Raw genomic sequence first — 57,671 nt, forward strand, 5'->3', positions numbered from 1 at the left:
CCCTCCCCTTCACTCTCCCCCATCCCGCCGCGCAAACGAAGGGCAAGGCCCAACCCCCCCCCCCCCCCCCCCCCCCCCCCCCCCCCCCCCCCGGCCCAGTGGCGGTTGGCGCGCCTCAGGGGCGCTCGCCGCGCTCGTACATGCCGACCACCTGGTCGGTCGGGCCGTCCATGATGAGCTTGCCCGTCTCGATCCAGATGGTGCGCTCGCAGGTGTCCCGGATCGCGTTGTTGTTGTGGCTCACCAGGAAGACCGTACCGGCGTTCTTGCGCAGCTCGCGGATGCGAGCCTCGCTGCGGCGCTGGAAGGCCTGGTCACCGGTGGACAGCGCCTCGTCGATCAGCAGCACGTCGTGGGTCTTGGCCGCCGCGATGGAGAACCGCAGACGGGCCGCCATACCCGACGAGTAGGTGCGCATCGGCAGGTTGATGAACTCGCCCTTCTCGTTGATGCCCGAGAAGTCGACGATGTCCTGGTAGCGCTCCTTGACCTGGGCCGGGGTCATGCCCATCGCCAGGGTGCCGAGCACCACGTTGCGCTCGCCGGTCAGGTCATCCAGCAGCGCCGCGTTCACGCCGAGCAGCGACGGCTGCCCGTCGGTGTAGATGCCGCCCTTGGCGGTCGGCAGCAGACCGGCGATCGCGGAGAGCAGCGTCGACTTGCCCGAGCCGTTGGAGCCGATCAGGCCGATCGCCTCACCCTTGTAGGCGGTGAAGCTGACGCCCTTGACGGCGTGTACCTCGGTGATGGCGGGCGAGCGCTTGCGGGAGATCAGCCGGCTGAGCGCGGAGGTCGCGCTGCCCTTTCCGGCCGAGGCACCGTGCACCTTGTAGACGATGTGCACGTCGTCGACGACCACGGTGGGCGTGCGGGACTCCTTGGCCGCGGCGATGGCCTTCGTGTCGCGTTCGGTCCGGTCGTTGGTGATGGTCTCAGCCACGGCCGTACTCCTCCTCAGCCTTCCAGAAGTAGACGTAGCCGAACACCATCAGCAGCACGCACCAACCGGTCGCGTAGATCCACAGGTGGTGCGGCATCGTCTGGTAGTTCTTCGTGTGGTGGCTGTAGATCACCGGCGCGAGCGAGTGCCGGACCAGCTCCATGAAGACCGAGGCCGGGTTGATCGTCATGATGATCCGGGCGTACTCGGGCCACTTGTTGATGTTGCCCTGGATGCTGTACATCACGCCGGACAGGTACATCCAGGTGCGCAGCACGAACGGCATCAGCTGCGACACGTCGGTGGTCTTGGCACCGATCCTGGCCATGATGAACGCCAGGCCGGTGTTGAAGCCCATCTGCAGAATCAGCGCGGGGATCACCAACAGCCAGGAGACACCCACCTGGATCCCGGAGGCCAGCACGATGATGACCAGCACGACCATCGAGATCAGCAGCTGCTGGAGCTGGATCACGGTGAAGGCGATCGGCATGCAGGCGCGGGGGAAGTGCAGCGCCCGGATCAGCCACAGGTTGTCGGAGATCGCCCGGGTACCGGCCTGCACCGCGCTCTGGGTGAACTGGAAGATGAAGACACCGGTGCAGAGCCAGGCGATGTAGTGCGGAATGTCCCGGTTGCGCAGGATCACACCGAAGACCAGGTAGAACACCGCGCAGTTGAGCAGCGGAGTGACAACCTGCCACACCTGGCCGAGCTTCGCCGTGGTGTACTGCGCCACCAACCGAGCGGTGGCGAAGGCCACGATGAAGTGGCGGCGGCCCCAGAGCTGCTTGGTGTACTCCCACAGCCCGGGTCGGGCACCGCTGATCCTCAGCCCGTACTTGTCCGCGAGCTGCTTGGGGGACAGCCCGGCATCAACACCCCCTGGCAGGGAGAGGTTGATCGGTTCACTCACTGTCGACACTTTCGTCCTTCACGGGGATCGGAAGTCCGGCTGCTGGCCGGGGGCAGTCGCCGGTCTCTCGACGGGTAGATCCGGGTGGATCCCGGGGTATGCGGCCTGCGGTTTGGCCCACCGGCCGCGGCGATCAGGGGATGATCAGATGACCGGCGGTCTGCCCAACCTGGTCAATCGCCATACAGTACGCCATCGCATCGGCCGCCGCTCCCCGCAGGGGGTGCGCCAGCCGGCCAGGAACCCGCCCCACCAGGCCTTGAGCGCCTCCCCGGAGGGGCGGCGGGCCAGGGTCAGCAGGATCCAGGTGCACAGGTAGAGAGGCACCAACGGGGCCGGAAGGTTCCGTCGCGCCAGCCACACCCGGTTGCGGGCCACGTTGTGGAAGTACGTCGCGTGCCGGGCCGGCGAGGTGGTCGGGTGGTGCAGCACCACGTCGGCCCGGTAGTCGATCGACCACCCGGCGTCCAGCGCCCGCCAGGCCAGGTCGGTCTCCTCGTGGGCGTAGAAGAACTCCGCGGGCAGCTGACCGGCCTGTTCGAACACCGCGCTGCGCACCGCGCTCGCCCCGCCCAGGAAGGTGGTGACCCGGGAGGAGTGCAGCGGATCGCTGGCCCGCAGGCGCGGCACGTGGCGACGCTGGGTGACGCCGGTGTCCGGATCGGCGATCCGGAAGCTGACGATGCCGAGCGACGGGTCCGCGCTGAACGCCTCGCGCAGCAGTCGGGCCGAGTCGTCGCGCGGGAGCCGGCCGTCGTCGTCGAGGAAGAGCACCGCGTCGACGTCCCGGCCGTTCGGCCCGAACAGCTCGATGCCGACGTTGCGGCCGGCCGGGATGCCGAGGTTCTCCGGCAGCTCGGCGGTGCGGACGCCGGGCGGCAGCGGAGGCAGCGGGGCGCCGTTGCCGACCACCGCGAGCTCGACCGGCGGGCCCTGCTGGCCGGTCACCGAGTCGATCAGCGCGTTCAGCTCGGCCGGGCGGTTGCCCATGGTGATGATCACGGCACCCAGCCGGAAGTCGTCCGCCCCGCTCATCGCAGCCTGCTGGAGAGGACGATGCTGAGCAGGTGCAGGACGGTCTGCAGCATGGCGATGGCGGCCAGCACGACGACCGCGAGGTGGGTGAAGAACAGCCCGCCGTGCACGGTGTCGGCGATCCCGGCGGCCAGGATGAAGAGCGAGGCCTCCACGGCGCCCACCAGGCGGTGGAACTTGAGGAAGGCGGCGGCCTTGCGGGCCTTGGCGACCCCGGACGAGCGCGGCACCGAGGCGCTGTCCTCGACCGCGGCCATCCCGCTGCGGGCCCGGGCGACGTCGACCAGGTCGGTCTCCGACTTGATCAGGATCGCACCGAGCGCGGCCAGCGTGCCCAGGAACGCCCACTGCCAGTGCGCGCTGGCGCCCTGCCGGTGGAAGAGGTCGGTGGCCCGCAGGCCGAGGCCGGTGAGCAGCGCGGCCTCGGACATGTAGTGGCCGACCCGGTCCAGGTAGACACCGGTCAGCGAGGTCTGCCGGCGCCAGCGGGCCACCTCGCCGTCGACGCAGTCGAGCAGCAGGTAGACCTGGATCAGCAGCGCGCCGACGATCGCCCCGGCGATGCCCGGGATCACCAGGGCGGCGCCGGCCAGGATGCCGGTGAACATCATCAGGTAGGTCAGGCCGTTGGGCGTGATGGCGGTGACCGTCGAGAGCACCCGGGTGATCCGCAGCGAGATCTTCCGCATGTAGAGCCGGCCCGCCCAGTGCTCGGCACTGCGGCGCTGCAGCATGCCCTCGGGGTGGATGACGGCGCGCAGCTCCTCGATCGACGGGCGGCGCGTGAGGTCGACCGGGGGCCGGCCGGGGGCTGACGACATGGGCTCAGCCTTGGACTCAGCTGTTGACGGCTTGGACATAGTCGGCGTACGCGTCCCTGATCGCTGAAGGGGAGAGGTCGAGGTGCTCAAGGATGGTGAAGCGGCCCGGGCGGGTATTCGGAGCGTAGTGCACCGCCTCGGTGAACTCCGCCTCGGAGAAACCGATCTGATCGGCGCTCACCGGAAGCCCGTGGGACTTCAGGCGCTCGACGATCAGACCGGCCGTCTCGCGGTCGCCCCGCAGGAAGCTAGCGAAGGCGGCACCGAGGCCGACCTGCTCGCCGTGCTGGGCGGACCGCTTGGGGTACAGCACGTCCAGGGCATGCGAGATCTCGTGGCAGGCACCCGACGACGGTCGGGTGCTGCCGGCGATGCTCATCGCGATGCCGGACAGTACCAGTGCTTCGGACAGGGCGGTAAGGAGGTCCGGGTCCTCCGGTTTGCCCGGGTGCCGCAGCAGGTTCTCGCCCGCCGAGCGGGCCATCGCCACGGCCAGTCCGTCCACCTTCTCGCCGGTCTCGCGCTGGGAGAGTTCCCAGTCGGCGCAGGCCGAGATGTTGGAGAGGACGTCGCCGATGCCGGCCGCCACGTAGCGCCTCGGGGCCTGCTGGATCACGTCCAGGTCGACCACGACGCCGATCGGCCCGGGCACCCCGTAGGAGCCGCGGCCCGCGTCGTTGTCGAGGGTGGAGACCGGGGAGCAGATGCCGTCGTGCGCCAGGTTGGTGGCGACGGCGACCACGGGCAGCCCGACCCGCGCGGCGGCGTACTTGGCGGCGTCGATGATCTTACCGCCCCCGAGCCCGACCAGGACGTCGTAGTGGCCACCGCGGACCGCGTCCGCCAGCCGCACCGCGCCGTCCAGGGTGCCGTCGGCGGCGTCGAACCAGTCGGCCCGCGGCAGCTGCGGCTCCAGCCGCTCGCGCAGCCGGGCGCCGGAGCCGTTGCTGATCGCCACCGCGACCCGCCCGCCGGTGGACAGGCGCTGGTCGGCGAGGATGCCGGCGAGCGAGTCCAGCGCGCCGGGGCGGACCTCGACGAAGAGCGGGGAGGGGATCAGCCGGGTCAGTACTGGCACGCGATCTCCCGGGCCTTCGCCAGATCCTCGTGGTTGTCGACCTCGACCCAGGAGACGTCGCCGATCGGCTGCACGTCGATCCGCAGGCCGCGGTCGGCCATCTCCTGGTAGCCGTCCTCGTAGTAGAGCTGGGGGTCGCGCTCGAAGGTGGTGCGCAGCGCGTCGGTGAGGTCCTCGGCGGCGGACGGGTTGATCACGGTGACGCCGATGTACTCACCGGTGGCCTCGGCCGGGTCCATCAGCTTGGTGATCCGGCGCATCCCGGTGGCCGGATCGACGATGACCTTCATCTCCTCGTCGGCGAGCTTCTTCACCGTGTCGAGGGCAAGCAGGATGCCGGGGGCGCGGCCCTCGGTGATCAGGCGGTCGTTGCCGTCCAGCATGGTGCGCTGGACCGAGGCGGGGTGCACGGTGTCACCGTTGGCGAGCAGCAGGCCCTCCCGGAACAGGTCGCGGGCGCACCACAGGGAGTAGGCGTTGTTCCACTCCTCGGCCTTGTCGTTCTCGACCAGGGTGAGCTTGACGCCGTACTTCTGTTCCAGGGCGTCCTTGCGGTCGTACACGGCCTCCTTGCGGTAGCCGACCACGACGGCGGCTTCGCGCAGGCCGACCTCGGCGAAGTTGCCGAGGGTGAGATCCAGCACGGTCTTCTCGCCGTCCACCGGCACCAGCGCCTTGGGCAGGGTGTCGGTGTACGGGCGGAGCCGGCGGCCGGCTCCGGCCGCCAGAACGAGGCCGATCATGCGGGGTCTCCTGTTTCGTCGTGCCGGTGTTTCGTGCCGTGTGTCGCACCGGCGGTTCTGCTGCCACCGGTGCTTCGTGGTCGCGGGCTGCCGCCGGTCGGACGGACGCGTGGCTCCCGTGTCGACACCGACCGCGTGTCGGTACCGACCGCGGCGGGCCGGCGTCCCGGCACTCCGGCGCCGCGGCGAGAGCGGTGCGTCGTGTCGTATGTGATGGTAGGCGACCGACATGACCAGCCCGTACTCCGCCCGTGGTCGCGCGGTTGCGGCCCGGTAGCGGTGCGGGGGTCCGGCGGAGGTTCCGCGCGGATCCGGCGGGGGTGCGGCGAGGAGTCCGCGAGGGGTGGCACGCGGGCCGCCGGGCGGCGACGGGCCCCGAACCCGGTACGGTCGGCGCGGGCCGGCGCCGGCGCGCACCCCGGGGCTCGTGGGGGCGTACGGTGGCGCCTTACCGGACCCGGCCGTACCTGGTTGCGCGGTGAGCGGATGGACACGGTGGGTATCCACCGAATCCGTCCGCTCGGCGCGGCCATACGGCAGACTTGGGCCCCGACGCCCGACCGGTGCCCGACCACAGCGGCACCGCGGGCGCGCTGCCGTCCGCTGGACCGGGGGGCCTGCCCGGGTGGCGCATCCGGGTGGCGGCGCCGGTCCCCGTGCCGAAAGAGGGCCACATGTCCGAGAGCCGACCCACCAGCGCCGCCCAGCCCGCGGCCGCTGCCGCTGCCGCTGCCGCTGCCGAGATCCTGCTGGAGCTGGTCGACGACAACGGTGTCACCATCGGCACCGCGGAGAAGCTGTCGGCTCACCAGCAGCCCGGGAAGCTGCACCGGGCGTTCTCGGTCTTCCTCTTCGACAAGCAGGGCCGGCTGCTGCTGCAGCGTCGCGCCCTGGGCAAGTACCATTCCCCCGGTGTCTGGTCGAACACCTGCTGCGGCCACCCGTACCCGGGCGAGTCGCCCTTCGTGGCCGCCGCGCGCCGCACCGCCGAGGAGCTCGGGGCGGCGCCGGCGCTGCTCTGCGAGGCCGGCACGGTCCGCTACGACCTGCCGGACGAGGCCTCCGGGCTGATCGAGCGGGAGTGGAACCACCTCTTCGTCGGGCTGGTCACGGCCGACCTGTCGCCGGCCCCGGAGGAGGTCGACGACACCCGCTTCGTCACCGCACAGGAGCTGAAGGAGCTGCGGGCCGACCGGCCGTTCTCGGTCTGGTTCAACACGGTCTTCGAGGCCGCGCTCCCGGGGATCCGGGAGATCGCCGGGCGCGACTGGTAACGCCTGCGGCTACCAACACCAGGCCACGGCTGCCGCGCCGCACTCCCCGGCTATTCCACTGCGCTCCCCACCGCGCCGTCGGCGGGGAACGGAAGCGGCAACGAGGCCCAGATCACCTTGCCGCCGTCGCCGGTCCCCTCCACGTCACAGGCACCGCCGGACTGCAGCGCGATGCACTTGACCAGCATCAGCCCCCGCCCACCGGTCTGGCCGTGGTCGCTCTCCACCGCCTTGGGCCGGTGCGGGTGCCCGTCCTCCACCGCCACCCGCACCTGAGCGCCGTCGATCACCACCTCGGTGACCACCCGCGGCGAGAGCAGCGCGGCGTGCGTCACGGCGTTGGTCACCAGTTCGGAGACGATCAGCAGCACGCCGTCCACGACGTCCTGGTAGCACTCGCCACTGATCCCCTGGGTGCGGAGCAGGTCGCGGACCTGGTGTCTGACCCGTGGCACCGACGCCTCGTGCGCGTCCGCGACGATCCGCCAGCGCCCCCCGCCCTCCCGCCGGCTTCCCGCCCCCGCCTCCCGGTCCTCGCCCGCGCCTCCTCCCGCCCGACCGAGTGCCTTCGACCGCGTCCCGCTGGTCCGTTCCACACCAAGCCACCCTTCGCGCAGGACTCGGGAGGCTTCGCCGGCACCGCCGACCTTTCGGGAACAGGGTGTTCCGTTCAGGGCTCCCCTGACCTCCAGAGGCTAGGAGAGCTGCTGCGATTCCCTGCGCGGGGACATGGAACTTGCTCCCGCCGGATCGATCCAGCTCACCTTTGGCGTGTTTTGGTCAACCTGGTGACGATTTACGCCCGCCAGGACAGCAGGATCGTTCATCCTCCCGGACCTTCCGCCAGCCCCGACCCTCCGGCCCGCAGCTCCCACCTCCGCCGCCACCCACCGCAGAACCGCAGGTGAGAAGCACTCCGATTGCCTGGTAATGTTCTCTCTGTCGCCACGGGGGACAGCAACAAAACCCCGAGGCACACACCCTGTCCGGGTGGCGGAATGGCAGACGCGCTAGCTTGAGGTGCTAGTGCCCTTTATCGGGCGTGGGGGTTCAAGTCCCCCCTCGGACACGACCCATTCGCCAACGTTGTTGGCGAGGGAATGCAGGTCAGGAGCGATCCTGACCTGCATTTTGTGTTACATGCGGCCTTACTGGCGGCGCATTGCAAAGGCAGCCTGGATGAGGTCGGGGACCGGCGGCAGCCCAAAAGTCTTGCGTTGGCATGGGAGCGCGTGCCTCGGATTCGGCGATCCAGCAGCTTCCGGCAGCAAGGCTGCAAGCAGCGCTCGGTGGCGGTTCCCGACCTTCTGGCACGCTCCTTGCGCGCGTCGGCCCCAGACACGAGGCACGTCGGCGACTTCACCTTCCTCCCGGTCGGCGATGGCCAGCTCCTCTGTCTGGCGACCGTGCTGGACCTATTACTCCAAGCGCCTGGTCGGCCGGTCGATTGCAGACCACACGCACGCCGAGCTGGTCACCGACGCGCTCGAGGCCGCGAGCCGGTGCAGCACGCCTGGGTGAGAACGGAGCCGCAGACACGCCGGCTGCCCAAGGGGAGCGGCGGGCAGCAGACGAGCCTCTGCCCAGGCCGCCGCATCGGAGCGTCGAGCGCTACGCTCACCCAGCTCATGGAGTCGTTCGAGGCCATGGCCATACGACTGTAAACTGAGTCAAGCAACACACTGGTCGGATATCGAACGGCGCGATAGCGTGAGGCGCACACGACTCTGACTCGCTTGGTCCCGCCATCCGCGCTCTCGGAGATCCAGATGAAGCAACCTGCCGAGCCGGCCGTCTCGGTGACCCTGGCGGAGATCGCCCGCATCGCCGGGGTCGGGCGCGCCGCGGTGAGCAACTGGCGTCGTCGGCACGAGAGTTTTCCGAACCCGATCGGTGGGAGCGACGCAAGTCCCCAGTTCTCCCTGGCTGAGGTCGAGACGTGGCTGGATCGAGAGAAGAAGAGCAAGTCGACAGCCGGTCGACTCGAACGGCTCTGGCCCCAGATCGAGGCCTTGGGCGATCGGAACTCGATGGGAATGGTACTGGCAGCAGTTGGTGCTGAGCTGAGTACTCCCGGTACCGCGGACGCCCTTCCCACTCCGCTGCAGTTGAGCCCGGAACAACAGGCGTTGGCTGAGCAAGCCGTACGGCTGGCCCAGCAGGAGGGCGCCTCGGAGACCTTCGGCTTTCTGCTCCAACGCTGGCTCGGCACACACGTGCGACAGATCATTACCACGCCAGAGCCCCTGGCCGATCTGATGGTCGACATCGCGCAGTGGCGTGGTGAGGCCCCGGTGCGGACCGTGATCGATCCGGCCTGCGGCACCGGCTCGCTCCTGCTGACCGCAGGCCGACGGTGGACCGATTCAGGCGAGCCGAAGCTGCTGGGCCAGGACTCGGATCCGGCCCTCGCCGCGGTAGCGGCTGCCCGTCTGCTACTGGAGGGTATGAACGGCCGGGTCGTGGTCGCGGACACGCTGCGGGCCGATGCCCTGCAGCCCGTTCAGGCCGATGTGGTGCTCTGTAATCCACCCTCGAACGAGCGCGACTGGGGGCACGCCGAAGTCGCGACGGACCCCCGGTGGCTGTTCGGGCAGCCACCCCGCACCGAGCCGGAACTGGCCTGGGTTCAGCACTCGGTCGCCGCCCTCGCACCCGGCGGCACCGCGGTCATGGTGCTGCCCCCTGCTGTCTCAGCCAGACGGGCGGGGCGACGGATTCGAAGCGCACTGTTGCGAACCGGTGCACTGCGCGCGGTGATCGCTCTTCCGCCCGGCGCAGCTCCCCCGCACGGCGTGGGCCTGCACCTGTGGGTCCTTTCCCGGCCGTGCGAGGATCCAGCCGGCGCCGTCGTACGGCTGGTGGACACTGTCGGGAGGGACGGCGCCCCGCCTGCGGGACGCTCCTTGATTGACTGGCCCGCTCTGCGCACCATCGTCCTGGAATCGCTCCGGAGCGACGAAACCCTCGCCGGTGTGTCGGTGCCGGTCATCGACCTCCTTGACGAACAGGTCGATCTCACTCCTGCCCGGCACGTCCCCGCGGCGAACTCCGCGATCACCATCAACCTGCGTCAGGCCTGGACCCGGTTCGACCTCCGTCTCAGCGAGACGCGGGACCTCGGTCAGACGCTGTCCAAGCTGGCTCCCACACAGGACAACGGCACCGTCGCATGCACCACGGTCGCCGAACTGGAACTGGCCGGAGCACTGGAACTGCGCACCGGGCAAGCCCTTCCCGAAGAGCGGTTGCATCGGGGCGACCCACCGTCCGACGGGGTCCGGGCACTAACGGTTCCCGATCTCATCCACTTGGAGGGTCCTCGGTCCTGGTTGTCCGCCCTCGACACCGACAGCGGCGAGCGGACGGGCAACCTCACGGTGACATCTTCTCAGGACATCGTCGTAGTGGGCGCGTTCCGCGCCTTCGATGCCTGGGTAGACGTCGACGCCCCCACCGTTCTCGGCCCCCAACTCCACCTGATCCGCGTCGATCCAACGGTCCTCGACCCATGGTTCCTGGCCGGCTGCCTTCGATCACCGTCGAATGCGCGACAGGCGGGTACCCATGCCTCGACATCGTCCCGGGTGGATGTCCGCCGACTCCAGGTACCACGGCTTCCGCTGGATGAGCAGCGGGCCTACGGCGAGATCTACCGACGGCTCACGGCCTTCGACCACGCAGTGCGCGAACTGGGCGAGGTCGCCGGGAACATGAGCCGGGCGCTCGGCGAACTGCTCGCGACCGGCCGGCTTCCCCGGGGGTGAGGTCATTCCTGGGGCAAGAGCTCCAAGAATGACCTGGTCTCCACACCTCTACCGCACTCCTCCAGCTCCACCGCCACCTCACGACAACGGGCCACGACGTGGGCCGGAATCTCCACCAGGCCCGCGATCTCGTGAACTACGTCGGCCCATCCATCGAAACCACCCTGGAGATCGCCCGCTGGGATACGGCACTCGGCCACTCCCACCCGCGCCTCCAGCGCCGCGGCCCGAAAAGTCGGCGCCGTCTTGTACTCCAGAGCCTTCGCGACGGCTCGGTACAGCGGGCCCGCGTCCTCCCAGGCGCCGCGCAACCGCGCGGCGTCGGCGCACAGCAATTGCGCCTGCGCCACCGGAAGATGACCTAGGCCCCAGGACTTGCGCGCGTGAGCCAGCTCGCGCTCAAGCCGTTCCAGGGCCGGGCCGGCACCTGGCCCTGCCATCTCCACCACGGCGTGAGCGTGCAGCTGGTCGAACCGGTCCCGGTCGCACCCTGGCCTCGCTCCCCGGCCCACCCCCGGCCTGGTGACCGGGACGCGAATCGCGCGGCCGGGGACCGACGGGACGGCCACCGCGCCGGAGAGCCGATAGCGAACGGTCGGGTCCGGCACGAGCTCGGGGTTGGGCGCGGGCGATCCCGCGACGGGCAGGTGGGGACGAAGGACGTCGACAGCCCAGGCGAGGCTGTCCAGACGCAGGCACGGGTCCTTGCCGAGCAGACGCCAGACAAGGTCGTCGATCTCGGCCGGGACGCCGGCTTTGAAGTCGCTGACGCGCGGCGGCAGATCCTGCTGGTGTTGGGTCGAGCAATTGCGGTCAGGCCGATCGATGAATGGCTGACGCCCAGTCAGGAGTTCGAAGAGCACACAGCCGTAAGAGTAGTGATCCACAGCCTTCGTGACCTTCTGCTGCCCTTGGAGCTGCTCCGGGGCCATGTAGCCGACCGTTCCCGGCGTGGCGCCGTAGACGGTGTGGCGGGTGGCGTCGGGGCGATCCGGCAGGGCGACGCCGAAGTCGATCAGCTTCGCCGAGCCGTCAGCGGTCAGCACGACATTGCCGGGCTTCAAGTCGCGGTGGATGACCTGCCCGGCGTGGGCATGGACAAGGGCCTCGGCCATCTCGAACGCGATGGCGACCGCAGCGCCGAGCGGCAACGGTCGATGATTCGCGAGAAATCGGTCGAGCGGTTCGCCGTCGACGAACTCCATGACGAGGCAAGGGGCGCCCCGGTGCAGGCCTCGATCGATCAGCGTCACGATTCCCGGGTGTTCGAGCTCGCCGATGAACTGCCCTTCCCGTTCGAAGCGCTTGAGCAGCTCGGTCTCCTGACGGATGCGCTCGGCTGGGCTGAGGCGACCCTGGTTGTACTGGTCGGCACGGATCTCCTTCACGGCCACCGGCTCACCGGTCTCGGTGTCGATGGCCTTCCAGACGCGCGCCATGCCGCCCTGACCCAGCAGCTCGACGATCCGGTACCGACCGCGGACGACTTCGCCCCTTTCCATCCTCACCCCTGTCCGCCGTGGCATCATGCGCGACATACCATACCGCCCCCGAACGAGCGCAGCTCCATCGCTTGACTAAGTTCACAACTATGCGCTCTCCTGGAGTCCTGGCCGAACAGCTCCGCGTCTTGAGGGAGTCTCCTCCTGTGACCGCTTGGCAACCTCCCGCCGGCACGACCGGCGATCCCCGCCTCGTTCGCACCTCGCTCCCCCTCCTGCAGGAGGATCCCCGGGGCTGCCCGCGCGGATCCGCGCTGCGGGCCCGACCTTTGGTGCAGCAGTCGCCACCGCGTTCCCGTCGCAAGCCGGTCCAGGACTTCTCCCTGGGCCCGGTGATGTCGGCACTGGACGCGATCGAGCACGGTGGCAGCGGAGTTGAAGCCGCCCTTCAACAGCTCGGCCGCCGGCGCGACTGCCACCCGACGCATCTCGCCTGGGCCGCCGCAGCCGTGCACCACTACCTCGCGGCGCGAGCAGAGCACAGTGCCCTCTACTCGTCCCACGGCCCGGCCACCCTTCCGTTCGAGGATGCCTGGGTGACCGCCACCGACCTGGCCGTACCGGACGCGCGGGGGGCCGTCCGGTACGAGCGCACCGCCTGGGGTCGCCGGTACGCCTCCACCAACGGCCAAGTCAGGGAGATCTGGCTCCTTTCTGTGAACTCAGTAAAGACCCGAGCTGCTGCGGAGATCGCCGAGGCCGCCGCCGTGGCGGCGACCGGCCTGCCGTCCACCACCGAATTCGGCGCGCCCTACCGCCCGAAGCGCGCCGGCGGCGCACTCCCGCAGCGGGTCCGCGTGGTGGCGGTCGGCTGTGGTGACGGCTCCCGCATCGTCCTCGCTGATTGGGACGTCCAGGAGGCGGCTCGCCAGTACGCTCGACACGCCAAGCCTCTGCTGGCCCGTGCCATTGAGGCCGATCGGCTGAACCCGGGCTCGGCCTGTGTCGACTGCGAGGCTCTGACGGGCTGTTCACAGCCGCCCAGAATTCCGTTCCTGCTCGGGACGGACCGGCCGCGCAGGACCCGTCGGCGGCGCAGCGTCTCCGTCTCCGACCTCCGCGCCCACGCCGCCTGCCCCGCCAAGTACCACCTCACCCGCGTGCTGCACCTGAAGTCGGCCGAACCGGAGAGCGCGGCCGTCCGACGCGGTCGGGCGGTGGATGCCTGGCTCAACGCCCAGCACTCGGCCCGACGCCACTGCCGCGCCGGGCTTCTCCCCGACGTCTTGCCGGGCCTCCCGGCAGAAGAGACCGGGCCCGCTCTCCGGATGATCGCGGAGCACGCCGCCGTCTGCCCGCTCGACGGCCTGCCGCAGGACGCACAGGTGCGGGTGCAGCCGCGCCTGACGGCGTACGACCCGGGCCTCGACGCCGTCGTCATCGCCGACCCCGACCTGCTGTACACCGATGCCGGCGGCTGGGTCTGGCGCGAGACCAAGACCGCGGCCTCCCGCCCGTGGGAGGGTCGGCCGCTCCTGGAGTCCTTCCCGCAGCTCGCCCTCGCCGTGCTACTGATGTCCGCCGGGGTCCCCGGTGGCGACCTGCGCCGCTCACGGATCGAGCTGGAGCTGCTCTACCAGGACGGCTCGGCCTGCGAGGAGCTGTACCCGGACGACCCCGGGACGGTCGACGCGGCGCGTCAGGTCATCGCGTCCCTGAGCGGCCCCTGGGCATCGGACGAGACCTTCCCCGCCACCGCGGGCCAGGGGTGCAACAGCTGTGAGGTCCTGCGCTGGTGTGTCCCCGGCCTCGACCACACCACTGAGAGCTGATCCGTGCCCCCGACTCCCGACCTGCCACCGCACGCGGCCGAGTGGTCCGCGCACGATGGCATCCCGCTGCTGCGAACGCTCGCCACCGCGCTCATCGGGCTCGACGCGCTCACCGGCCTGGACGGCTTCTCCCTGCCCTATCCCGATGAGGCCCAGCGGGCACTGAACCGGACCGTCCTGGCCTGCCTGTTGCAGGGCGCCGAGCCGCCCGCCGGCTTGTCGGAACTTCTGCACTGGTGCCGCTACCGACCGGTCTGTGACTGGCCGCTCGACCTCCCCGCCGATGCCGTCGGCAGCACGGACCACCTCCTCGATCCGGGCTCCGGCCGTCCCACCGAGCTCTGCCACGAGTGGGCCGAACGCGCCACCGACAGCGCCGCGCGTCAGCGTGACCGGGAGATCATCACCACTGCCCTGCGGTTGTGCCGCGAGTGCGGTGAGGAGGACGCCTACACGGAGTTCCGGCGTTTGCTGGTCAGCCGGCCGGTGCTGACCTCGGTGGAGTTCTTCGACGTCACCAACGACCACGTGCTGGATCCGGTACGCGAGTTGATCCGCCGTATCTACCTCCCGGTACCGGCGAGCCATCTGCGGTCGGGCGCCTACGCGAGCTGTGCGCGGTGCCTGACCCTGCTGCTCCCGATGCAGGACGGCTCCTGGTGGTGCGAGCGCGATCGTTGCCGGCGGCAGGGGCCGGCGCCGGTCGGAAGCTTGCTGCCGGCCGAGGAGGTCGGCGAACTTCTGCAGCTGGAGCGTCCATTGAGGCAGTTCGTCACCGGGCCTGGCCGTGCGGAGGCCGACCTGGAACAGGCCCTGACCGGGCTGGGGCTGCGCGTGCGGATGTGGCCCGGCTTCGATGCCTACGACCTGCACGTCACCTTTCCCGACCGGCGGGTCTGGGCGGTGGACGTCAAGGATTGGGCTCACCCCGCATTCCTGGGCCGAGCGGCCCGACCAATCCGACCGGAACCGCCCTACGACGAGGCATTCTGGGTGGTTCCTCGCTACCGGGTCGACGACCGGCCCGGCTACCTGGACGTCTACCGGCGGCATCGGACCGCCTCCGCGATGGGCCTGCCCCTGCTCACCGACCGCGACCTGATCACACTCGCCGCCGCCCGGCTGGCCGGAGCCCCCGATGGAGGTACTCATGCGTGACCGCGACAGCTGGCACCGGCCGGTCAGCCGAGAACTCGCCCGGGTGTGGCGCGAGATCCCGGCCGAACTGGGCGACGTGAAGCCCGCCCAGCTCTGCCAGGTGGAGCTGGCGCTTCGAGTACTGGAACGCGTCGCGCCCGACGAGCCGGCCGCCGGCGCGTACACCCTGCTCGCCGGATACCCGTTCGCCCGGGCGGCCGGCCTCGCAGTCACCCCGGGCCACGAGTTGATGCTCACCACCGTCCGCCACCTGCTGTGGACGCTGCGCCGTCGACGCGCCTGGCAGCAGGCACTGGAGACCTACCTTCTGCTGCCGGAGCGGACACGGGCCTACCTGGTCCCGGAGGCTGGTGGGCCGGCCCGGCCGCTGCGTCCGACCGTCGCTTCCGAACGTCTCTCCGTCTACGACACCGCACTGGCCGCCCTGCCCGGCTTCGCCCGGCGACGCCTCCACCTCGCGCCTGTCGGGCGCAGCACTTTCATCGAGCGCCGCCGACCAACCTCCGTCACCTTCCCGCCGGAGTTGCGGCCCGACCCCACACCTGGTCACGACCTGGAGGCCGGCCGCTCCGGCGGAGGGACACCGATCCTGCTGACCCGCACCGAACTCACCGAGACGGCCCGGTGGATGGACCAGACCGAACTCGCAGCGGACAGTGCGAAGCGGGGGCACTGGGAGAGTCGACTGACCGAACTCCGGTTGGCTCCGCGCGATGCCGGTGGCCGGGACTTCACCGACTCCGATGAGCTGCTCCTGGACGGCATGCTGCACCTCGTGGGCATGGTCGGCGCCGGCAAGAGCACGCTCATGACGCTGATCGCCGTCTGGGCGGCGCGCCACAGCATGCGGACCACGCTGGTCGTCGGGGACGTCGCCGAACAGCTGCGGCTGAGCGCCCTTCTGCGGGGCCTCGGCCTGACCGCCACCCCGGTGCTCGGCCCCACCACCCGGGAGACCCATGTGCAGCGGTTGCACCGTCGGCTGGCCGCCCGCGGCCTGGACAGCCTCCTCGACCACGACGACCCGGGCTTCGACGACCTGAGCACGGTCTGCGTCGTCGACGCACTGCGTGGCACCGAGGCCGCCGAACCGCTCCGCTACGCCGACGCGCCCTGCACCTCACTGCTCCCGGAGCGGACCGAGGCAGTGAACCAACCTGACACGGAAGCCCCGGAGCCGATCACGCTCCCCGATCCGTACCGGCCGCGCGGCACCACCGCGACGCCCCCCACCGCCGGTGACCGTCGCACTGGGGCACCACACGGCTGTCCGCTCTGGAGCGAGTGTCCCCGTCACCGCACCGCGCGCGAACTGGTCGAGTCGCTGATCTGGATCGCGAACCCCGCCAGCCTGGTCCAGTCGTCGGTGCCGCACCACCTGAACGAGGAGCGGCTGCGCCACCTCGAACTCGCCGCTCTGCGCAGCGACATCATCATCGTGGACGAGGCCGACTCGGTGCAGATGAAGCTCGACGAGATCTTCGCGCCGTCCGCGACCCTGGTCTCGCCCGGGCCGGAGTCCTGGCTGGACCAGCTGCACACCCACAAGATCGAGGAGCTGTCCAAGCAGGGCCGACTGCCCTTGACCGACCAGGAGGTCGAGCGCTGGTCCGCGTCCCTGGCCGTGGTCACGTCGGCGACCGACCGGCTGTACAAGCTGCTGATCTCGGACGCCGACCTGCGCGAGTGGGCGGACATCGAGTACTTCAGCCCGTGGACGCTTCAGGAGAAGCTGCTGGCCGACTGGTTCGAGCCGAACGGCCCGTCCGGGGCGCCGGACGGCGTCCGCGACGAGGCCGAACTCTTCGAGGCGTACGAGAACGACGAGCCCGAACCGGAGCCCGACACTTCGGCCGTGGCAAGCCGCCGTGCGGTCCTGACCTCCGTCTTCGACAGGTTCCGCGACGACCCTCTCGGTGGCCAGGGCCCGTACGGCGATCCGACCGACGACCTCGTCACACTCGCCCAGGATCTGCTGACCACCCTCTCGGCCTCGGGTACCCGCGTACGGGTGATGGCCGCACTGGACGAGCTCCTCACCGGCACGGCCGCACCCGTCGGCGACCCGAAATGGCTCGTTCTCACGGCCCGCCGCCTGGAGTTCACGCTGCTGCTCTCCGCGCTGAACCAGCGACTGGAACGGCTGACCTTCCTGTGGCCACAGGTGGAGGCCGCCCTGCATCTGGACTCCACCGGCAACGAGCTCTCGCGCCGACCGCCGCTGGACTATGCCCCCCTGGTCCCTGAGGCGCCGATGGGCAACGTGCTCGGCTTCCAGTACCTGCCGGACGAGCGGGAACGGGACGACTCCGGGCGCCACAGCGGCACCCTGCGGTTCTTCCGGTGCGCGGGGGTGGGCCGGGAACTCCTCCTCTCGCTACACGAGTTGGGCGCCGACCCAGCGGCAGACCGGCCCGGACCGCACGTGGTGCTGATGTCCGGCACGAGCTGGGCGGGCACCTCCACCCGCGCCCACGTGCTCGCGCCGGTCGGGGCGGTCCTCAAGCCGTCCGAGCGCTCACTGGCCGCGGTGCGCCGCACCGTCTTCCGTACCCGGTTCCTCTTCGACGACAACGGGAAGCCGATCAGCCTGTCCGGCACCGACCAGAAGGCGCGCCTCCCCGTCGCACGGGCTATGGCCGACCGGCTCGGGAGCCCAGGGCGCGGCCAGTCGCCCAGCCCGCTGGAGGAGGAACTCGCCCTGGTCGAGGACGACGAGCGGCGGCGCGCGATCCTGCTGGCCGGCAGCTACAAGGAGGCGAACGCCGTCGCGGACGTCCTGCACGGCATCGAGCGCTGGCACGGCAGGGTTCGGGTCCTCGCCGCAGACGACGCGGACCTGGAGCAAGCCGTTCGCGGCGCCGGCCCGGCACCGACGATCGCCGGGCACGCCACTGCCCTACGGCGCGGCGACCTCGCCACCTTCGCCGAGGACCCCCGCGCGGAGATCCTCGTCGCGCCACTGATGGCCGTGGAGCGCGGGCACAACATCCTGAACGCGCAACGGAACGCCGCCTTCGGCACCGCGTTGTTCCTGGCCCGACCACACCCCCGCCCCGACGACCTGGCACTGGCGATCTTCGCGATCAACGACTGGGCCACGCGCTTTGTACGCGACCACCCGGGTCTCGACCAGGGCACCTTCACGGCGCTGGTGAGGCAGGCGGACTCGCTGGACGCGGCCGGGCTCGCCTTCCGTCACGTGGCCCGAGGAGAGTGGCGCCGACTGCTCGCCCGCCGATACATCTACTCGCGCCTCTCCGAGGCCGAGAAGCAGGCGTTCGCCTGGGACCAGCTGGTGACGATCTGGCAGGTCATCGGCCGGCTGGTGCGTGGCGGCGTGCCGGCCCGGGTGGTGTTCGTCGATGCCCGGTTCGCCCCCGGGCTGGCTCGGGCGCTCGCCCCGGGCGTCCAAGCCGCTGCGCTGCCCTCCGACGACGGCCTGCTGACCCGGCTTCGGTCCGTTCTCGCGCCGTACTTCGATCAGGACACCGATCCAGCCGGTTTCCCCGACCCCGGAGACCCAGCCCTGGCCCGCCTGCTCTACGAACCGCTGTTCGAGGCCCTGGCCGCCCTCACCCACCACCGCATCTGACCCCCGAGAGCCCGATCGGAGACCACCATGGCCATGAAGTACCAGACCATCCGCACCGCCACCTGGACGCCCACCTCGTCCGGAAGTTCGCTCACCGCCCGCTACCGCGCCCTGCCGTTCCCCGAGGAGTGGCGCGAGGCACTGCTGGACCTCTGCAACGCCGGGCGTCCGCCGCAGGCCGAGCCCTACCGGACGGTGCCCACCTGGCGGCTGGACCAGGTGCTCCAGACGCTCGCGCCGGACCTGCTCGTCCGCCCGCGCCCCGCCCAGCACCGGGGTGAGGAAGCGGACTTCTGGCTCTACGCCCCCGCGGAGGTGGCGGACCCGCTGCCGGGCCCGGCTTTCCGCGCCCTGCTCGCCGCCTGGCTGCGTGATCTGCGGCCCGAGCCCGAACACCGCGCCCGGCGCCGCGAGGTCGAGTCGATGCTGTCGGACGACCCGCCGCAATGGCGGCCCGTCGAAGCGGAGCTGCTGCGCTGCGCGACCACCAGGGGTGGCACGGCAGCGCCCGAGGCCCGTCAGTTCCAACTGACCACCGATCACCTGGCCCGCCGGATCCTCGCGCTGGAACCGTACGACTTCGGCGCCGGCAAGCTGCACTTCCGTGCCGTCCCGCGAGGGCCCCGCGACCAGGGCGCGGAGCTGGTCTCACAGCCGCTGCCCTGGGAGGGAAAGGGCGAGCGGACGTCGTGGTACTCGGTGGTCCTCAACGTCACGCTGCACACCGTCCCCTTCCAGCCGCTGCCCCGGCTGCACCTGCACACGCACATCCGCCGCTGGGCGACCCGCACCAGCCCGACCACGGGGCGACTGCGGCTGCCGTTCGGCCGCCGCACCTCCGTTCTGCTGCGCCCACGGGTGCCGTGGCTGCCCGGGGCACCCGTGAGCAACCGCTTCGCAGTGGCACGGCTGGAATGGAACCGCGCGGCCAAGGGCATCGACTGGGTCGGCGGCGGCCCTGCCGGAATGTTGCGCGACATCTCGCTGGCCGAGCCGTTCCCCGACGCCGACGGCCTGCTCAGCGCGCCCGAGGAATGGCTCGCCGAGGGCATGCGCGCCGCCGTGGTGCACAGCACCGCGATGGGCGGGCACGAGGTCGGCGCCGGCCTGATGTCGGACCAGCGGTCGCGGATCGTCCACTGGGCCGAACAGGCGCTGCCCGAGGTGCTGCGTCCCGCGCCGGCCCTGGAGTACACCCGTCGCGCCACCACGCACCGCCCGGCGAATCCCCGCCCCAAGCCCGCCGGTGAGGTCGACAAGGCCGCCGAGGACGTACGCGCGGCCACCGCTCGCCGGATCGGGACGGCCTTCGCCCTCGGCTCGCTGGACGGCTCGGACTGCATGCCGAACGGACAAGCCGTGTTGGAGGCCCGGCTGCTGTGGCAGACCACCGAGATGCGCGACACGGCCATCGCCGCCCTGATCGACCACCTCGGGCTCAAGGACGACGAGTCGCGGCCGACCGCCAAGGCCTACGAGGCCGCATGCCCCGGCAGCCCGGCGGTCCTGGAATGGGACACGGCCGAACTGACGGTGCGGCTGCGCTGTCTCAAGTTGACCGGCTCGCTCGCCGACGACCTGCCGCTGGGCGAAGGGCGCCCCACCCGCGATGCCGTCACACGAGCCCTGAGTGCTCGTCGGACCGAGGTGCGTGCCTTCCTCGGCGCCGACCGCACCGACTCGATCCCCGCTCTGGCCCTGGTCGAGATCGACCGGCGGCAGGACTTCACCACGCCCGACCACGACCCCAAGTTCGCGCTCCGGCTGGGATGTGCTGATGCCGGCGTGCTGACCCAGTTCATGGCGGTGCCCAAGCGCCTGCGGGGCTACAACAGCGAGAAGAACGCGGGCTTCCGCGCCCTCAAGGCCTGGGACGACGGGCTGCGGCAGCTCGGTGTACGAGTCCACCCCGAACACGGCCTGGGCGCCCAACTGCCCGAGGAGCTGCGCTACGCGGCGGTGTGGATGGTCCGGAAGAACGCGCGCAGCCGCACCCGTTGGGCCGGCCACGAGCCGGTCGCCGTCCGGGTCACCCCGGCGCGCCCGGGCACCGGGCTGGCTCGGGTGGAGGGCTGGGACCGGTCCGCGGACGGCGGCGCGGGCGCGTGGATCCCGTACCCGGCCCTGCTGCTCCGGTTGACCCGCCTCGCGGAGGTGCCGTCGGGCGTGCCCGGTCCGCGCGGCGACGCCGCACAACCGACCGAACGCCCGTCGTGGTGGCAGGACATGAAGCGGCAGCGACAGGAGACGGAGGAGTGGCTGCAGAAGGTGGTGCGCTCGCTGCGTGGCACGCCGACCCTGCTGCTCGCCCATGCGCAGAACTGCCGTTCGCACTGGACCTGGCTGCAGGACGGCCAGAGCGAACCGGACCGGATCCGCACCGGCCACGCACCCGCCCGACGGCTCGACCCGGACCTGCGGCTGGTCCGGGTACGGACCTCCCAGGGCCGCGAGACCGCTCAGTGGTGGGGCGTGCACCCTGACGAGGTCAACGGCGTGAACGGCCTGCCGGCGCATCTGTGGACCGACCCGACCGCGGCGGACAGTGCCCGGGTGTTCTGGTCGACCACCCCCAAGGCCCAGCAGTTCAGCGGATCCGCGGTGGAGGCGGACAAGCTGGCTCCGCGCCCGCTGCGCGCCGGCAAGCGCAAGGGTGAGCTGACCATCGACACCGACAAGCCGGCCTGGAACCCGGGCCTGGTCGAACTGGCGGTGCTCGGCTGCCACCAGGCCGACGGCGACGACCCGGAAGCACTGGCCCTGGCCGTCCACCAGCTGCGGCAGGCGCCGGACCACTCGGACGCCCTGAGCCTGCCGCTTCCGCTGCACCTGGCGGGTCTCGCTCAGGAGTACGTCCTGCCGACGATCGCCGACGACGGTGCGGCGGCTGATCCGACGGCCGACACCGATCCGGACGCGGCTGAGGCCGCCGGCCTCGCCCAGGCGCCGGAACCGGACAGTGATCCAGAACAGTTGACGCTGTTCTCCCCCGACGGAGTTCTGCGATAGCGGGACTCCCGGCCGCCCGGTGCAAGGCCCCGCACCGGGCGGAACCGCTAACCCGTGGGAAGCGGCTGCAGGATCCCCTGCCGCATCAGCGCGCGGATGTGCTCGGCCGCGCGCTCGGGTGCCGTACCGCCGCGAATGACGGTGCCGGCCTCAAGGTTGCGGCGCACCCCGGACTCCGTGAGGTTGGCGCTTCCCAGGAAGAGCACTTGGCGGTCGGCGACGGCCAGCTTGGCGTGTTGGCGGGCGGCCGGATGGTCGCGCCGGTCCGGCGGCCAGTGCCAGAGCCGGAGGCCGGCCACGGACCTGAAGGCCGCGGCCGGCTCCGGCCCCTCCAGGAGCCGCCCCGCCCCCTCCAGCGTCTCGACCACGATGTGCACGTCCACCCCTCGGGCCGTCGCGTCGGACAGCGCCTGGAGCAGCGGACGGTACGGCCGGGCCGAGTAGCTCATCGCCAGGAGCTCCGTCCGCGCCGCCCGCACGACCTCGGTCAGCACGCGGGCGGTCGACCGCACCGGCACGCCGGGGGTACTCGGGCCGCTCCACACGGTCCTGACCTCGGCCTCGCCGCTGCGGTCGTTCCAGGCCGCGCTGAACCCGCGCAGGTAGGCCGCCGCGACGGCACCGGAGATCTCTTCGGCGTGGACCGCCCGGTACAGCTCCCGTATCTGACCGGAGGTTCGAGGGGACGGGAACTCGCCGGCCGCGTACTCCGCGCTGCGGCCCTGTTCGAGGAGCGCGGCCAGCGTTCGGGCCCGCTGCGGGCCGAGGGCCGCGACCGCCGAAGCGGCCGCGGCCTCGAAGCGCGCGGTGCTCACGCCAGCAGCTCGCCGGGCGTGAGGACAAGATCGGGCTCGTCGCCGAGCGGCACCAGGAACCGGCGGTCCAGGAACCTGTTGCCGCGCTCGCAGGTCGTCTCCGAGACGAAGAGACAGATGTGACACGCGGCGCCGTGCAGGAAGTCGGCCGGCGCGTGCGGCAGGCGCTCCGCGCACAACGGGTCGGAGGAGCAGTGCGCCGCGTTGCGCAGCGCCAGCCTGACGATGCGTTCGAACTGCGGCTCCTCGGCCAGCGCGACCAGCCCGCCCAGGGTGCCCTCCGAGTCGGGCACCGCCGTGTAGATCAGGATGCCGGTCCTGGGGTCGGTGTCGTCCCCGGCGTAGATGCGCTCGGCCAGGCTCGCCGAGTTGTAGCCGCACTCCAGGGCGATGGTGCGGATGAGCAGGTGGGACAGGGTGTGCAGGGCGAGGTAGCGCTCCCCCGGCCAGCCGAGCATCGGATCGAAGGGGCCGGTGAGCCGGTCGCTCCTGCGATTGGTGCGGAAACGAACGAAGGCGTCGCGGTGGGCCGCCATCTGCGGGGACTTCTCCATCCGGGTCACCCATTCGGCCATCAGGTCGTCCCGCACCCGCAGGAAGATCCCCTCCCCGCGGACCTCGCTGGCCGGCACCCAGCCCAGTCCGGTCCGGGAGAGCCGCACCGGGGTGGCGATCTCGGGAGAGGGGGACTCCGGGTCCGGTGCGTCGAGCCGGGTGAACCCGATCAGGGCCCGGGCCTCGCGCAGCCGCTCCACCTGCCGGACGTCGGCGAACAGGCCCTTCAAGGCTTCCGGGACCGGCACCGGTGCCAGCGCGAAGTCCTCGGTGGCGCGGGGCGGGCGGGCCGCGGAGAGCACTGCCCACTCCGGACCGAGCAGGTCGGCAGGCTGCGTGTCCGTGGCCGGCGCCTCACCGTTCGCGGCGGCCGCCCGGGCTGTGACCGCGGCGATCAGCGCATCCGGGTCGTAGTCCTTGAGCCAACCCAGAGACGGAACGTTGGACAGCACATCGAAGAATTCCCGCGAGGTGATGCCCTTCACCTCCTCCCACCGCTCCTCGACCAGGTCCGGAATCCTGTCGTCCTCGCCCGGCGGGAGCGCGAGGGCGCTGAGCGTCATCGGGAACCACTGGTTGGACGCGCCGGCGACCATGAGGGTGGCCTCGCGGTTGCAGCCGCCGTGCTCGAAGTAGCTCCCCAGGTGCGGGTGGCGCCCGCGGCAGGCAGGCAGGTTGCGGCGGCCCCGCTCGCCCATCGCGTCGCGGATGTTGCGCCTGGCCCCGCAGCCCACGCACTCGATGGTGACGTTGGCGGCCTGGTTGCCGCCGTGGTCCCGCATCCGCAGCAGCGGCCGGGGTGACCCCTGGCAGGCGCCGCCGTGGTGGACGAACGGGGTGTACGGGAACTCGTCGAGGTGTCCGTCCGTGCAGACCAGGGTGAAACGGGCCGCGACCGCGAGCGGCTTGCGGGACGTGCAGTCGTGGACGAACTTCGCCTCGTGGGGAGCGCTCGGGTTGTTGTTGACGAACGCGAAGGCCTGCGAGTCGACCGGCGCGAGCAGGTTGCACGCGGTGCACCGCAGCCACTGCGGGAACGGGGTGACGGGGACTCCGACCCCCTGGCTGGCCCAGTCCTTGGCCGAGTCGCCGCCCTCCTCCCACGGTGCCGACCGCAGCTCCGTGACTCGCTCCCGGCCGTAGAGCTGCAGGGCGCGGTTGACGGCCGTGCGCAGCCGCGGCTCGTCGATGGTGTAGTTGGTCAGGCCGTTGTAGGACCACGGCTCCAACCCCTGCACCAGCACGGAGAAGTTGGGCAGGTCGATGAGCGCGCCCACCCCCGCGGTGAACATCAGGTGGCTGGGGCGCGCCGCCCCCACGCGGCGGAAGTAGCCGTTGCTCATCGCTGTCCCTTCCTCGTCGCCGCAGCGGCGGTGTCTCCGTACTCGTCCACGTCCACGGCGGCGTCCGAGCCGTCATCGCCCGAGCCGGGGCCGAAGTCCCACCCGGGCCCGCCGCCGGTGGACAGTTCCATCAGCCTCCCGCCCCCGGGGAGCAGCAGGTTGATCTCGTTCTCGGTCTCGCGCATCGACATCGGGACCGTGAGCTCGTCCCACTGGGCGCCGTCGGCCCTGCGCAGCAGCGGGGTCACCAGGGTGCCCGTCTTCTTCTCGTTGCGGTAGGCGAGCAGCGCGTTTCCCTCGCGCTTGCCGGCCCAGGCATCCTTGAGCGTGGCGATGCGCTCGGCGAGGTAGCCCCGGGCACGCGGGCCGCCGACCGCCTCTGCGCGGTCCAGCAGGCGCCGTTCGACCTCCGCCGCGATCTCGCCGTCGAGGTCCACCGTGTGGGCGTCCGCGTTGCGCGAGTGGTCGTAGGCGGCCTGGCGCAGCGCGGCGATGTAGGTCGGCGCTGTGCCGCGGTCGAGCGCCCGGCGGGCGTACGGGGTGACCGACAGGGCTTCGACCTGACGGTAGAAGGTGGCGTGGTAGTGCCCGAAGTCCTCGAAGTGGGCCAGGTCCCTGGGGCGCGACCAGTTGTAGAGGGTGACGACGAGCCCGGGGCGCGCCGGGTCCCGGCCGACCCGGGAGGAGGCCTGGATGTACTCGGCGGTGTTCTTGGGCTGCCCGACCACCAGCATCAGTCCGAACCGGGAGACGTCCACACCGACCTGGAGCATCGAGGTGGCCAGTACGACGTCGACCGCCTGGCGGGCCGGGTGGGTGGGCAGCGCCCGGGGCGGACGCTTCTCGCGCTTCGCCGCCGCGTACTCGGCGTTCAGCGCCCTGCGCCGCTCGGAGGTGTCCCGCTCGGGGTCGAAGCCGCCCTCCAGCCGCTTGAGGGTCGCGCTGATCTCCGAGGAGGAGATCCGGGAGGTGAGCTCCTGGATGGTCAGCATGCCGGTCCGGCTGACGATGCGCTCGGCGAGCGTCTCGTGGCCCTTGCGGCTGCCGTTGGCGCGCACCCTGGTGGTGATGTCGTCGTCGAGGTAACGGCGCATGCCGGCCAGCTCGCGGGTGGCGTTGAAGTAACCGACCAGCGTCATGTACGGGTCGGCCTGGTCGCCGTAGTCGTCGAACAGCTGCTGCGCGCCCAGCAAGAGGATCTCGGCGACCCGGATCTCGGCCGCCTTGAGCCGGGTCCCGTGGGCGCAGACGCCGAGGTAGCGACGGCCCGGGTCCTCGCGGCTGACCTCGACCTGCCGGGAGAAGAACGTGTCACCCGCGTCCAGGACCTGCGGCGGGAACACCGCGATCCGGCGCCCGAAGATGCCGCGCACCTGGTCCGCGGCCCGCTTCGTGGTCGCCGTGGACGCGACGATCTTCGGCCCGACCTCGTGCCGGGTGCCGTGCTCGTCCGTCCAGGCCCAGCTGCACAGCTGGTCGACGGCCGCCTCGAAGAGCCCCACGGTGGTGCCGAGCGCTCCCGAGATCAGGTGCAGCTCGTCCTGGATGATCAGGTCCGGCGGGCGCAGGCGGGTCACCGGCTTGGCGGGCTGCTCCCCCCGGTGGCGGGGCCGGCAGCCGGTCTGGGCGTCGAGGTCGTCATGGCGGTAGCCGTGGACCGGGCACAGCTCGGTGACCCGGCCGAACAACAGGCCGGCGTAACCGTTCCACGGCAGCTGGGCGAACTTGTCGACGGTCGCGATGAGCATGGCGGGCGCCAGCCGGTAGATCTCCTCGTCCACCGTGAGGACGGGGATCCCTTCGCCCTTCGCCCCCCTGCGTGAGAACGGGCAGTGGTCCTGGCCCTCGCCCCGCGGGCAGTACAGCAGGACCCGCCGGGTGCGCTCGTCGTACTCCATGTTCTGGTGGGCCGTCAGTCCGGAGCCGCACCACGGGCAGCTGAGCACCTGGATCACCCGGGCGTACTTGTCGTCGGCGCTCTCCTTGGCCCCGGCGATCTGGCCCCTGGCCTCGGTGAACCAGTTCGGCGACACCGAGGTCCCCACCCACAGCCCGATCCGGAACGGTGTCGTGCCCCAGCGGCGGTCCCCCGCCCCATAGGCCTCCCGGCGCAGCACCTCGGCCGCGGTGACCAGAGCGGCCGCCCGCTGGAACTGCTGCGCTGTCAGCAGCCGCAGGGTGTAGCGCATCAGCACGCCGACCCCGGCCTCGCCGCTGCGTGCCTCGGTGCCGCTGCCGATGGTTCCCTGGAGCCGGCGCAGCGCGAAGGTGAAGGCGGCGAGGCCCAGGTACGCCTCGGTCTTGCCGCCACCGGTCGGGAAGAACAGCAGGTCGACGACGGCGTCGGCGCTGGTGCCACGGTCCGGGTGACCGGGGCGGGCCAGCGAGGCGAGGTTGAGCAGCACGAAGGCCAGCTGGAACGGACGCCAGCTGGCACCCTCCTTGCCCTTCGCGTACACGGCGGCGCGGGCCTCCTGGTAGGAGGCCGCCTCGTCCTCGTGCCCGGCGCGCGCCGCCGCGATGGCGGTGTTCCGCCGCTGGAGCGCCATGGCCCGGTTGGCGAACCGGAAGGCCTCCAGCGTGATGTCGTCCGCAGCGAGGGCGTCGATGCCGAAGGCGATGCGGTGGCAGACCTCTTCGGCCTGCACAAGGGCCGTCTCGGCGGCCTTGCGCAGGTCCTCGGGAAGCGACTGGAGGCGTTCCCGCTGTTCCTGGAGCCAGCTGTGGTAGCCGTCGGCGAGCGGGGCGAGTGCCGCGGTGAGTTCCTTGCGCCGGGAGGGCACCGCGAGCCCGGCGAGTTCGTCCATGCCGAGTTCGAGCCCGGTGAGCAGCGGCTGCTCCTCGATCTTGGGGGCGGTGGTGCCGGGCACGTTGTACACGGGCAGCCAGGTGGTGGTCAGCCGGTGGGCCCGGCGCTCTCCTGCCCGCACCTCGGCCCTGACCGCGACGTTGCGGCCCAACGCGTGGCGCAGGCTGTCCCGGTAGAGCAGCCGGAGCCGCACCTCCTCGTCGTCCTCGGGGCCGTGGCCGGCCGCGCCGGGTGCGAGCGGATCGTCGATGGGGAGGAAGACGGCCGCCTGGTCGTCGGCGAAGGCGGTGACGTCGAGCTGGGTCTGGAACAGCCAGTTGGCGTCGCGCTGCTCGGCGGAGTCCGGCAACTGGTTGACCAGGGCCACCTCGACCACCCGCAGGTCCTCGCCGCCCGCCCCGCCGTTGCGCTGCCGCACCTTGACGTCCAGTCGCACGCACGGCCCGTCCGCCGAGTCGCCCTCCAGGACGAGGCGGCGGTCGCCGGTGCCGGCGACGTCGATGTCCTCGGGGTGCTCCACCTTCTGCTGCCCCCACACCCGACGGGTGTGCCCGTCGTCGGTGTGGGACTCGGTGAGCGAGTAGCGCCCCCAGCTCGCCGTGACCGTGAGCGTGCCGATCGAGGCCGGGACGGTGAACGACAGGCCCATGGACGACGCCCAGATGTGCCCTGCCGCCTGCGGGGTGAGCAGGTCCGCCGGTTCGATGTCGGCCCGGTCCCCGCCACCGCCGGGTTCGACGTCGGCGAGCTGCGCGGCGGCCCGGGCGGTCCGACGCGACGTGGAGTCGGTCGGCCGGGGCCCGAGCATCCCGACCAGGTAGCGGTCACGCGGACCGGCCGAGCTGGGCAGCAGCTCCTCCCCGTCACCGTCCCAGGGGCCGAGCAGATCACGGCTGATGTACTTTTCGAGGACCTCCCGGACGTCGTACGAGGAGCCGGGGCGGAAGGTCTGCGGGACGTCGTCCAACGGATGCGGGACGGGCGCCGATGACTGGGCGGACATGAACTGGACTGCCCCTTTCGGGAGATGACCGAGCATGGCGAGCCTACTGCGGGCTTGCGACAGTGTTCCCCGCGAAGCTGACATTTGTCGATTGACTTAGTTCACAGATTTCCTGAAGAACCGTGACCATGTGGCTTGTCGTACCGTGCCCGTACGCTGGCGGTCGGTCACGAGCCCGGTGCCCGGTGGACCACCGCCTGAAGGGGAGTCATGCGCGCGCAGGAGATCACGTTCCTCAAACTGGTCCAGGGCCAGAAGCAGTTCCAGGTACCGCTCTACCAGCGCACCTACAGCTGGCGGCAGAAGCACCTGGCGCGGCTCTGGGACGACGTCTCCGAGCTGGTGGACCAGCACCTCGCCGGCGATCTGCCGGCGGCGCACTTCCTCGGCTCCGTCGTCCTGGCGCCCGGCCACCTCCAGGCCGGCGGCGTCCAGCGCTGGCTGGTGGTCGACGGACAGCAGCGGCTCACCACCCTGATGCTCGCCTGCACCGCCCTGCGCGACCACTTCAAGGCCGCCGGCGCCGCGAAGGCCGCCGACCGGGTCCACCGGCAGCTCCTGGTCAACGAGTTCGACGAGGACCTCGACCACTACCGCCTGCTGCCCACCCAGGCGGACCGGGGCGCGTTCACGGCCTGCGTAGAGTCCTCGCCGGAGGCGGGCGGCGCCGGCAACGTCGGCACCGCCTACCGGTTCTTCCGGGGCGTCCTCGCCCAGGGCGAGGACGCCCACGGCCCCGCGTGGTCGGCAGCGGTGGAGACCGTCCTGAAGGACCTGCTGTCGATCGTCGAGATCAGCGCCGAACCGGGCGACAACGTCTACCGGATCTTCGAGTCGATCAACGACACCGGCAAGGGCCTCAGCCAGAGCGACCTGCTGCGCAACTACGTCTTCAGCCTGCTGCCGAAGCAGGGTGAGCGGGTCTACCGGGAGCTGTGGCTGCCGATGCAGCAGCAGCTGGGCCCGGAGCGCCTGGAACTCCTTGTCTGGCTGGACCTGGTGGTACGCGGCCACAGCAAGGCCAAGCAGAGCGACATCTACCGCGCGCAGCAGGCGCGGCTCGACGCGGTCAAGCACGACGAGGCGGAGCTGCGGGCCGAGATCGCCCAGCTCGCCGACCGGGCCGGGCGGCTGCTGCGCATCCTGGAGCCGGAGCGGGAGAACTCTCCCGCCCTGCGCGCCGTACTGGAGCGCCTGGGTGCCTGGGGCGGGCAGACCCACCTCCCGCTCACCCTCCACCTGCTCGACCTCGTCGACGCCGGCCGGGCGACGGCCGCGCAAGCCGCCGAGGCGCTCGGCTACGTCGAGTCGTTCCTGGTCCGGCGGATGATCTGCCAGGTGCCGACGAACAACCTGAACCGGATCTTCATGGAGGCCCCCAGGGAGTTGGAGGACGACCGCCCGCCCGCCGAGGCCGTGCGCCGGCTGCTCTCCGCCCGCCGCCGCAGGTGGCCCTCCGACGAGGACCTGCGGGAGGCCGTCCGCACCAAGCCGTTCTACTGGGGCGGGCGGTCCGCCCAGCGCCTCCAGGTGCTGCGCCGCCTGGAGGAGAGCTACGCGGCGAGCGAGCCGGTCGACTTCGAGAAGGCGTCCCTGACGCTGGAGCACGTCCTGCCCCAGCGCCCGGCGCAGGCATGGTTCGACCTGCTCGCGGAGGAGACCGAGGACGGCCAGACCCCGAAGGAGCTGCACGAACTCCTGGTGCACACCCTTGGCAACGTGACCCTCTCGGGCGACAACTCCAAACTCTCCAATCACCCCTTCCAGCGCAAGCAGCAGATCCTCGACTCCAGCGCCCTGCGGATGAACCAGGAGATCGCCGCCGAGGAACGCTGGGGCAGGGCGGAGATCCTGGCCCGCGCCGACCGCCTCGCCCGGCGCGCCTGCGAGCTGTGGCCCGGCCCGCTGGGCACGGCGAAGGCGGTCGGCGAGGAGTGGCCGGGCTGGGCCGACCTGCGCGCCGCCCTCATCGCGATGCCCAGCGGCACCTGGACCGCGTACGGGGACATCGCCGAACTCATCGGACTCCACGGGCTGGGCGTCGGGAACCACCTGGCCACCAAGCCCGGTGTGATCGGTGCGTACCGCGTCCTCAACTCGGACGGCCGGGTCTCTTCGAACTTCCGCTGGCTCGACGGCCGCACCGAGACGCCGCAGGAGCTCCTGGAGCAGGAGGGCGTGCCGTTCGACCAGCGCGGGCGCGCCCACGGCTCCCACCGTCTGAGCGCCCAGGAGCTGGCCACGCTGCTCGGCCGCGAGATGCCACAGGACCGGGCGGGCGATCCGCTGCCCGACGCCGAGAGCACCGCGGCGGCCGAGCGCTTCCGCTCCCAACTGGCCGAGAACCAGACCGAGGCGGCGGACGCGGTGCTGGCGGCGCTGCGCTTCTGGGAGCGGCAGGGCGGCCACCTGGACTACGGCCGCCATGACGAGACCAGCTGCTTCCCGATGCTCGACGCGGGCACCGCCGCCCAGCCGCACCTGCTGTGGCCGCTCGCGCTCTACCCGGTGACGGGCACGGCGGAGGTGGTCTTCCAGTACCTGAAGGACCGCAGCCCGTTCGACGACACCGAGGTGCGGCGCGAGCTGCTGCGCCGGCTGAACGAGATCGAGGGGATCGAGCTGGCGGAGGCGAAGCTGGAGCTGCGCCCGTCGTTCCCGTTGCAGGTCTTCGCCGAGCACGGCGAGGAGCTGTGCGGCGTGCTGGAGTGGTTCGTCCACACGGCAGCGCTCGATCTCGCCCGGCGGGGCTGAGGTCTGCTGCCGGGCCGCCGGGCCGAGTTGGGGATTCGGCCCGGCGGTGAGTGCGGCGAGTGCGGGTCTCACCGACGGGCTCCGATGACGCGGTGGCCGAGGTGAGCGGCGAGGCCGTGCAGGAGGTCCTCCGCCTGGGCCCGGGTGAGGGCGAACGCGAGCTGCTCGCCCGGGCCGGCGTGGATGTCGAGGTCGACTGCCACCCGGACCTGGACCGTCGCGTCGGGGACGGCCTCGACGTCGAGGTGGGCGAGCGTGGTCCGCTCGACGTGCACCGGCTGGGTGTTGAAGGGGATCACGACTCCCATGCTTCGCTCGCCTCCGCGTCCTGGAGGAGGCGAAGGAGGTTGAGGAGGGTGCTGACCGGGGCGTTGCCGAAGTCGACGAGGAGGTGCCCGTTGACGACGCCGTTGGTACGGGCGGAGCCCCAGAGGATGCCGAAGCGGCCTCCCCGCTGGTGGAGTTCGCGGATCAGCGCGGTGACCTGGGGCTCGGTGTAGTCGCGCGTCCGGGGGTCGGCCGGCGCGATCGGCTGGCGGCGGGGGCTCACGCGACGCTGTCCAGCTCGAACCAGACCGCCTTGCCGCCGTGCTTGCGCGGGGCGGCGCCGAAGCGGTGGGTGAGCGAGCGGACCAGGTGCAGGCCGCGCCCGGACAGCTCGTAGGGGTCGGCAGCATCGGTGGTGCGCTGCTCGGGGAGGGTGGGGCTGTCGTCGGCGACCGTGACGCGGAGCGTGCGGAGGGCGCGGTCGGCGAGGAGCAGGACGACCACGACGGGCGCGGGGCTGCCGCCGTGCTTCCACGCGTTGACGAAGAGCTCGTGGAGGGCGAGTTCGGCGTCCCAGATCAGGTCATCGGGCCACCCAGCCGTGGTGAGGAGGTCGCGCAGCTCGTCGCGGGCGGCGGACCAGTCGGGGGGCTCGGGAGGATTGGGCGTCTTGGGCGTCCTGGGCAGGCTGAAGGTACACATGGGGGGCCTCCGTGAGGCTGGGTGCGGGTTTCGGTCGTCCAGCGGCGGATGCGTCGCCGTGAGCCAGGCCGGGACGGGGCTGGTTGATGCCGCGCGCGGCTGCTCTGCGGTGCGGGGGCAGCAGGCGCCTACTGCCCAGGTGACAGGCGTTACTGACGATCCGTCGGATCGATGTGAGATCGACCATAGCGCCACTGGTACTTAAATTTAAGTAGATCTGGAGAAGTTCCCTCTTCCGTGGGACAGATGGCCATCGCCGCGGGCTGCGCGGCAGACTGATCCCACGAAACGCCGAGAGGACACCATGCCCGGTCGCCACAACCCAACGCTTCGTCAGCGCCGCCTGGGCGCCGAGTTGCGAAGGATGCGAGAACAAGCCGGCCTGGGCGGCAGCCAGCTCGCCCACGCGCTCGGCGTGAGCCCTGCCCAGGTGACGCAGATGGAGAACGGAAAGACCAGCGTCAGCGCGGACCGGCTTCGTACAGTCGCAGCAGCTTGCAAGTGCACCAACCAGCCACTCATCGACGCCATCGCTAACCTCATCGCCTCACGCGGAAGGAACTGGTGGGAGGAGTACCGCGGGATCCTGCCGACGGACTTCCTCGAAGTAGCAGAGATGGAGGCCCACGCCCACAAGCTCTACACCTGGGCGACCACCTATATCCCCGGCCTCCAGCAGACCGAGGCATACGCTTCTGCGGTGTTCGCACGGATCACGCCACCGCTACCTCGTCACGACATCGATGTCAGGACGGCATTCCGAGTTCAGCGCCAACGCGTCATCCGCACCAGCGGAACGCCGTATACCTCCTTCATCCATGAAGCCGCCCTGCGGATGCAGTTCGGTGGACCCAAGGTGCTCGCAGACCAACTCGACAGCCTGATCGAGGACTCCGACACGCAAGCGATCTCTGTCCGAGTGGTTCCGTTCGACATGGACACCTTCCCCGGCGCGGGCGAGAACCTCATGTTCGCCGAAGCGGTGGTGCCAGAGCTCGCAACGCTTCAGATGGACACCGCACTGGGCGTCCTGTTCTTCGACGCTCCAGCAGACCTGGCCAGCCACCGGGCAACCTTCGCCCGCCTGGGGTCTCTCGCCTTGTCGGATGATGAGTCGCGTAAGTTCATTCGATCCATCAGGGATGAGACGAGGGGCAAGTATGAGTAAGTCCGGGTGGCAGAAATCCAGTTACAGCGGCGCATCCAACGAATGCGTCGAGGTGCGCACGGCCAACGGGCTGGTCGAACTCCGCGAGTCCGACAGCGGCGCCATCATCGTCCGCACTACCCCGGCCAAGTTCGCCAAGTTCCTCCAGGGTGTCAAGGCCGGCGAGTTCGACCACCACGCCGACTTCACCCACTGACACGAGGCGGCCCCCGCTCACCGAGCGAGGGCCGCCTCAACGACCGGGCCTGTCAGAAGAGAGCGCCCTCCGGCGGTGAGTTCCCATCGTCACCGAAGTCGGTGGTGCCGGTCTTGTTCGGCCGCTCCGCTTTCCTACGCCGAGCCTCGGCGGAGGGCGAAGGAAGGTCGGCACGCCGGTTCGGCTTCTTGTGCAACCCGAGGAACACCTCGTCGGCGTACGCCTGGTGGTTGAGCCGACGGAGGCGGTCGATGATCTCGGTGCGGGCGAGCAGACCGATGGTGTACCGAGTACCCTGGTCGGTCTCGTGGAACCCGTGATCGAGCGGGTACGTCTCGTGCGTCGGGTCAGCGGGGCGGGTGGCGCCGGTGGGATCAAGCAGGTCATACCAGCCGTAGGCGGCGATGGTCGCGCGGTCGATCTCCTCGTGGATGACCCGGAGTTCGGTGATGTCGTCATCCTCGCAGGAGGAGTCGTGGACGAGGTTGTAGGTGGCCGTCAGCCCGATGTTGCGGCGGAGCATCAGCTCACGCCGGAAGGTGTCGAGTCGGGTACCGGCAGCCCGGAGGTCCTCGGTGAGGGAAGGGCGGACGAGGGTTTCGAAGACGTCGGAAGGGCTGTAGTTGAGATCAGCCTTCATGGTCGAGCTGCGATCAAGAGCCCACCAGTAGTGGGGCGCACTACTGAGGAACGCAAGCAATGCGAAGTCATTAGATGCGAACACGCCAAGCTTGTGCGAGAAAACCTGGCCAGTCGGCACCATAACTGGCATGACAACCTTGCTCACAAGTGCAATTGAAATGCAGTGGCCGAGAGGCTTTAGTGCATTTCTCAGACCCGGGGCAAGCTTTTCAAACTGCCACCAGCGCTCACGAACAAGCTTTTTGTCATCCCCCAGGCGATCCCTCTGAGGCTTAACCAGCTTACGCACCCGAGAAAGAGCCAATGGATAATCCGCGGCCTGCACCTGAGTCCGATTTTCGAAGTCAATAATCTTACGACTCGCGGCCAGAATTGGACTATTGTTCAGATCCTGCCCGTTCAAGTAGTCAGAGATGACGTCACCATACCGCCCATCCTGAGAGATAAGGTCATCAGCTTCCGATGGGTCCAGGACGAACCCTATGCCATTTACGAAGTTTCCGATGAAAGCGAGCCCTGCGCTACCATCTAGTCTTTCCACCCAGGAAGGCTCGCGGGTCACCGGATTCAATGAGGTGGAAATACCCCTCGATACTGAAACTCCCCCCAGGATTCGGCCCGCCGACTCGCATACAATGGCCCGACTTGTCCATACGGCGCAATACTCCAATACGGCAGAACTTGACGGCCACGGCGCACTCTTTACCGCGCGGCGAATCTCCACACCTGAAGCTTCCAGCTGATCAAGGCCTACCTCACGGGTGTCCCCCTGGGCGAGGGTATTCGTCGCAATTAGGCCGGTTTGACCACTGCCGTTCAGCAGTTCATGCGCACGCAGCTCGAAGTACGCGACCAGATCCGCATTACCTCGCCTCCCCCGCGCAAGGTAATCCACCATGTACTCGCGATACGCCTCCCCCAGTGCCCCCGTCAGCTTCTTCCCACCCAAAAACGGCGGGTTCCCCACCACCGCATCGAACCCGCCCCGCTCCTGGAAGACCTCCGGGAACTCCAACGGCCAGTGCACCGGCCGCCGTTCGAGTCCGCCCTCCGGCAGCTCGCTCGCCAGCCAATCCTTCGCCAACTGACGAGCCCTCACCACCCCGGGCGTAGCCTCGTCCATGTCCCCCAGCCCGAGCTCCGCTGCTGCCCCCGCCGCTTGCGGGAACAGATCCCTCACCCGCTCGCCGCCATCGTGCTCGTACCACGACACCCGCCCCGACGCACACGTCGCCAGCGCCGCCCCCGCGATCAGGTCACCGACCAGCCCCAGCCGAGCAGTGTGCTGCCGTACCGTCTCCAGCAGCTCGCGCTTCTTCGCCAGCGCCGGCAGGCCATCACCCCTTATCTCCGTGATGGCATGCCTGTCCCGCGCCGCCTCCTCGATCTGCCGCTCGGTGTCGGCCTCCGCTCCATGGAGATCGCCCCTCCGCACCACCAGGTGGACGGCCTTCAGCTGCTCAAGGCTGACGACCCCGAGCAGGGAGTCTCCCGCCAGCATCCGGTCGTCCAGGAAGGTGAACGGCCGCTCCTTGTCCATGGACACCAGCCACAACGAAAGCTTGGCCATCTCCACGGCCATCGGGTTGATGTCCACCCCGTACAGGCAGTGCTCGATGATCTGCCGACGCGCCTCCACCACGATCGGATCGGATTCGGCGTCAGCCGCCGTCACCGTGTCGATCTCCCGCCCGTCGGCCCGGTACGCAACCGCGTCCTCCCGCTTCTCCCGGGACCACGCGTCGATGAGCTTGTCCGCCAGATACCGGCAGGCCGCGACCAGGAACGCGCCGGACCCCATCGCGATGTCGGCGACCTTCAGCTCCAGGATCTCGGCCGCCGTCTTGTGCTCCCAGTCCTCGGTCCGCGCCGTCTGGAGCGGCCCGACCCGGTACACCAGTGGTTCCAGCGCGTGCCGGACGATCTCCTCCGCGAGCCGCCTCGGCGTGTAGTGCGTGCCCGTGTTCTTCCGCAGCGAGGACGGCGTCACGTACAGCGCACCGGCCGGGATCACCACCGGCAGGTCCCGCAGGTCGCGCCGGAGGATCCCGAAGAACGGCAGTAGCCGCTCCGTCAACTCGGCGTCCCGGCAGGCCGCGAAGAGCAGTCGCTTCGCTTCCTCCCGCGCCTCCCCCGTCGGCGGCGCGAGCAGCTTCTCGATCTTCGCCGCGTTGCCGATCCCGGGCTTGGGCTCCTTGTACGCCTCGCTGATCTTCTTCGCGAGCCCCTTCACGTCCTGACACGTCGCCGCCAGCGACTCCAGTTCCCGCAGCGGAACCTCGTGCTCCAGCCCGACCGGCCCGATCAGCCCGATCACCGTGTCGACCGCCCGCCGGCCGTCGTACGAGAGCAGGCCCTCGTACACGTAGCCGATCTGCTCGACGTCCAGCGCCCGGAAGGTGAGCCGGCGCCGCTCCCGCTTCTTGCCCGTACCGATCTGGACGTACTGCACCGCTTGGAGCATGTGCAGCACCGTGCGGTCGTCGATCGGCAGCAGCGGCGAGCCCAGCTCCAGCCAAGGGTGCCGCATCGGGTCGAAGATCGAGCCGTCGTACGCGGGCAGCGTCAACTCGTCGTGCTGCACGCCCCCGTACACGGCGTGGAAGAGCGCGATCAGCCGGTGCCAGGCCGCGGTGGTGTGCTCCAGCGCGCCCTCGCCCTCGGCCTGGGCCCGGGCCTCCAGGTCCGCGCACAGTCGCCCAGCCGAGTACGAGTCGGCGTACACCTGGTCGGACGCCGGCAGCAGCCCCCGCTCCTCCGCGAAGAGCAGGAAGACGACCCGCATCATCACGGCGACGGCGCCCCGGTAGACCTCACTGGCACTGACGTTCTCCGCGTGCAGCCCCGGCGCCCCGCGTTCCATCGCCCGCGCGTCGGCCCGGCTGATGGCGTCCACGAGCAGTTCGACCGCCTGGCGGACCTGGACGCCGAGCGCGTCGGTGACCTCCTCGCCCGCCTCCAGGCTCTTGCGCAGCAGCCCGCTCAGGGTCTCGTGCTGCTCGTACTCGAAGAAGCGGCGCCGCCGCAGCAGCGAGATCCACGCGCGGACGACGTTGCGTTCGGCCGCCTCGTTCCAGCCGATCGCGTCGAAGACCGCCGTCGTGGTGACCCCGCCCACCGGCGCCCAGACCAGGCACCACCAGCGGCCGTCCGTCACGAGGCCGAGCGGGATGCCGTGGTGGCGGCAGAGCCGGGCGAGGCGGTCGGCGGGGGTGGCGGACCACTCGCCACCCCAGGCAGCGCGGGCGGTGGGGACGGTCCCGCTGGGCACGACCATGCCGATCAGCGGGACCCGCTTGGCCGCGGCCGCCGCGTCGGGCTCGGCGGCCAGGTCGCCGCCCGGCTCGACCAGGGCGAAGTCGGCACGCAGCCGGGCCCCGTGCTCGGGCACCTCCACCGTGAAGCGGTCGAGCACCAGGTCGTCGTCCTCGCCCTGGCGCAGCGCCAGGGCATCGCCCCAATCCAGCAGGTCGCGCAGCACGTACGAGACCCACTCGTCCCGGCCGGCCGCCGGGTCGGTCTGCCAGTCGGCATGGTGGGCGCGCAGCCGCTTGCGCTGGTCGCGCTCGACGGCGTCGAGCTGCGGCCAGGCCTGGAGCAGGACCGGCAGGGTGAGGAAGGGGCCGGACACCTCGGCGAGGTCGAGCCACTCCTGGTGCTGGGCGCGACCGTCGAGGGCCTTGGCCTTGGCAGCGGCAAGTCCGCGGGAGACGGCGGGGCTCGGGCTCATCGGGCGGCATCCTTCTCGGGGATCACGAAGACGACGGCGACGGGGAAGAGGTGCGAGCGCGGCTCGCGGTAGCGCGCGTCGATGGCGACGAGTTCGCGCTCGCGCTCGGCGGCGAGCCCGTCCAGGCGGGCCTGCCAGCGCTCGCGGTCCTCGCGGTACTGGCGCTGCTCGGTGGTGGTGAGTTCGCGGTCGCCGAAGAGGGCGATCTGCTCGCCGACCGCGTCGCCCTCCTCCTTCAGCTTGGCGCGCAGCGTCGCCTCGAAGCGGTCGAGTGTGCCGTGGATGCGCCGCTCCTCCTCCCCGCGCCGGTCGAGCAGGGCCCTCTCCAACGAGGCCCGCCGCTCGCGCGAGCGTGCCGCCAGCGAGTCGTACAGCGGCTGGGCGAGGCGGGGCCACGCCTCGGCCAAGTCCGCCCGCAGGTGCGGCGCGGCCTCGACCCCGCTGGTGAGCGCGCCCGAGAGGACCGCCCCCAGGCCGCGCACGGACTCCCAGCGGCGGAAGCGTCCGGTGTCGCCGAACCACCCGCCCGCGTACAGCACTTCCTCGTGCAGGCGGGTCCCGTCGACGCCCACGAGCACGTACCTGGCGTACGCGCCCACCAGGGTGGTCTCCACGGTGGGATCGTCGGTGACCACGGCGGCCACCCGATGCAGCCCCACGCTGTCGGCGTTCCAGACGGCGGCGGTGAGCAGCCGGGTGGAGAGCGCGACGAGGGGGTGCTTCAGGTGGGCCAGGACGACCTCGTCGCGCCCCTCACCGGCGATCTTGGCGTCGAAGGTGACGGGGCGCTGCTCGCTCGGGCGGAGCTTGTGCGCCAGGCCACGGGTGGCGCGCTCCCAGGTGCCGGTGAGCGGCGGGACCTGGTAGAGGCCGCCGTCGAAGTCCTCGTGGAAGTAGGGCACCAGCGGCTGCTGGCGGTCCAGGGCAAGCGCGGTGTCCACGACGCGGCGGATGTTGCCGGGGGTCAGCCCGAGGGCCTCGACGGTCTCGTCGTACTGCTCCGCCAGCCGCTTGGCCTGGGCCGTGACGTTCTGCTCGGGTGCGACCGTCCCGCCGGTGGTCCGGCCCTTGATCTGCCGGGGCTTGGCGTTCTCGATGTCGACCGGGGTCTGATCGCCCGCCATCCGGCGCTGGACGGCGTCGGCGATCACGGCGTTGACCGAGCCGAGGTCCTCCTCCATCCGGGCGACCTTCCGCGCGACCCGGGAGAGGAACTCAAGGTCGGCCTCGTAGGAGCCGGCGGCGGCCGTCTGCCAGCCGGCACCCACGAAGTGGCGGATCTCCGGGTCCTTGCGCTGCCCCCAGCGGTCGATCCGGCCGATGCGCTGTTCGAGCTTGTTGGGGTTGAAGGGGATGTCGTAGTTCACCAGGCGCCAGCAGTGGTTCTGCAGGTCGATGCCCTCGCTGGCCGCGTCCGTGGCGATGAGGATCCGGACGCGGCCCTCCGGGGTGTCCGGAGCGGCCTGGAAGCCGAGCCGGATCTGCTCGCGCTCCTCGGTGGTGAGGCCGCCGTGCAGCTGGGCGATCCGGCCGCCGTCGGTCATCTCCTCCTGACGGAGCAGGTCGGTCAGCCACTTCTGGGTGTCGCGGTACTCGGTGAAGACGACGACCCGCTCGTTCGTCCAGAGCTTGCCGTCCGGGCGGCAGACCGCCTTGAGGTAGTCGATCAGTGCGGCGGCCTTGGAGTCGGCGGCGGCCTCATGGGTCAGCGCCCAGCGCTCCATCTCGCGCAGCAGGCGGAGCTCCTCACCGTCCTCCTCGGGGGTGAGCCGGGTGGAGCGGGTGAGCGCGTCGTCCTCCGCCTCGGCGAGCGCGAGGTCGTCGAGTTCTGCCGCGAGGTCGTCGAACTCCTCCAGCCAGTCCGGCACTTCGGTGGCGGCACCGCGCGGGCGCCCGGCCGTGTCGTCGAGGTGCGAGAGGTAGGTCCGCACGGTGTGCAGGAAGGCGGCGGGGGACGAGAAGAGGCGCTTCTTCAGCAGCAGGGTGACCAGGTCGGCGGCCCGGCGGCCACCACGGGCCCCGGGGGCCAGGCGGCCTCGGCGCAGGTCGGCGAAGCTGCTGAGCAGACCGTGGACCTCCCGCTCGGCCGGCGTGTACTCGACCTCGCGCTCGTGGGTACGGCGGGTGCGGAAGCGGTCGCTGCCGTCGGGGTTCTTGACGTTGCTCTTCAGCCGCCGGACGACGGTGTCCCTGAGTGCGTCCTTGTCGGGGTCGACGCCACGGGCGAACCGCTGGTTGTCGATGAGTTCGAGCAGCGCGGTGTAGGACTCCGGGTAGCCGTTGTGCGGAGTCGCCGAGAGGAAGAGCCGGTGCTCGAAGTGCGGCACCAGGCGGCGGATCAGCTTGGTCTGCTGGGAGTCGACGGCGTACACCTGCTTGGGCGCCGCCGGTGCGACGTGGTGCGCCTCGTCGAGGACCAGGAGGTCGAAGAAGCGGCGCTCCGTGCCGTCCTCGTTGCGCGCGGCCTCGCCGACCGGGATCACCTCGTCGAGCAGGCGCTGCGCCTTGGCCCCGCGCAGCCAGGGCAGCGAGACGATGCTCAGCGCGTGGACCCGGAACGGGTTGGCAGCGGTGCCATGGGTACGGCGCAGCCGGGCGCACTGCTCGGAGTCGATGATGGTGAAGTCGAGGCCGAACTTCTCGGCCAGCTCGTCCCGCCACTTGAGGGTCAGCCCGGCGGGGCAGACGACCATGACGCGGCGGGCCCGGCCACGGAGCAGCAGCTCCTGGACGACGAGGCCGGCCTCGACGGTCTTGCCGAGGCCCACATCGTCGGCGAGGAGCAGGTTGACGCGGGGAGCGCCGACCGCCCGCGAGACGGGTTCGAGCTGGTACGGCTCGACGGCGACGCCGGAGCGGAAGGGCGCCTGGAGGTTCCTGGCGTCGGCGGAGGCGACCGCGGACCAGCGGACGGCGTCGAGGAAGGCCGCCAGGCGGGCCGGCGGGTCGTACAGCCCGGTGGCGGCATCGGGAAGCAGGCCGGCGGGCAGCACGCGACGGCCGGGCTCGATGTCCCAGATGACGCTGAGGGTGTCGCCGAAGCGGCCGTCCGCCACTGACTGCAGGTGCACCAGGGTGGCGCCGCCGTCCTGCTCCGGGCCGGCGGAGGGCTGGACCCGCGAGACGACCCAGCTCTGACCACGGACCTCGACCAGGTCGCCCTCCTCGGGGAGTCGCTCCGTGATCCCGTCGCCCCCACGCCGATCCGCCACGATCGGTCCGCCTTCCGTTGATCCTCCGGATGATGCCGACTCCGGCACATCTCACCCGGTCGGCCCACGGATTCTACCACAGCAGAATCCGTGTACACAGTTCACAGATCTACGGAGCGCTCCCCAGGATCCGATCGAGCCGAGCTATCAAGTCGATCGTCCTGGCAAGTCCGCGATCGCCCTCCGGGAGAGCGGCCCGCTGCGCGTCACGCAGGTGCGCCAAGAGCTCGCGGGCCCGGGCCCGGTCGCCCGCCCCGGCCACGAGCACGGCGATCTGGTACCGGGTGTCGAAGACGGAGGGGTGCACGGGGCCGAGGGCCTGTTCCTGAGCCGGAAGGAGCGCCTCGAGGGCATCACGGGCCTCCGCCGTGCGGCCGAGCGTGGCCAGGCACCGAGCCGCCCCCACTCGGCAGGCGAGGACCTCCGGGGCGTCGGCCGCACGACTGCCCTGGAGCTCCTCGGCCAGCCCGGCGAACCCCTCAAAGGCCCGCCCCGGCTCCCCGCTCCGGCGCAGCCGGTCGTACCGCTCCAGCAGCACCATGACGGATGCCGGGTCGTCGCTCTCGGCGTCCGCGGTGCGGCGCAGCGCCTCGGCAGGGGCGACGGAGCGCTCCCGCGACTCCACCGCCACCGCGTGCCCGGCCTCGTCGGTCGCCCATCGGCGCGCGGTGTCGCGGACCTCGTCGGCCGTCGGACGATCAGCCGGGTCCTTGGCGAGCAGCCGCATCACCAGGTCGGCGAACGCGTCGGGCAGATCGGCTCGGTGCGAGGCGACCGGCGGCGGGGGGTCCGTCACGTGCCGGTACATCAGCATCAGGTCGTTCGGAGCGGTGAACGGCGGCACGCCGGTCAGCAGCTCGTAGAGCACGCAGCCGAGAGCGTAGAGGTCGCTTGCGGCGACCGGGTGGCCTTCCGCCTGTTCGGGGGCCATGAAGCCGGCAGTGCCGGGTGTGGCATTGGTGCGGGTCAGGCGCGGCTCGTCCGGGCCGGGCTCCAAGGCCGCGGCGATGCCGAAGTCGAGCACTTTGACGGCGCCGTCCGGGTTGAGCATCAGATTGGACGGTTTGAGATCGCGGTGCATCACACCGCTGGCATGCGCGTGCGCCAGGACGCCGGCCGTCTGCGCCGCCACCGAGGCGGCCCGGTGGATCGGGAACGGCCCCGACTTCTTCAACAGGGCCGACAGCGTGTCGCCGGGCACCAGCTCCATCACCAGGTAGAGCCGGCCGTCGTCGAGCTTGCCGCTGTCATGGACGACCGGAACTCCGGGGTGACTCAGCTTGGCCGTGAGCCTGGCCTCCCGCAGAAACCGCTGCTCCAGTGCGGCCGTCGCACCGTCAAGGCCGTACGGAGCAAGGAACTTCACGGCAGCCGCGCGGCCGGCCTCCCGGTCCCACGCGGCCCACACCTCGGCCATCCCGCCCCGGCCCAGGAAGTCCGCCAACTCGTAGCGTCCCAGGATCTCCCGTGTCACGCCCCGTCCCCAGTCACAGTTTCGTTCGCGCCGCTACCGCTACTGCCGGGAGGCATCCTCTCATCCCACCGGCGATCACACGGTCACACCGGGTAGGGCGCCTGCGGGAGCACGAAGGGGCGCCGGGGATCCTCGGGCCCGAACCGGCGTAGCGCGACCGGTCCCGGCTCCGCTACGGGCAGGTACGGCCCGAGTGCGCCGTACACCTCGGCCGCCGAGCTGGGCCTGGCCACCCGGTCCTTGGCCAGCAGCGCCGTGACCACCTCCTGGAGCCCCGCCGGCACCCGGACTCCGCAGTCGGCAAGCAGTGGTGGCCGCCGGTCGAGATGGCCGGCCATCAGAGCGGTCGGCGTCGCGGCGTCGAACGGCGGGCTGCCGGCGAGCATGTGGTGCAGCAGGCAGCCCACACTGTAGAGGTCGCTGCGGGCGTCGAGAGCCGCCGCACCGACGAGCAACTCCGGTGAGGCGCAGAGGAGATTGCCCAGCTGCTCGCCGGTCAGGGTCAGCCGGGGACCGCTGTCCGTGACGACCTTGACCAGCCCGAAGTCGAGGATCTTGACCACACCGTCCCGGCCGACCATCACGTTCTCGGCCTTGAGATCCCGGTGAACCAGACCCGCGGCGTGCGCTGCTGCCAGGCCCGAACAGAGTTGCGCGGCAACTGAGACGGCCGACTCGACATCGAGACGCTCCTGCTCGCCGAGCATGATGTCGAGCGTCGCCCCGTCGATGAGCTGCATGACCAGCCAGCAGGTTGCACCCGTGACGTCGGCGTCGTGAACGGTCGCGACGTTGGCGTGGTCGAGTGCCGCCGCCGCCTTCGCCTCCCGCTCGAATCGGCGTAGCGCACCGGCTCGGCCCGCCGCATCGGCCAGCAGCTCGGCCGAGACGGTCTTCACCGCTACGGCCCGACCCAAATGCTGGTCCCGCCCCCGCCAGACGCGCCCCATCGACCCGCGTCCCAGGGGGTGTTCCAGCCGGTAGCGCCCCCCGAGCACGGTGCCTCGGTCAATGAGCTCCATGCGCCTCCTCCCGTCTCGCGGAGTCTAGGGCAGTCGCACGTGCGCATCGGGTGATCGTCGGTACCAGTAGAGTGATCGCACTGCCCGACCGACCGAGGCGCAAGGGGGGGCCTGCGTGGCGACGCTGGGTATGCACCGGGACTTTCTGCTCGAGTTCGCGGCACTGGAAAAGCCGGTGCAGCGAAGGGTTTTCGAGACCTTCGAGAAGTTCACCGCGGCCACCCACACGGGCGCGCATCTGGAGAAGCTGACCAACCAGCGCGATCCGAGACTCCGGACCATCCGGATCACGAGCTTCTGGCGCGGAGTAGTACTCAAGGCGGACCAGGGCGACAGCTACCTCCTGCTGAAAGTCCTCCCCCACGACAAGGCCAACGACTGGGCGTGCAAGCACCGGGCCTCGGTCAACGCCGCGACCCAGGGTGTCGAGATCCGCAACGACATCGCGCTGGAACGCGCCACCGAGTCGCTGAAAGCCCTTGCCTCCGAGGAGTCCGGGCGCCTCTTCGCGGGCCACTCCGACAAGGTCCTGCGCCGCCTTGGCATCGACGAGGAGATCCTGCCGATCATTCGGCTCCTGCCCGACGAAGCCCACCTGGAAGCCCTCCACAGGGTCCTCCCGGAACAGCAGTTCGACGTCCTGCTGGGCCTCGCCAGCGGGCTGGAACCCGACGAGATCGACCGCGAGATCGTCCAGGCTTACGCGCGGACCGCGGCGGGCGTCGGTGATGCTCCGCCCGGGAACGGACTGGTCTCGGCGATGGCGCACGCGCGCGGCCGTGTCGCCCTGGTGTCCGGCCCCGAGGAGTTGCTGGAGATCCTGGAACGACCGTTCGACACATGGCGGATCTTCCTGCATCCGGCCCAGCACCGGGTCGCCTACCGGGACTCGTACGGCGGGCCGGTCCGCGTGACAGGCGGTCCCGGCACCGGAAAGACGGTGGTGGCTCTGCACCGTGCCCACCATCTGGCTCGTCGGCTGCCCCCGGGCGCTCCCGACGGGTCGGTGCTGCTCACCACCTACACCAAAGATCTCGCCGCGGAACTGGAGCGCTGCCTGGCCCTGCTGATCGCGGATGAGCGGATCAGGGCAAAGGTGCGGGTGGTCAACGTCGACGCGTTGGCGAACGAGACAGTGCGCCGTGCAGGCGGTGGCGCACCGCTGAAGCTCGTCGTCGACCAGCGCGAGATCATCTCCCGCTGGGGACGGATCGCCCGTCGGTTGGGTGTCGACTTCACCGACGTCTTCCTCGATCAGGAGTGGCGGCAGGTCGTGCTGGCACAGGCGATCACGGGGCCCGAGCAGTATCTCAAGGCATCCCGGGCAGGTCGCGGCACAGCGCTCGGCCCGCTGAAGCGAGCCCAACTGTGGCGTGCGGTGACGGCGTTCGAGGAGCAGCTGCGGCAGTCCGGGGAGTGGACGTTCCTTCAGGTGTGCGCGCAGGCCGCGCGAGAACTGGAGGGACTGGACAGCCGTCCGTTCCGGCACGTGGTGGTCGACGAGGCCCAGGACCTGCACCCCGCGCAGTGGCGCTTCCTCCGTGCTCTGGTCGTCCCCGGGCCGAACGACCTGTTCCTCGCCGGTGACACGCACCAGCGCATCTATGGCAACAAGGTCTCGCTGCGGTCACTCGGAATCCAGGTGGCTGGGCGCTCCTCGCGACTGCGAATCAACTATCGCACCACGCACGAGATCCTGACCTGGTCCGCGTCCCTCCTCACCGGCGAGCGGCCGGACGACATGGACGGCGGAGAGGAGTCCCTCGCCGGCTACCACTCGACGCTGCACGGCTCGCATCCCGACGCGCGAGGTTTTCCCAGCAAGTCCGAGGAGATCCAGGCACTTGTCACCCAGATCTCGGAGTGGATCACGTCAGACGTCAGCCGGGAGGACATCGGTGTGGCCGTGCGGTTCGTCCAGCTGGGCCGCGACATCGCCCAGGCGCTGGAGCAGGCCGGGATACAGGCCTGCCTGCTTGGTGTCGGACTCTCGGGGCCAGGTGTGCGGATCGGGACCATGCACCGGATGAAGGGACTGGAGTTTCGCTGCGTCGCCGTGGCAGGCGTGAACGACGGCGTGGTACCGATGCGAGGTGCGGTCACTCCGATGGAGTCGGATCAACAGCAGCACCAGGAGGACCTCAACGGGGAGCTGAACCTGCTCTTCGTCGCATGCACACGAGCGAGGGAAGCCCTGCGCGTCTCCTGGCACGGAACGCCGAGCAGATTTCTCAAGCCGGTCCTCCCGAGCGATGGCCAGCCGTAGCCACCGAGCGCGCCTTGAGCCCCGTAGGCACAACGGCCGGTCAGTGGAGGGCGATCGGGCAGGTGGGCAGGTCGACGCGCTTGGCGCACTCGAGTGGCTTCGCGGCCGCCCGGCAGGCGAACGCCACCACCAGTTCGGCGGTGCCGCCGGGGCCTGGTACGACTTGTCGCCAGGTCCTTAAGGCTGAGGGCCACCACATGGAGCCCAGGCCCGGGCAAGGGGTAGGCCAGCAGCGCCTGCACACCGCGTACTTAAAGAGGCGGGAGAACCAGCCTCGGCAGTCACCCACCCTACATCGCCAGGACAAAGGCAGGCCGAGAACCGTCCATCTCCAGCAGCGCAGAAGCCCACTCCAGGTTGGAAATTGGTGCAAGTCCCCCCGGGAGACGACCCTATACACATATGGCTCGGCCTCGGACAGCATGAGTTAGGCCTTGCCGGGAACGGGGGCACTTCGACCTGCGGGCTGCTCAGCGATCAAGGTCCCCCCGCAGCTCATCGGCGACCCGACCGCGGCACGGCCCGGCCGCCGTCCGCGCGGGCCACGGTCAGCCGCCGGCAGCCGCCCGGGTCGGCGACGTCAGTGACGACGCCCGCTGCTGCGGCTCCGGCCCGCGGCTCGGCAGGTACAGTCCGAGCGCAGGAGTCCCGGTTGCGTGCCGATCGCCCGGCGCCGCGCAGGGGTTCTGACCGGCCGGCTGTCAGTTGGCGATCCGAGTGGTGCCCTGCCAGTCGGGTAGGAGCTCGGTCACCAGGGCCTGCGTCCGAGGGTGCAGGCCGCGGCGGCCGTGGATGTACCAGCTCCGCTTGACCAGGTCGTCGACAAGCTCCCGCAGCCGCTCCAGGTCGCCCTCGGCGTGGACGGCCCGCAGCAGCTCCTGCCACAGTTCCTCCTCGTCGGGTGCAGCGGCCAGCCCCTGTTCGATCGCCGCCGCCGCGCCGGTCGGGTCACCCGCTGTGCGTCGCAGCCTGGCCAGGTCCAGAGCGGTGGCGGCGACCAGCGAAGCCACCTGTGGCTCCACCGGTTCGTACGCCAGCCACGCGTACCGCCCTTCCGGGCGATCCGTCAGGAAGGCACCACGGACCAGAGTAAGAGCGGTGTCGAGCAGCCGCTCGGACTCCCTGCTCGGCGGTCGTGGGTCGTGCATGGCCTGCTCGCGCAGCGACTGGAACTCCTCCCAGTCGGAGCGCACGTCCGGGCCCAGGCGCAGCCGGCCGGCTGGGTCCGTGACGAGTCGGGGGCCGTCGGTGGTCGGGTCGGTGCCGAGCCAGTCGCGCAGTCGTCGGATCGTCGCGTCGGCCACCGATTCCGGGGCTCCGCCCGGCCACAGTGCGGCGGCCAGGACACGGGGGTGTACGCCCTCGCGGTGCAGGAGGAGGTGGACGAGTGCCTCGTGTACCAGGTCGGCGCGCTGGTTCGGCAACGCGGCGAGCGGTGCGGTGCCGGGGGCGCTCTCGACGGTGAGTTCGCCGAGCAGCCGGACCAGTACCCCGGGGGCTGCCCGGAGTTCGGCGGCGGGCACGGGCAGTGCGGTGGGCGAGCTCTCGGCGGTGGACTCGGCGAAGAGCTTGACCAGAGCCTCGTAGTGGCGCTCCGGGAGGCGGGGGGCGGTGCTCGCCGCGATTCCCAGCAGGGGGGCGGTCAGGCTCCCGTCCGCGGCGACGGTGAGCTCCCAGGCCGCTTGACCGGGGGCTTCACCGGCGACGACGAAGCCGAGACCGGCCCGGCTACCGACGGTGGCGAGTTCGCCCAGCCGGACTGCGGTGGCGCCTGACGGCGCTTCGGCGAGGAGGGCGAAGTGTGGCGGCCACAAGGTGTGCTGATGGCTGCTGGTGCGCCCGGTGAGGACGGAGTCGGTTCCCGCCGCGTCGAGGAAGCGCTGCCGCTCGGCCACCTCGGGAGCGAGTTCGGCCAGCAGCTCCTCGGGGGTGGCCAGGTTCCTGACCCGCCCGGGAGCCAGTGCGGCGAGTTCGGTGCCGAAGCCGACCAGGGTGAGCATCATCCGGTCCGCCCAGCCGTGAGTGGCCAGCCCGGCCGCGAAGGCGGCCAACACCTCGCGCCGGACGGGATCCTCCCCGCTGAGGGCGATCAGCCCCGGAGCGGCCTCCAGATTGAGGAGGTGAGTGCGCAGGCGCGGGGCGGTGCGGGTGGCCGTCCCGGAGGGCTGGGCGTCGTCCAGTGGGCTGCTGCCGACCGGTACCAGGCCCGGGTAGGGAGCGGCGGCACGCCGGGCCGCGCTCTGCAGCTCGACGGGGAAGGCGAGCAGGTCGGGCCGGGAGAGGGTCCAGGCCCGGTCGGTAGGGGCCTCGCTCCAGGGGGCGGGCGGCGCCGCGTCCGGGGTCGCGCTGAGTCGCAGGGTGACGGCGTCGGGCGTCAGCTCCGCCGCGTACACCGCGGGAAGTGGGCGGCCCTCGGCGGTGAGCAGGGCTGCCAGGCCGCGCAGTGACATGTCCAGAGCCGCGGCGCCCTCGCGGTCGGCGCCCACGTGCAAGGCGTCCTCGGTCGCGCGCTCGTCGTCACCGGCCGGGCGAAGGCGCTGGCGGCCGAGGGAACCGGCCCACAGCCGGGCGCGGCGTTCGCGGCCGAGGGCGGCGAGCAGGCCGGCCGCGAGCAGGGGTGCCAGCGTCAGTGCTTCGGGCAGGTGGGTGGCGGCGGCCAGGAACCAGGAGTCCGGCTGGCTGCCGGGCCGGGCCGTGTCCGGGCCGGTGGGCTGCTGGGTGGACGCTGGGGGGACGGGTCGCGCGGGTGCCGGCGGTACGGCTGCGGGGGCTGGCTGGGCGGCCGGGCTGCTCTGCTCGGGGTGCTCGTCCGTGGTGTTGCCGACCGTGTGGAGGCGGCCTTCCGCTGCGGCCTTCGTGAGGTCGGGGTACGGCGTCGGGGTGGTCTGGTGGCCGGCCTGCTCGGCCGACGTGCCGTCCGCGCTCGGTGCCGTGGTGCTGATCTCGCCGCCGGTCGCTGGCGTTGGCGGGGTGTCGATCTCGACCAGGTCCCCGCCGACCGCGTCGGCCGGCATCTCCATGATCCATCCGGGCCGGATCAGGCTGGCCTTGGTCAGCTTGCTGCCGTCCGGCTGGATCCGGTCCTTGTTGAGCTCGTAGATCTCCTGGTAGCGGCGGCCGTCGCCGAGGTGGCGCTGTGCGGTCTCCCAGAGGGTGTCGTGATGCCGCCCGGCCGGCGGCTGGATGCGGTAGAACTTCGTGCCGCCGGTGGCCTGCTGTCCTTGGCCGACCGGGCCGCCGGCCGGTTGCCCGGTGGTCTGTCCTACCTGCTGGGCTCCTGCCTGTTCGGTCGCCCGTCCTCCGGCTGCCGGGCCGGCGTCGGCCGCCCGCAGCGCGTCGTGTGCCGGTGCCGTCGCCACGACGGCCTGCCGCGTCCCGTGCTCGTACTGCGGCGCGAGCGCGGACAGGCTCGGCACGAGGCTGGCGGTCCCGGCCGACACCAGGAGCAGCGCGGCCACCAGCTGTCGGGCCAGTAGTTGGCTGGGTCCCGCGCCGGGAATGCGGGTCGGCATGCCGACGCCGGACAGCGCGGCCTTGATCTCCACCAGCACGCAGGCGGTGAACTGGGCCCAGGCGAGCCACACCACCACGGCCAGCACGTAGATGAAGGTGGTGGTGGTGAGCGGCTCCTGCAGCAGGCTGAGCGACGGCATCCGGGTCGGGAGCGGCCAGCCCACGTACCGGGCCAGTCCGTACGGGACGCCGACGAGCAGGGCGGCGAGCGCGAGGAGCGCCCCGGCGGCACGCAGGAGGCCGCCGAGATCGCGGCTCCGCTCCATGCGAACCGGTACCGGTGTCCTGCCGCCGGCGCCGGCAGCCGAGCCGAGCCGGTGCCGCTTGCTACTGCGAGCCATCGTGGTGGCCGTTCCTTCCTCTGTTCTGGCCTCGTCGGTCCGTTCCGATCGGGCCGCTCGGCCTCACGGCCCGGTTATCGCCTTGGCGGTGGCCCGCCCGGTCACGGTGAAACTGCCGTCGTAGAACAGCCCGAGCATGGCCGGTTGGTAGGTCAGCTTGATGACCGCCTGGACCGAGTTGCCCCCGTTCGGGACGCAGTAGGAGGCTGCCGCGTCCGATTCGTCCAGTCCCGCGGTCCGGGCGAAGGTCTGCACGTTTCCGGTGCAGCCGGCGGCATCCACCACCACCCCGCCGCCGTTGCGGAGCGCCCCGGTGTCGAGGTGGTTGGCCGCGTAGCGCGCCGCCTGCTCGGCGATGTCCGCCGCCCGCTCCCGTTTCGAGATGGACAGGCCGCCGTCGATGACGAAGGCCGCGATGACGAGGAACAGCAGGCCGTAGAAGACCGCGAACACGGCTCCCGATCCTTCGTCAGGTGTGGCTCCCCGCCGCCTGGGCGGCTTCACGAGGCCCTCCGGTAGGTGTCGAGGGGTGCTGCAGCCTGGGCGGTGACGTGGGTGGTCACGTCCAGGCCGAGCGACGCGAGGGCGGGAATGTCGCAGCTCACCGTGACCGCGAAGATCCCGCCCGGGGCGAAGTCTCCCGGGAGCTTGTTGACCGTCACCTCGCCGCCCGCGCAGATGCCCGCCGCGTCCGCGACGGCGGCGTCCCGCGCCGCCTGGAGCGCGGGCCCGGAGTCGTGCTGCAATGCCCCCGCTCTGGCGGCGTCGCGCGCGGCCCCGTCGAGGGCGCCGTGTGCCCGGACCAGTAGGCCGCAGGCGACGAGCAGCAGGATGAACATCATCATCACCGGTGCGAGGATGACCAGTTCGATGGCGGACATGCCGGCGTCGCGCACCAGACGCTTCGGTGTCGACTCAGCCGCCATCGGGGATGAACCTCTCGATCGGACCCTGCGAAGTGGCACTCACCCTCAGGTGGAGCCAGGGCACCACGCTGACCACGTCCGCGGCGACATGGACGCTGACGGTGTTCTGATCGGGCCGGCTCACCGTGTAGGTCGGATCGCCGGCGAGGGACGGGCCCAGGGTGGCGATGCGCTCCCGTGCCCGCTGCGACGCGTCGGCCGCCCAGCCCCCCGGATCGGCGTCGGCCTCGGCCCGCCCGGCCCGGGCTCCGGCCTGCGCGGCCGCCTGCACGATCTGGCCGGAGAAGAAGTACATCGCGAACTGGATGGTGAGCAGCATGAGGACGAAGAAGATCGGGGTGAGGAGCACGAACTCGATGGCGCTCACCCCGTCGTCCGTCCCACCGTTCGCCCTGCGACGTATACCCGCGGAGAGCCGCCGGAGCACCGCCCTCATCCGTTCACCCCCATCAACACCCGGCCAAGGACGGCTACTTGCACTCGGTCGCGGCGGTCGAGTCCGCGTTCTTGATGCAGTTCCCCACGCTGGTCGCCTTGTCCGCGACGGCGGCCTTGATGACGAAGGCGACCGCGAGCACGATGGTCACCACGATCGCCGAGATGACCACCCACTCGATCGCCGAGACGCCCTTGTCCCGGTCCTCGCCACGGACCCGCTCCAGACGGGCCTGTGCCCTGAGGACCAGCAGGTCGATGGCCGGGTGCGAAATCGCCGGTACGCGTGAACGGTTCATGGAGTGCTCCCCCTGCGATCAGAGTGTTCGAGAAAGACGGACTGGGTTTCGGGTGGCTGCTGAGAGGTCACGTGGTCACAGCTGGAACACCCGCATCATGGCCGGGAAGGTGAGGAAGACCAGGAATCCGGCGCACAGCAGCAGCTGGGCGACCAACATGGTCTGCGACTTGGCGCCCGCCTGGCCCTCGATCTCGGCCAGTTCGCGATGCCGCATGGTCTCCGCACGCGAGGCCAGCGACTGCCGCACCTTGGCGCCGTCCTCGGCGACCAGACCCAACGCGGACGACAGGTCCTTCAGTTCGCCGACATCGAGCTGCTCCCCGAGCCTGCCGAGCGCCACCCACTGGCTGATGCCGGTGAGCCGGGCGTCGGCCAGGCAGTCCCGAAGCCGACGCAGCGCCCAGCCGTCGCTGATCTCGGCCGCGGCCATCAGAGCTTCGGGCAGCCCGCGGCCGCCCGCCAGGTTCATCGCCACCAGGTCGAGATAAGCACCCACCACCCGGCGGAAGTCCTTGCGTTTCTCCGCCGCGTCACGGCGGATCTCCAGGTCGGGCAGGAAGAAGAAGATCGCGGCGAAGACCACGGCCAGCCACAGCGGAGCGAGCGGGCTGTTGGTGATGCCGATGATCCACAGAAGCGCGAAGACCAGCGGCCCGAAGAGCAGCCCGGTCGAGGCGAGCAGCACCTTCGTGGCGAGGAAGGTCTCCCACGGCTTGTCGAGTATCGCGAGGTCGGCCCGGAGCGAGCGCTGCTGCCAGCCCTGCCGAACGTAGAAGTCGGCTGTCCAGGCACCCACCCGGCCCCGCAGCTCCGACCCGCGGCCGGAGTCCTGCGGCCCGGCCACCACCGGCGAGACGGCCGCCTGCCCGCGCAGCGCGTCGATCCGCGCCACCGCCGTACCCGGCCCGGGACGGCTTGGAATCAGCGCCCGCACCAACAGGTAGAGCCCGAGACCGAAGGCGGCACCGCAGAGCAGTTCATAGGTCATCGGTGGTCTCCCATGGGCACGGCGGCGCTCCGCGTGAGGAACCGCTCCGGTGTCTGGACCGCCGACAGCTTGCGCAGCCACCAGAAGCCCGCGGCGAACAGTCCGAGGACGAAGGCCAGCACCAGCTGCCCGAGGGGTGTGCCGTACGGCGAGACGAAGTCCCGGTTGAAGACGGAGAGCCCCAGCACGAACGTCGAGCTGACCACCACCACGATCTGCACGCTGCGCCGGGTGCTGGCGCGCTGCGCCAACACCCGCTGACGCATGTCGACCTCCTCGCGGGCCGACTTGGCCAGCGCACCGAGGACCTCCCGCAGGCCGGGGCCGCGCAGCCGGGCGTTGAGGATCAGGGCCGCGATGACGATGTCGGCGCTGGGGTCGTCCAGATCGTCGGCGAAGTGCTGCAGCGCCTGCGGCATCGGCATCCTGGCCCGCAGGCGGTCCACCATCGCCAGCAGGTGTTCGCGCAGCGCCGGGGCGGCCGCCCGCGCGGAGGCCGGCACGGCCTGCTCCAGACCGACCGCGCCGGCGATGGTGTCGCGCAGCGACTCCGTCCACGCGGCCAGCGCCTCCACCCGCTGCATGGCGGCACGCTCCGCCGAGGCGCCGCCGAACAGCTGGTTCCAGAACAGCACCAGGACACCACCCGCGACAGCCGCGACCGGCCAACGGGACACCAGCAGGACCAGCAGTCCCGCGATGACCGCCGCCGTACCGCGCCGGCCCAGGAAGTTCGCGGCCGCCTTGCCCCGTCGCTCGGCAGAGGCCGGCTTGACCGGCAGCCCGTACAGCGCCGCGACCAGCAGCGCCAGACCGCCGCCGACACCGATCCCGGCCACCAGTGCCAGCAGGGTGGTGGCGGAGAGGGCTCCGGGCAGGTCGGGAAGGTTCATCGCCAAACTCCGCTCGGTGTGTAGCCCTGTGCCGTGAGTTCTTCCTGGCAGCTGATCGGCGTGCGCGGATACAGCTGCCCGTCGGCTGCCAGCGCGAAGACCTCGCTGGAGAGCACGCGGCCGTCCACGCCGTTGACCTCGCGCACCGAGGTGACCTGGCGGCGCAGTCTGCCCCCGGCGTGGAAGTCGTTGATCCGCTGTACGAACACCACGAAGTCGATCGCCCCGGCGATCAGCATCTGGCTCGCCTCGACCGGCAGCCGCTCCTGCGCCTGCAGGGCGTAGGTCGAGATGCGGTTGAAGACCTCAAGGCTGCTGTTGGCGTGGATGGTTGAGAGCGAGCCGTCGTTGCCCTGCGACATCGCGTTGAGCATGGTGACGATCTCGTCGCCGAGGACCTCACCGACGATCACCCGAGAGGGGTTCATGCGCAGCGAACGGCGTACCAGCTCCGCCATGCCGACCGCACCCAGGCCCTCGGAGTTGGGCAGCCGCTCCTCGAACGCGACCACGTTGGGGTGCAGTTCGGGGAACTGGTCGAGCCCGAGTTCCAGTGCGCGCTCCACGGTGATCAGACGCTCGTGCGCCGGGATCTCATTGGCCAGCGCCCGCAGCAGGGTGGTCTTCCCGGCGTTGGTCGCTCCCGCGATCATGATGTTCTTCCGAGCGCGGACGGCCGCGCCGAGCATGGCGCGCAGCTCGGGCGTGACCGTGCCGTTGCCAAGCAGGTCAGCGAGGAAGACCTTGCCCAGCCGGGCCCGGCGGATCGACAGCGCTGGGCGCCGGGTCACCTCCATGACGGCGGAGAGCCGGGAGCCGTCGGGCAGCCGCAGGTCCAACTGGGGGTTGGCGGTGTCGAAGGGGCGGGAGGACAGGCCGGAGTACGCGCCGAGCACCTGGATGAGCTCGATCAGCTCCTCGTCCGTCTCGGCCACCGGCTCGGCCTGCTGCTCGCGACCGTCCGCGTAACCGATGAACACCTGGTCGTAGCCGTTGATGTCGATGTTCTCGATCGACGGGTCGTCCAGCAGGGGCTGCAGTCGGCCGACCCCGAACAGCGCCGCGTGCACGCCGGAGGCGAGCGCCTCCTCCTCCTCGGCGGTGGGAGGCGTCCGACCCATCGTGATCTCGGTTCGGGCGTACTCCTCCAGCACCTGGGCGATCACCGCCCTGGCGAACTGCCGCTCGTCCTCGGCGGACATCGGCGGAACGCCCGACACCTGGTCGAGGCGGCGCTGCTCGGCGAGGCGGTCACCGGTCTCCTGGCGGAATCGCTTGACCAGTTGATGGTCCATCGGATCAGTTCACCCCGCCCTCGTCGTGCCCTTGTTGACGGCGCCAGGCGGCCAGATCGGCGGGAGCCGCCGCGGCGGGACCTGCCTCGGCCGTCCCGGGCGCGGACTGCCCTGGGGCGGGCGGTGTCCAGCGTGGGAGTCGCTGGGTGGTCTCGGTCTGCGGGGGCGCGAGGTGCCAGGAACCGGTGGGACTCTCCTGCGTCGGCGGCTGCCGGTTGGGCCAAGGCGAGGCCGGTGGCGCCACCGGCCCGGTCTGCGTCGGGTTCACCCCGCCGGCCCCGAACCCTGCCGGGGCCTGGGCCGAGCCCGGAGCCGGACTCGGCTTCGCCGCCGCCGGGTTCGGACGGCCCTGCCACGCAGCCGGCTCCGACCTCATCACATCGGGACGTGGCATGACTCGCTCGTTCAGGGCAGAGGCCTGGGCAACGGGCGCTCCGGTCAGTGCACTCCGGTCGCCGGTGACGGCAAGAGTCCCGAAGCCGAACCGCTGGTCCAGCGTCCGCGCGACCTCCCGGGCCGAGCGGACGAGCAGCGACTTGGCCACCCGGCCACGCCGACGGCCGGCCAGCTGCTCGGCGCCCGACGGGTCGTCGGCCAGCGTACCGAACAGCTGCACGGGCAGGTTGGAGGCCGACAGCAGCGTCGTGACCTGTCCGCTCATCCGGTTCCGCTCCTTGGGATCCACCACGATCAGCAGCCCGACCGGCGGAGTGGCCAGTGACGCCGGCCCGGTCGCCGGGCCGTGCAACCGCACGCAGAGCGCCCCGGCCCGGTCCCGGGCGTGGGCGATCTGCTCCGGCGTGGTGCGGGCCACCAGCAGCACCAGGCTGGCGTGCGGCAACAGGTCGAGCGCGGGGGACTCGGGGCCGAGACGGCCGCAGTCGGCGATCACGTCGGTGCCGTCGACGGCCCCCAGGCCGGCGAGCGCCCGGCCGAGAACCGGCCACTGGCCGGCCAGGCCGGTCGCCTGCTCGGCCACGGCCAGGCCCACCAGGCCGTCCAGGCCGCCACCGAGCCGCTGGCTGTGCTGCCACAGCTGAGCGGACGACAGCCCGCGCCGCGCCGCCGAGGCGAGCGAGAGCAGGCCGCGGTTGGGGTCGAGCGGACCGCCGTGCTCGGCGGACTGGCGGTACACCAGGTCCCCGCCGGCCGGGTCACACTCCGCCAGCAGCGCGCGGCGCGGCCAGACCGCGGCCAGTGCCAGCGCCGCGGTGCTCACCCCCGGCGATCCCTTGCCGGACCCGAGAACGATCAGTGCCATCGTGGTCGAACTCCCCCCTTCGTGTCAGGCTCCGCTAGGAGGTCGAGGAGGTGGGGAGCAGCACCACCGCCACCTGACCCGCGGCTGCCGCCTCGGCAACCGCGTCCGCGTGGTCCGCGGGCACCAGCACCGAGAGGGTGTAGCCGGAGGTATCCGCGTCGCTCTGGTCCACCGAGCGCACCACCGCGTCGGGAGCCAGCTCGTCACCACCGCCACTCGCTCCCGTGCCGCCGGAGGAGCCGCCGGCAACGGACTTACTCGCGTCCGTACCGACCAGCAGGACCTTCACGTGGTCACCGACCCTGAGGACCGCCGGGTACTGACCCGCCTTCAGCGACAGCCCGACGACCACCTGATCCGACGTCACTCCGGCGCTGTCGGTCAGCATGGATCCCGTGAGCAACGTACCGGGCACCAGCTCGACGGCGGAGTAGTACTTGCTCTGCAGCAGGCCGCGCTGCTCCCAGGGCACGTAGGAGACCCCGGAGTCCTTGGGGACCATGACCTGGGTGATCGAGGACGCCGGTATGTGCTGCCCGGCGGCTGCCCGTTGGGTGATCTCCACGGCGGGAACGCGCTCGCCGGCCCGCATCACGAGTACGGTCGCCCCCAAGGCGCCCGCCAGGATGAGCAGAACGGCGAGCGCGGCCAGGGCCGGCTTGCGTTCGCGCGGGACAGCGGGCAGCCGCTCGCCGTGCAACGCGCCACCTCCAGCAGGAGCTGAGGCTCCACCGGCTCGCGTGCCCGTCGACGTGTTCAACCGCTCCCCGAACTTCACCGGTACGCCCCCGCGTTGTTGGTTCAAGACTCATAGAAGAGCAGGCGGCACTGACACACCGCTCCGATCTCGCAAGTTCTCGATCTGGCTCGAACTGATCGACGACTGGCGCATCGCATCCTAGCCATACGATGACTCCCGGTGCGCATCCGTATCGTCACAGTGCCGCCCGGCAACCACCCCGACGGGCCCAACTACCCTTCCACGAGGGGCCTCTGGCAGCCACGCAGCTGGCTGGTACCCGGCGTTCGACCGATGCATCGCGTGCGAATCTGCGACTTTGACCACACATCAGTTGACCGAAACCGACTGCAACGGCACGAACGTCGTGGCTAGGCTGTGATCAGCACGACCGAAACGCTGTCACGCCCAGGCCGTCTCGGGAGCAGGCGGCCCTGACCGCAGTGCCCGCCTCACTCACCTGCCCCGGCAGCCGGACAGCACAGACCCAGGGGGACCTCGCACCATGGCCCGTTACCGCAAGACTCTGGCAGTCGCCTGCGCCGCCGTCGCACTGACAGCCGTCGCGGGCTGCGGCGGCGGGAAGTCCACCACGGGCGGCGACGTCATCAGCGGGGCCGCCTCGTCCGCCCCTCCGTCGTCCGCGGCGAGCAACAGCCCGTCTCCCTCGGCGTCCGCGTCAGCGTCCGATCCTGTCTTCTCCCTGCCGGCCGGCTTCACTCTCAACATCGACCCGGACACCACCGGCGACCCGGTCAAGGACGCGATCCTGCACGACGACGCGGAGATGTGGAACGGCTACTACACGGCCGTGAACCTGGGGCAGAGCATGCCACCGGTGCTGAAGCGCTACGTCGAGGGACCAGGCGCCGTAGCCATGGCCCAGGGCGTCAGTGGCCTGCTCTCGGGTGACTGGACGGTGACCGGTACCGACCACTTCTACAAGCGCAGCGTCACCATCATCGACGCCAGCTCGGCAGCGCTGACAGCCTGCGAAGACCAGAGTCAAGCCTTTGGCAAGGACCGTAAGACAGGCAAGGTGAACGTCACCCAGCCCTCGGACAAGAGCTACACCCTGTACAGCATGAACGTGCAGAAGGCCGCCGATGGCACCTGGCAGCTGATGCAGATCCGCTCCGCTCAGGCTGAGGCAGGCACATGCCACTGAGCCGCCGTCTCGCCGGCCCGCTGGCCACCGCTCTGATGGCGTTCACGGTCCCGCTAGCTGCGGCGCCACCCGCCATCGCCGACGAACCCAGCCCCACTCCGGGCAGAACCTCAGGCAGCACCCAGGACCAGAGCATCTACTCCGCAGTGACCTTCGACGACTCGAACGACCAGGTCAGCGGGTCCAGCAGCAGCCCCGGGACGCTGACCGGCAGCTCCGGCTGGACGCCGCCCGACTGCTGGT

Annotated in this window: 40 protein-coding genes, 1 tRNA gene and 1 pseudogene (1 of these 42 cut by a window edge); 14 read left to right on the forward strand and 28 right to left on the reverse strand. The window is 70.9% G+C overall.

The annotated features are described in order from the left end of the window. Window positions 1-115: 115 nt before the first annotated feature. The 6 genes from ACZ38L_RS18430 to ACZ38L_RS18455 form a co-directional block, all read right to left on the reverse strand. Window positions 116-928, reverse strand: coding sequence for an ABC transporter ATP-binding protein (locus tag ACZ38L_RS18430; protein WP_465694238.1), 813 nt, complete (start codon window positions 926-928; stop codon window positions 116-118). A gap of 4 nt (window positions 929-932) precedes the next feature. After that, a complete protein-coding gene (locus ACZ38L_RS18435; protein ID WP_465694183.1) occupies window positions 933-1,865 on the reverse strand; it encodes an ABC transporter permease in 933 nt (310 codons plus the stop codon). A 135-nt stretch (window positions 1,866-2,000) separates the two neighbouring features. Further along, window positions 2,001-2,891, reverse strand: a complete 891-nt coding sequence (locus tag ACZ38L_RS18440) for a glycosyltransferase family 2 protein (protein ID WP_465694184.1) — start codon at window positions 2,889-2,891, stop codon at window positions 2,001-2,003. After that, window positions 2,888-3,625, reverse strand: coding sequence for a CDP-alcohol phosphatidyltransferase family protein (locus ACZ38L_RS18445; protein ID WP_465694239.1), 738 nt, complete (start codon window positions 3,623-3,625; stop codon window positions 2,888-2,890). Before ACZ38L_RS18445 ends, ACZ38L_RS18440 begins: the two co-directional genes overlap by 4 nt. Before the next feature lie 103 nt (window positions 3,626-3,728). After that, window positions 3,729-4,790, reverse strand: coding sequence for an iron-containing alcohol dehydrogenase family protein (locus ACZ38L_RS18450; RefSeq protein WP_465694185.1), 1,062 nt, complete (start codon window positions 4,788-4,790; stop codon window positions 3,729-3,731). Continuing rightward, entirely contained in the window at window positions 4,778-5,533 is a 756-nt protein-coding gene (locus ACZ38L_RS18455; RefSeq protein ID WP_465694186.1) for a phosphocholine cytidylyltransferase family protein, read from the reverse strand. The genes ACZ38L_RS18450 and ACZ38L_RS18455 overlap by 13 nt, the downstream gene beginning before the upstream one ends. Window positions 5,534-6,207: 674 nt before the next feature. On the opposite strand from ACZ38L_RS18455, the gene idi reads away from it, so the two are divergent. Beyond that, window positions 6,208-6,807 (forward strand): isopentenyl-diphosphate Delta-isomerase, encoded by a 600-nt coding sequence (gene idi / locus ACZ38L_RS18460; protein WP_465694187.1) that lies wholly within the window; start codon window positions 6,208-6,210, stop codon window positions 6,805-6,807. 50 nt (window positions 6,808-6,857) lie between these two features. Here idi and ACZ38L_RS18465 read toward each other — a convergent pair whose 3' ends face one another. Further along, window positions 6,858-7,289, reverse strand: coding sequence for an ATP-binding protein (locus tag ACZ38L_RS18465; protein ID WP_465694240.1), 432 nt, complete (start codon window positions 7,287-7,289; stop codon window positions 6,858-6,860). Between the two features lie 502 nt (window positions 7,290-7,791). Between ACZ38L_RS18465 and ACZ38L_RS18470 the strand changes: the two genes are divergently transcribed. The 3 genes and pseudogenes from ACZ38L_RS18470 (at window position 7,792) to ACZ38L_RS18480 (ending at window position 10,574) form a co-directional block, all read left to right on the forward strand. Next, window positions 7,792-7,876, forward strand: a tRNA-Leu gene (locus ACZ38L_RS18470). 217 nt (window positions 7,877-8,093) lie between these two features. Further along, window positions 8,094-8,313: pseudogene (locus ACZ38L_RS18475) on the forward strand (DDE-type integrase/transposase/recombinase); the annotation flags it as partial. A 263-nt stretch (window positions 8,314-8,576) separates the two neighbouring features. Then, window positions 8,577-10,574, forward strand: a complete 1,998-nt coding sequence (locus ACZ38L_RS18480; RefSeq protein ID WP_465694188.1) for an N-6 DNA methylase — start codon at window positions 8,577-8,579, stop codon at window positions 10,572-10,574. A 2-nt stretch (window positions 10,575-10,576) separates the two neighbouring features. Here ACZ38L_RS18480 and ACZ38L_RS18485 read toward each other — a convergent pair whose 3' ends face one another. Further along, complete coding sequence (locus ACZ38L_RS18485; protein ID WP_465694189.1) at window positions 10,577-12,076, reverse strand: serine/threonine-protein kinase; 1,500 nt, start codon at window positions 12,074-12,076, stop codon at window positions 10,577-10,579. Window positions 12,077-12,348: 272 nt separating this feature from the next. Between ACZ38L_RS18485 and ACZ38L_RS18490 the strand changes: the two genes are divergently transcribed. The 4 genes from ACZ38L_RS18490 to ACZ38L_RS18505 are packed head-to-tail and all read left to right on the forward strand — an operon-like array spanning window position 12,349 to window position 21,610. Further along, window positions 12,349-13,848 carry a PD-(D/E)XK nuclease family protein gene (locus tag ACZ38L_RS18490; protein ID WP_465694190.1) on the forward strand — a complete coding sequence of 500 codons (1,500 nt, stop codon included), beginning with the start codon at window positions 12,349-12,351 and terminating at the stop codon, window positions 13,846-13,848. A gap of 3 nt (window positions 13,849-13,851) precedes the next feature. After that, complete coding sequence (locus tag ACZ38L_RS18495; protein ID WP_465694191.1) at window positions 13,852-15,006, forward strand: pPIWI_RE_Y domain-containing protein; 1,155 nt, start codon at window positions 13,852-13,854, stop codon at window positions 15,004-15,006. After that, a complete protein-coding gene (locus tag ACZ38L_RS18500; RefSeq protein WP_465694192.1) occupies window positions 14,999-18,601 on the forward strand; it encodes a pPIWI_RE_Z domain-containing protein in 3,603 nt (1,200 codons plus the stop codon). Before ACZ38L_RS18495 ends, ACZ38L_RS18500 begins: the two co-directional genes overlap by 8 nt. A 33-nt stretch (window positions 18,602-18,634) precedes the next feature. After that, window positions 18,635-21,610 carry a pPIWI_RE module domain-containing protein gene (locus ACZ38L_RS18505; protein ID WP_465694193.1) on the forward strand — a complete coding sequence of 992 codons (2,976 nt, stop codon included), beginning with the start codon at window positions 18,635-18,637 and terminating at the stop codon, window positions 21,608-21,610. Between the two features lie 47 nt (window positions 21,611-21,657). Here ACZ38L_RS18505 and drmC read toward each other — a convergent pair whose 3' ends face one another. The 3 genes from drmC to drmA are packed head-to-tail and all read right to left on the reverse strand — an operon-like array spanning window position 21,658 to window position 28,135. Further along, the gene (gene drmC, locus ACZ38L_RS18510) at window positions 21,658-22,425 is read right to left on the reverse strand and encodes a DISARM system phospholipase D-like protein DrmC (protein ID WP_465694194.1); all 768 of its coding nucleotides are present in this window, start codon (window positions 22,423-22,425) and stop codon (window positions 21,658-21,660) included. After that, complete coding sequence (gene drmB, locus ACZ38L_RS18515; RefSeq protein ID WP_465694195.1) at window positions 22,422-24,323, reverse strand: DrmB family protein; 1,902 nt, start codon at window positions 24,321-24,323, stop codon at window positions 22,422-22,424. The genes drmC and drmB overlap by 4 nt, the downstream gene beginning before the upstream one ends. After that, window positions 24,320-28,135, reverse strand: coding sequence for a DISARM system helicase DrmA (gene drmA, locus ACZ38L_RS18520; protein ID WP_465694196.1), 3,816 nt, complete (start codon window positions 28,133-28,135; stop codon window positions 24,320-24,322). The genes drmB and drmA overlap by 4 nt, the downstream gene beginning before the upstream one ends. Window positions 28,136-28,345: 210 nt before the next feature. Between drmA and ACZ38L_RS18525 the strand changes: the two genes are divergently transcribed. Further along, window positions 28,346-30,889 carry a GmrSD restriction endonuclease domain-containing protein gene (locus ACZ38L_RS18525; protein WP_465694197.1) on the forward strand — a complete coding sequence of 848 codons (2,544 nt, stop codon included), beginning with the start codon at window positions 28,346-28,348 and terminating at the stop codon, window positions 30,887-30,889. Between the two features lie 68 nt (window positions 30,890-30,957). Here the strand turns inward: ACZ38L_RS18525 and ACZ38L_RS18530 are convergent, their stop codons facing one another. From ACZ38L_RS18530 to ACZ38L_RS18540, 3 genes are read right to left on the reverse strand one after another with little or no spacing between them, the layout of a single operon-like run. Further along, a complete protein-coding gene (locus ACZ38L_RS18530) occupies window positions 30,958-31,197 on the reverse strand; it encodes a hypothetical protein (RefSeq protein ID WP_465694198.1) in 240 nt (79 codons plus the stop codon). Continuing rightward, a complete protein-coding gene (locus ACZ38L_RS18535) occupies window positions 31,185-31,439 on the reverse strand; it encodes a hypothetical protein (protein WP_465694199.1) in 255 nt (84 codons plus the stop codon). Before ACZ38L_RS18535 ends, ACZ38L_RS18530 begins: the two co-directional genes overlap by 13 nt. After that, window positions 31,436-31,858, reverse strand: a complete 423-nt coding sequence (locus ACZ38L_RS18540; protein WP_465694200.1) for an ATP-binding protein — start codon at window positions 31,856-31,858, stop codon at window positions 31,436-31,438. The genes ACZ38L_RS18535 and ACZ38L_RS18540 overlap by 4 nt, the downstream gene beginning before the upstream one ends. Before the next feature lie 304 nt (window positions 31,859-32,162). Here ACZ38L_RS18540 and ACZ38L_RS18545 point away from each other — a divergent pair, with 304 nt between their 5' ends. Together ACZ38L_RS18545 and ACZ38L_RS18550 are read left to right on the forward strand one after the other, a co-directional pair. Then, window positions 32,163-33,026 (forward strand): helix-turn-helix domain-containing protein, encoded by an 864-nt coding sequence (locus ACZ38L_RS18545; protein WP_465694201.1) that lies wholly within the window; start codon window positions 32,163-32,165, stop codon window positions 33,024-33,026. Next, entirely contained in the window at window positions 33,019-33,222 is a 204-nt protein-coding gene (locus ACZ38L_RS18550; RefSeq protein ID WP_465694202.1) for a DUF397 domain-containing protein, read from the forward strand. The genes ACZ38L_RS18545 and ACZ38L_RS18550 overlap by 8 nt, the downstream gene beginning before the upstream one ends. Window positions 33,223-33,274: 52 nt before the next feature. Here ACZ38L_RS18550 and ACZ38L_RS18555 read toward each other — a convergent pair whose 3' ends face one another. From ACZ38L_RS18555 to ACZ38L_RS18570, 4 genes are all read right to left on the reverse strand, one after another. Further along, on the reverse strand, window positions 33,275-37,594 hold the full coding sequence (locus tag ACZ38L_RS18555) for an Eco57I restriction-modification methylase domain-containing protein (protein WP_465694203.1): 4,320 nt from the start codon (window positions 37,592-37,594) through the stop codon (window positions 33,275-33,277). Further along, on the reverse strand, window positions 37,591-40,806 hold the full coding sequence (gene drmD / locus ACZ38L_RS18560; protein ID WP_465694204.1) for a DISARM system SNF2-like helicase DrmD: 3,216 nt from the start codon (window positions 40,804-40,806) through the stop codon (window positions 37,591-37,593). The genes ACZ38L_RS18555 and drmD overlap by 4 nt, the downstream gene beginning before the upstream one ends. Window positions 40,807-40,915: 109 nt before the next feature. Beyond that, the gene (locus ACZ38L_RS18565; RefSeq protein ID WP_465694205.1) at window positions 40,916-42,280 is read right to left on the reverse strand and encodes a serine/threonine-protein kinase; all 1,365 of its coding nucleotides are present in this window, start codon (window positions 42,278-42,280) and stop codon (window positions 40,916-40,918) included. Window positions 42,281-42,363: 83 nt separating this feature from the next. Continuing rightward, complete coding sequence (locus ACZ38L_RS18570; protein WP_465694206.1) at window positions 42,364-43,302, reverse strand: serine/threonine-protein kinase; 939 nt, start codon at window positions 43,300-43,302, stop codon at window positions 42,364-42,366. 115 nt (window positions 43,303-43,417) lie between these two features. Here ACZ38L_RS18570 and ACZ38L_RS18575 point away from each other — a divergent pair, with 115 nt between their 5' ends. Further along, complete coding sequence (locus ACZ38L_RS18575; RefSeq protein WP_465694207.1) at window positions 43,418-45,568, forward strand: 3'-5' exonuclease; 2,151 nt, start codon at window positions 43,418-43,420, stop codon at window positions 45,566-45,568. A gap of 701 nt (window positions 45,569-46,269) precedes the next feature. On the opposite strand, the gene ACZ38L_RS18580 is transcribed toward ACZ38L_RS18575, so the two are convergent. From ACZ38L_RS18580 to ACZ38L_RS18625, 10 genes are all read right to left on the reverse strand, one after another. After that, window positions 46,270-49,422, reverse strand: coding sequence for a hypothetical protein (locus ACZ38L_RS18580; protein ID WP_465694208.1), 3,153 nt, complete (start codon window positions 49,420-49,422; stop codon window positions 46,270-46,272). 63 nt (window positions 49,423-49,485) lie between these two features. Next, window positions 49,486-49,875 carry a pilus assembly protein TadG-related protein gene (locus ACZ38L_RS18585; protein ID WP_465694209.1) on the reverse strand — a complete coding sequence of 130 codons (390 nt, stop codon included), beginning with the start codon at window positions 49,873-49,875 and terminating at the stop codon, window positions 49,486-49,488. A gap of 47 nt (window positions 49,876-49,922) precedes the next feature. Beyond that, entirely contained in the window at window positions 49,923-50,348 is a 426-nt protein-coding gene (locus ACZ38L_RS18590; RefSeq protein WP_465694210.1) for a TadE/TadG family type IV pilus assembly protein, read from the reverse strand. Further along, the gene (locus ACZ38L_RS18595) at window positions 50,338-50,715 is read right to left on the reverse strand and encodes a TadE family protein (RefSeq protein WP_465694211.1); all 378 of its coding nucleotides are present in this window, start codon (window positions 50,713-50,715) and stop codon (window positions 50,338-50,340) included. Before ACZ38L_RS18595 ends, ACZ38L_RS18590 begins: the two co-directional genes overlap by 11 nt. Window positions 50,716-50,818: 103 nt before the next feature. Further along, a complete protein-coding gene (locus ACZ38L_RS18600) occupies window positions 50,819-51,082 on the reverse strand; it encodes a hypothetical protein (protein ID WP_465694212.1) in 264 nt (87 codons plus the stop codon). A 75-nt stretch (window positions 51,083-51,157) separates the two neighbouring features. Then, window positions 51,158-52,072 carry a type II secretion system F family protein gene (locus ACZ38L_RS18605; protein WP_465694213.1) on the reverse strand — a complete coding sequence of 305 codons (915 nt, stop codon included), beginning with the start codon at window positions 52,070-52,072 and terminating at the stop codon, window positions 51,158-51,160. Further along, window positions 52,069-52,965 (reverse strand): type II secretion system F family protein, encoded by an 897-nt coding sequence (locus ACZ38L_RS18610; RefSeq protein WP_465694214.1) that lies wholly within the window; start codon window positions 52,963-52,965, stop codon window positions 52,069-52,071. Before ACZ38L_RS18610 ends, ACZ38L_RS18605 begins: the two co-directional genes overlap by 4 nt. After that, window positions 52,962-54,260, reverse strand: coding sequence for a CpaF family protein (locus ACZ38L_RS18615; RefSeq protein ID WP_465694215.1), 1,299 nt, complete (start codon window positions 54,258-54,260; stop codon window positions 52,962-52,964). The genes ACZ38L_RS18610 and ACZ38L_RS18615 overlap by 4 nt, the downstream gene beginning before the upstream one ends. A gap of 4 nt (window positions 54,261-54,264) precedes the next feature. Then, entirely contained in the window at window positions 54,265-55,521 is a 1,257-nt protein-coding gene (locus ACZ38L_RS18620; protein ID WP_465694216.1) for a hypothetical protein, read from the reverse strand. Window positions 55,522-55,555: 34 nt separating this feature from the next. Next, the gene (locus ACZ38L_RS18625) at window positions 55,556-56,221 is read right to left on the reverse strand and encodes a hypothetical protein (protein ID WP_465694217.1); all 666 of its coding nucleotides are present in this window, start codon (window positions 56,219-56,221) and stop codon (window positions 55,556-55,558) included. 544 nt (window positions 56,222-56,765) lie between these two features. Here ACZ38L_RS18625 and ACZ38L_RS18630 point away from each other — a divergent pair. Next, the gene (locus ACZ38L_RS18630) at window positions 56,766-57,428 is read left to right on the forward strand and encodes a hypothetical protein (RefSeq protein WP_465694218.1); all 663 of its coding nucleotides are present in this window, start codon (window positions 56,766-56,768) and stop codon (window positions 57,426-57,428) included. Next, window positions 57,419-57,671, forward strand: the start of a protein-coding gene (locus tag ACZ38L_RS18635; protein ID WP_465694219.1) for a hypothetical protein. It continues 767 nt past the right edge of the window; 253 of the gene's 1,020 nt are visible here — the first part of the coding sequence; its start codon is at window positions 57,419-57,421; its stop codon lies beyond the right edge, outside the window. Before ACZ38L_RS18630 ends, ACZ38L_RS18635 begins: the two co-directional genes overlap by 10 nt.

The organism is Kitasatospora sp. NPDC024654 (assembly GCF_055559155.1).

Coding starts and splice junctions, on each gene's coding strand:
- ACZ38L_RS18630 (WP_465694218.1), top strand. CDS start 56,766: ATGGCCCGTTACCGCAAGACTCTGGCAGTCGCCTGCGCCGCCGTCGCA.
- ACZ38L_RS18500 (WP_465694192.1), top strand. CDS start 14,999: ATGCGTGACCGCGACAGCTGGCACCGGCCGGTCAGCCGAGAACTCGCC.
- drmA (WP_465694196.1), bottom strand. CDS start 28,135: ATGTCCGCCCAGTCATCGGCGCCCGTCCCGCATCCGTTGGACGACGTC.
- drmB (WP_465694195.1), bottom strand. CDS start 24,323: ATGAGCAACGGCTACTTCCGCCGCGTGGGGGCGGCGCGCCCCAGCCAC.
- ACZ38L_RS18505 (WP_465694193.1), top strand. CDS start 18,635: ATGAAGTACCAGACCATCCGCACCGCCACCTGGACGCCCACCTCGTCC.
- idi (WP_465694187.1), top strand. CDS start 6,208: ATGTCCGAGAGCCGACCCACCAGCGCCGCCCAGCCCGCGGCCGCTGCC.
- ACZ38L_RS18525 (WP_465694197.1), top strand. CDS start 28,346: ATGCGCGCGCAGGAGATCACGTTCCTCAAACTGGTCCAGGGCCAGAAG.
- ACZ38L_RS18440 (WP_465694184.1), bottom strand. CDS start 2,891: ATGAGCGGGGCGGACGACTTCCGGCTGGGTGCCGTGATCATCACCATG.
- ACZ38L_RS18445 (WP_465694239.1), bottom strand. CDS start 3,625: ATGCTGCAGCGCCGCAGTGCCGAGCACTGGGCGGGCCGGCTCTACATG.
- ACZ38L_RS18550 (WP_465694202.1), top strand. CDS start 33,019: ATGAGTAAGTCCGGGTGGCAGAAATCCAGTTACAGCGGCGCATCCAAC.
- ACZ38L_RS18480 (WP_465694188.1), top strand. CDS start 8,577: ATGAAGCAACCTGCCGAGCCGGCCGTCTCGGTGACCCTGGCGGAGATC.
- ACZ38L_RS18530 (WP_465694198.1), bottom strand. CDS start 31,197: ATGGGAGTCGTGATCCCCTTCAACACCCAGCCGGTGCACGTCGAGCGG.
- ACZ38L_RS18600 (WP_465694212.1), bottom strand. CDS start 51,082: ATGAACCGTTCACGCGTACCGGCGATTTCGCACCCGGCCATCGACCTG.
- ACZ38L_RS18570 (WP_465694206.1), bottom strand. CDS start 43,302: ATGGAGCTCATTGACCGAGGCACCGTGCTCGGGGGGCGCTACCGGCTG.
- ACZ38L_RS18590 (WP_465694210.1), bottom strand. CDS start 50,348: ATGGCGGCTGAGTCGACACCGAAGCGTCTGGTGCGCGACGCCGGCATG.
- ACZ38L_RS18545 (WP_465694201.1), top strand. CDS start 32,163: ATGCCCGGTCGCCACAACCCAACGCTTCGTCAGCGCCGCCTGGGCGCC.
- ACZ38L_RS18615 (WP_465694215.1), bottom strand. CDS start 54,260: ATGGACCATCAACTGGTCAAGCGATTCCGCCAGGAGACCGGTGACCGC.
- ACZ38L_RS18620 (WP_465694216.1), bottom strand. CDS start 55,521: ATGGCACTGATCGTTCTCGGGTCCGGCAAGGGATCGCCGGGGGTGAGC.
- ACZ38L_RS18555 (WP_465694203.1), bottom strand. CDS start 37,594: ATGAGCCCGAGCCCCGCCGTCTCCCGCGGACTTGCCGCTGCCAAGGCC.
- ACZ38L_RS18540 (WP_465694200.1), bottom strand. CDS start 31,858: ATGTGTACCTTCAGCCTGCCCAGGACGCCCAAGACGCCCAATCCTCCC.
- ACZ38L_RS18580 (WP_465694208.1), bottom strand. CDS start 49,422: ATGGCTCGCAGTAGCAAGCGGCACCGGCTCGGCTCGGCTGCCGGCGCC.
- ACZ38L_RS18485 (WP_465694189.1), bottom strand. CDS start 12,076: ATGGAAAGGGGCGAAGTCGTCCGCGGTCGGTACCGGATCGTCGAGCTG.
- ACZ38L_RS18605 (WP_465694213.1), bottom strand. CDS start 52,072: ATGACCTATGAACTGCTCTGCGGTGCCGCCTTCGGTCTCGGGCTCTAC.
- ACZ38L_RS18455 (WP_465694186.1), bottom strand. CDS start 5,533: ATGATCGGCCTCGTTCTGGCGGCCGGAGCCGGCCGCCGGCTCCGCCCG.
- ACZ38L_RS18610 (WP_465694214.1), bottom strand. CDS start 52,965: ATGAACCTTCCCGACCTGCCCGGAGCCCTCTCCGCCACCACCCTGCTG.